This window comes from Klebsiella sp. ME-303 (assembly GCF_007910085.1).
Lineage (GTDB): Bacteria > Pseudomonadota > Gammaproteobacteria > Enterobacterales > Enterobacteriaceae > Klebsiella > Klebsiella michiganensis.
Map to the genome: position 1 here is coordinate 30,915 of NZ_VOJB01000061.1, position 55,647 is coordinate 86,561.

Annotated in this window: 59 protein-coding genes and 2 pseudogenes; 31 read left to right on the top strand and 30 right to left on the bottom strand. The window is 56.5% G+C overall.

Annotation, left to right across the window (positions count from 1 at the left end):
- Positions 1-71: 71 nt before the first annotated feature.
- From FQK12_RS05540 to FQK12_RS27240, 3 genes and pseudogenes are all read right to left on the bottom strand, one after another.
- On the bottom strand, positions 72-1,250 hold the full coding sequence (locus FQK12_RS05540) for a hypothetical protein (RefSeq protein WP_014229389.1): 1,179 nt from the start codon (positions 1,248-1,250) through the stop codon (positions 72-74).
- A 2-nt stretch (positions 1,251-1,252) separates the two neighbouring features.
- Positions 1,253-1,774, bottom strand: coding sequence for a PAAR domain-containing protein (locus FQK12_RS05545; protein ID WP_014229390.1), 522 nt, complete (start codon positions 1,772-1,774; stop codon positions 1,253-1,255).
- A 58-nt stretch (positions 1,775-1,832) separates the two neighbouring features.
- A pseudogene (locus FQK12_RS27240) lies at positions 1,833-2,242 on the bottom strand (resolvase); the annotation flags it as partial.
- Here FQK12_RS27240 and FQK12_RS05555 point away from each other — a divergent pair.
- Positions 2,241-2,915 (top strand): annotated as a pseudogene (locus FQK12_RS05555) (Tn3 family transposase); the annotation flags it as partial. The pseudogenes FQK12_RS27240 and FQK12_RS05555 sit on opposite strands and share 2 nt — an antisense overlap.
- Before the next feature lie 23 nt (positions 2,916-2,938).
- Here the strand turns inward: FQK12_RS05555 and FQK12_RS05560 are convergent.
- Together FQK12_RS05560 and FQK12_RS05565 are read right to left on the bottom strand one after the other, a co-directional pair.
- A complete protein-coding gene (locus FQK12_RS05560; RefSeq protein WP_014229393.1) occupies positions 2,939-3,583 on the bottom strand; it encodes a TenA family protein in 645 nt (214 codons plus the stop codon).
- Positions 3,583-4,428: a BtpA/SgcQ family protein gene (locus FQK12_RS05565; protein WP_014229394.1), complete on the bottom strand. Its 846-nt coding sequence runs from the start codon at positions 4,426-4,428 to the stop codon at positions 3,583-3,585. Before FQK12_RS05565 ends, FQK12_RS05560 begins: the two co-directional genes overlap by 1 nt.
- 26 nt (positions 4,429-4,454) lie before the next feature.
- Between FQK12_RS05565 and FQK12_RS05570 the strand changes: the two genes are divergently transcribed.
- Complete coding sequence (locus FQK12_RS05570) at positions 4,455-5,327, top strand: PfkB family carbohydrate kinase (RefSeq protein WP_014229395.1); 873 nt, start codon at positions 4,455-4,457, stop codon at positions 5,325-5,327.
- 1 nt (position 5,328) lies between these two features.
- Here FQK12_RS05570 and FQK12_RS05575 read toward each other — a convergent pair whose 3' ends face one another.
- Positions 5,329-6,282 carry a substrate-binding domain-containing protein gene (locus FQK12_RS05575; protein WP_014229396.1) on the bottom strand — a complete coding sequence of 318 codons (954 nt, stop codon included), beginning with the start codon at positions 6,280-6,282 and terminating at the stop codon, positions 5,329-5,331.
- A gap of 344 nt (positions 6,283-6,626) precedes the next feature.
- On the opposite strand from FQK12_RS05575, the gene FQK12_RS05580 reads away from it, so the two are divergent.
- From FQK12_RS05580 to tolA, 7 genes are all read left to right on the top strand, one after another.
- The gene (locus FQK12_RS05580; protein ID WP_014229397.1) at positions 6,627-7,649 is read left to right on the top strand and encodes a LacI family DNA-binding transcriptional regulator; all 1,023 of its coding nucleotides are present in this window, start codon (positions 6,627-6,629) and stop codon (positions 7,647-7,649) included.
- 380 nt (positions 7,650-8,029) lie between these two features.
- Positions 8,030-8,776 (top strand): ATP-binding cassette domain-containing protein, encoded by a 747-nt coding sequence (locus tag FQK12_RS05585; RefSeq protein ID WP_162097199.1) that lies wholly within the window; start codon positions 8,030-8,032, stop codon positions 8,774-8,776.
- Between the two features lie 18 nt (positions 8,777-8,794).
- Complete coding sequence (locus FQK12_RS05590) at positions 8,795-9,796, top strand: ABC transporter permease (RefSeq protein ID WP_014229399.1); 1,002 nt, start codon at positions 8,795-8,797, stop codon at positions 9,794-9,796.
- 3 nt (positions 9,797-9,799) lie between these two features.
- Positions 9,800-10,879, top strand: coding sequence for a phosphotriesterase (locus FQK12_RS05595; RefSeq protein ID WP_014229400.1), 1,080 nt, complete (start codon positions 9,800-9,802; stop codon positions 10,877-10,879).
- Between the two features lie 13 nt (positions 10,880-10,892).
- On the top strand, positions 10,893-11,648 hold the full coding sequence (locus tag FQK12_RS05600; protein WP_014229401.1) for a glutamine amidotransferase: 756 nt from the start codon (positions 10,893-10,895) through the stop codon (positions 11,646-11,648).
- Positions 11,648-12,760: a M20 family metallopeptidase gene (locus FQK12_RS05605; protein WP_014229402.1), complete on the top strand. Its 1,113-nt coding sequence runs from the start codon at positions 11,648-11,650 to the stop codon at positions 12,758-12,760. The genes FQK12_RS05600 and FQK12_RS05605 overlap by 1 nt, the downstream gene beginning before the upstream one ends.
- Before the next feature lie 144 nt (positions 12,761-12,904).
- Positions 12,905-13,333 carry a cell envelope integrity protein TolA gene (gene tolA, locus FQK12_RS05610; RefSeq protein WP_014229403.1) on the top strand — a complete coding sequence of 143 codons (429 nt, stop codon included), beginning with the start codon at positions 12,905-12,907 and terminating at the stop codon, positions 13,331-13,333.
- Between the two features lie 50 nt (positions 13,334-13,383).
- On the opposite strand, the gene FQK12_RS05615 is transcribed toward tolA, so the two are convergent.
- The 4 genes from FQK12_RS05615 to ttrS all read right to left on the bottom strand — a co-directional run bounded on the left by FQK12_RS05615 (position 13,384) and on the right by ttrS (position 18,954).
- The gene (locus FQK12_RS05615; protein ID WP_032694973.1) at positions 13,384-15,375 is read right to left on the bottom strand and encodes a TonB-dependent receptor domain-containing protein; all 1,992 of its coding nucleotides are present in this window, start codon (positions 15,373-15,375) and stop codon (positions 13,384-13,386) included.
- A gap of 15 nt (positions 15,376-15,390) precedes the next feature.
- Positions 15,391-16,449 (bottom strand): YncE family protein, encoded by a 1,059-nt coding sequence (locus tag FQK12_RS05620; RefSeq protein ID WP_014229405.1) that lies wholly within the window; start codon positions 16,447-16,449, stop codon positions 15,391-15,393.
- A gap of 170 nt (positions 16,450-16,619) precedes the next feature.
- Complete coding sequence (ttrR, locus tag FQK12_RS05625) at positions 16,620-17,207, bottom strand: tetrathionate respiration response regulator TtrR (protein ID WP_014229406.1); 588 nt, start codon at positions 17,205-17,207, stop codon at positions 16,620-16,622.
- Positions 17,182-18,954 (bottom strand): tetrathionate respiration histidine kinase TtrS, encoded by a 1,773-nt coding sequence (gene ttrS / locus FQK12_RS05630; protein WP_014229407.1) that lies wholly within the window; start codon positions 18,952-18,954, stop codon positions 17,182-17,184. The genes ttrR and ttrS overlap by 26 nt, the downstream gene beginning before the upstream one ends.
- Before the next feature lie 177 nt (positions 18,955-19,131).
- Between ttrS and ttrB the strand changes: the two genes are divergently transcribed.
- The 4 genes from ttrB to FQK12_RS05650 all read left to right on the top strand — a co-directional run bounded on the left by ttrB (position 19,132) and on the right by FQK12_RS05650 (position 25,700).
- Positions 19,132-19,860 (top strand): tetrathionate reductase subunit TtrB, encoded by a 729-nt coding sequence (gene ttrB / locus FQK12_RS05635; protein WP_014229408.1) that lies wholly within the window; start codon positions 19,132-19,134, stop codon positions 19,858-19,860.
- Positions 19,861-20,883, top strand: coding sequence for a tetrathionate reductase subunit TtrC (gene ttrC / locus FQK12_RS05640; RefSeq protein WP_014229409.1), 1,023 nt, complete (start codon positions 19,861-19,863; stop codon positions 20,881-20,883).
- Entirely contained in the window at positions 20,876-23,941 is a 3,066-nt protein-coding gene (ttrA, locus tag FQK12_RS05645; RefSeq protein WP_014229410.1) for a tetrathionate reductase subunit TtrA, read from the top strand. The genes ttrC and ttrA overlap by 8 nt, the downstream gene beginning before the upstream one ends.
- Positions 23,942-24,377: 436 nt before the next feature.
- Entirely contained in the window at positions 24,378-25,700 is a 1,323-nt protein-coding gene (locus FQK12_RS05650; protein ID WP_014229411.1) for an NAD(P)/FAD-dependent oxidoreductase, read from the top strand.
- Positions 25,701-25,749: 49 nt separating this feature from the next.
- On the opposite strand, the gene map is transcribed toward FQK12_RS05650, so the two are convergent.
- From map to FQK12_RS05665, 3 genes are all read right to left on the bottom strand, one after another.
- The gene (gene map / locus FQK12_RS05655; protein ID WP_004850994.1) at positions 25,750-26,529 is read right to left on the bottom strand and encodes a type I methionyl aminopeptidase; all 780 of its coding nucleotides are present in this window, start codon (positions 26,527-26,529) and stop codon (positions 25,750-25,752) included.
- Positions 26,510-26,728: a ParD-like family protein gene (locus tag FQK12_RS05660; RefSeq protein WP_004102160.1), complete on the bottom strand. Its 219-nt coding sequence runs from the start codon at positions 26,726-26,728 to the stop codon at positions 26,510-26,512. Before FQK12_RS05660 ends, map begins: the two co-directional genes overlap by 20 nt.
- Before the next feature lie 113 nt (positions 26,729-26,841).
- A complete protein-coding gene (locus tag FQK12_RS05665; RefSeq protein ID WP_014229412.1) occupies positions 26,842-27,309 on the bottom strand; it encodes a winged helix-turn-helix transcriptional regulator in 468 nt (155 codons plus the stop codon).
- Positions 27,310-27,370: 61 nt separating this feature from the next.
- On the opposite strand from FQK12_RS05665, the gene FQK12_RS05670 reads away from it, so the two are divergent.
- Positions 27,371-27,601, top strand: coding sequence for a tautomerase family protein (locus tag FQK12_RS05670; RefSeq protein ID WP_014229413.1), 231 nt, complete (start codon positions 27,371-27,373; stop codon positions 27,599-27,601).
- Between the two features lie 105 nt (positions 27,602-27,706).
- On the opposite strand, the gene FQK12_RS05675 is transcribed toward FQK12_RS05670, so the two are convergent.
- Together FQK12_RS05675 and FQK12_RS05680 are read right to left on the bottom strand one after the other, a co-directional pair.
- A complete protein-coding gene (locus FQK12_RS05675) occupies positions 27,707-28,375 on the bottom strand; it encodes a class I SAM-dependent methyltransferase (RefSeq protein WP_014229414.1) in 669 nt (222 codons plus the stop codon).
- Positions 28,376-28,446: 71 nt separating this feature from the next.
- The gene (locus FQK12_RS05680; protein ID WP_014229415.1) at positions 28,447-29,334 is read right to left on the bottom strand and encodes a LysR family transcriptional regulator; all 888 of its coding nucleotides are present in this window, start codon (positions 29,332-29,334) and stop codon (positions 28,447-28,449) included.
- A 97-nt stretch (positions 29,335-29,431) separates the two neighbouring features.
- Here FQK12_RS05680 and FQK12_RS05685 point away from each other — a divergent pair, with 97 nt between their 5' ends.
- Together FQK12_RS05685 and FQK12_RS05690 are read left to right on the top strand one after the other, a co-directional pair.
- Entirely contained in the window at positions 29,432-30,487 is a 1,056-nt protein-coding gene (locus FQK12_RS05685; RefSeq protein ID WP_014229416.1) for an SDR family oxidoreductase, read from the top strand.
- Positions 30,488-30,727: 240 nt separating this feature from the next.
- Positions 30,728-30,808, top strand: a complete 81-nt coding sequence (locus FQK12_RS05690) for a helix-turn-helix domain-containing protein (protein ID WP_071881757.1) — start codon at positions 30,728-30,730, stop codon at positions 30,806-30,808.
- Here the strand turns inward: FQK12_RS05690 and FQK12_RS05695 are convergent.
- From FQK12_RS05695 to FQK12_RS05725, 7 genes are read right to left on the bottom strand one after another with little or no spacing between them, the layout of a single operon-like run.
- Complete coding sequence (locus FQK12_RS05695) at positions 30,805-31,560, bottom strand: GntR family transcriptional regulator (protein ID WP_004851009.1); 756 nt, start codon at positions 31,558-31,560, stop codon at positions 30,805-30,807. The two genes, FQK12_RS05690 and FQK12_RS05695, sit on opposite strands and share 4 nt — an antisense overlap.
- A gap of 14 nt (positions 31,561-31,574) precedes the next feature.
- On the bottom strand, positions 31,575-32,315 hold the full coding sequence (locus FQK12_RS05700; RefSeq protein ID WP_014229417.1) for a sugar isomerase domain-containing protein: 741 nt from the start codon (positions 32,313-32,315) through the stop codon (positions 31,575-31,577).
- A gap of 16 nt (positions 32,316-32,331) precedes the next feature.
- Positions 32,332-33,642, bottom strand: a complete 1,311-nt coding sequence (locus tag FQK12_RS05705) for a PTS ascorbate transporter subunit IIC (protein ID WP_004851013.1) — start codon at positions 33,640-33,642, stop codon at positions 32,332-32,334.
- On the bottom strand, positions 33,639-33,926 hold the full coding sequence (locus FQK12_RS05710; RefSeq protein ID WP_004851015.1) for a PTS sugar transporter subunit IIB: 288 nt from the start codon (positions 33,924-33,926) through the stop codon (positions 33,639-33,641). The genes FQK12_RS05705 and FQK12_RS05710 overlap by 4 nt, the downstream gene beginning before the upstream one ends.
- A 25-nt stretch (positions 33,927-33,951) precedes the next feature.
- A complete protein-coding gene (locus FQK12_RS05715) occupies positions 33,952-34,395 on the bottom strand; it encodes a PTS sugar transporter subunit IIA (protein ID WP_014229418.1) in 444 nt (147 codons plus the stop codon).
- Complete coding sequence (locus FQK12_RS05720) at positions 34,388-35,128, bottom strand: creatininase family protein (protein ID WP_014229419.1); 741 nt, start codon at positions 35,126-35,128, stop codon at positions 34,388-34,390. Before FQK12_RS05720 ends, FQK12_RS05715 begins: the two co-directional genes overlap by 8 nt.
- A 9-nt stretch (positions 35,129-35,137) precedes the next feature.
- Complete coding sequence (locus FQK12_RS05725; protein ID WP_014229420.1) at positions 35,138-36,109, bottom strand: phosphotriesterase; 972 nt, start codon at positions 36,107-36,109, stop codon at positions 35,138-35,140.
- 441 nt (positions 36,110-36,550) lie between these two features.
- Between FQK12_RS05725 and FQK12_RS05730 the strand changes: the two genes are divergently transcribed.
- From FQK12_RS05730 to FQK12_RS05740, 4 genes are all read left to right on the top strand, one after another.
- On the top strand, positions 36,551-37,243 hold the full coding sequence (locus FQK12_RS05730) for a hypothetical protein (RefSeq protein WP_014229422.1): 693 nt from the start codon (positions 36,551-36,553) through the stop codon (positions 37,241-37,243).
- 2 nt (positions 37,244-37,245) lie between these two features.
- Complete coding sequence (locus FQK12_RS27860) at positions 37,246-37,416, top strand: hypothetical protein (protein WP_310742464.1); 171 nt, start codon at positions 37,246-37,248, stop codon at positions 37,414-37,416.
- Between the two features lie 60 nt (positions 37,417-37,476).
- Positions 37,477-37,956, top strand: a complete 480-nt coding sequence (locus tag FQK12_RS05735; RefSeq protein ID WP_014229423.1) for an Hcp family type VI secretion system effector — start codon at positions 37,477-37,479, stop codon at positions 37,954-37,956.
- A 377-nt stretch (positions 37,957-38,333) separates the two neighbouring features.
- Entirely contained in the window at positions 38,334-38,582 is a 249-nt protein-coding gene (locus FQK12_RS05740) for a hypothetical protein (protein WP_014229424.1), read from the top strand.
- A 36-nt stretch (positions 38,583-38,618) separates the two neighbouring features.
- On the opposite strand, the gene FQK12_RS05745 is transcribed toward FQK12_RS05740, so the two are convergent.
- The gene (locus tag FQK12_RS05745; RefSeq protein ID WP_014229425.1) at positions 38,619-39,512 is read right to left on the bottom strand and encodes an oxidoreductase; all 894 of its coding nucleotides are present in this window, start codon (positions 39,510-39,512) and stop codon (positions 38,619-38,621) included.
- Between the two features lie 146 nt (positions 39,513-39,658).
- Between FQK12_RS05745 and FQK12_RS05750 the strand changes: the two genes are divergently transcribed.
- Positions 39,659-39,877, top strand: a complete 219-nt coding sequence (locus tag FQK12_RS05750) for a YdcH family protein (protein ID WP_004102179.1) — start codon at positions 39,659-39,661, stop codon at positions 39,875-39,877.
- Positions 39,878-39,918: 41 nt separating this feature from the next.
- On the opposite strand, the gene FQK12_RS05755 is transcribed toward FQK12_RS05750, so the two are convergent.
- The 5 genes from FQK12_RS05755 to FQK12_RS05775 form a co-directional block, all read right to left on the bottom strand.
- Positions 39,919-40,755, bottom strand: a complete 837-nt coding sequence (locus FQK12_RS05755; RefSeq protein WP_146295671.1) for an alpha/beta fold hydrolase — start codon at positions 40,753-40,755, stop codon at positions 39,919-39,921.
- A gap of 234 nt (positions 40,756-40,989) precedes the next feature.
- Complete coding sequence (locus tag FQK12_RS05760; RefSeq protein WP_014229427.1) at positions 40,990-41,418, bottom strand: cyclophilin-like fold protein; 429 nt, start codon at positions 41,416-41,418, stop codon at positions 40,990-40,992.
- Between the two features lie 4 nt (positions 41,419-41,422).
- Positions 41,423-42,223, bottom strand: coding sequence for a carboxymuconolactone decarboxylase family protein (locus FQK12_RS05765; RefSeq protein ID WP_014229428.1), 801 nt, complete (start codon positions 42,221-42,223; stop codon positions 41,423-41,425).
- A gap of 21 nt (positions 42,224-42,244) precedes the next feature.
- On the bottom strand, positions 42,245-42,841 hold the full coding sequence (locus FQK12_RS05770; RefSeq protein ID WP_014229429.1) for an NAD(P)H-dependent oxidoreductase: 597 nt from the start codon (positions 42,839-42,841) through the stop codon (positions 42,245-42,247).
- 98 nt (positions 42,842-42,939) lie between these two features.
- The gene (locus tag FQK12_RS05775) at positions 42,940-43,848 is read right to left on the bottom strand and encodes a LysR family transcriptional regulator (protein WP_038423160.1); all 909 of its coding nucleotides are present in this window, start codon (positions 43,846-43,848) and stop codon (positions 42,940-42,942) included.
- A 207-nt stretch (positions 43,849-44,055) separates the two neighbouring features.
- Between FQK12_RS05775 and FQK12_RS05780 the strand changes: the two genes are divergently transcribed.
- The 3 genes from FQK12_RS05780 to FQK12_RS05790 all read left to right on the top strand — a co-directional run bounded on the left by FQK12_RS05780 (position 44,056) and on the right by FQK12_RS05790 (position 45,757).
- A complete protein-coding gene (locus FQK12_RS05780; RefSeq protein ID WP_014229431.1) occupies positions 44,056-44,640 on the top strand; it encodes a dienelactone hydrolase family protein in 585 nt (194 codons plus the stop codon).
- Between the two features lie 14 nt (positions 44,641-44,654).
- Entirely contained in the window at positions 44,655-45,227 is a 573-nt protein-coding gene (locus FQK12_RS05785; RefSeq protein WP_014229432.1) for a DUF1349 domain-containing protein, read from the top strand.
- A 137-nt stretch (positions 45,228-45,364) separates the two neighbouring features.
- The gene (locus tag FQK12_RS05790; protein ID WP_014229433.1) at positions 45,365-45,757 is read left to right on the top strand and encodes a VOC family protein; all 393 of its coding nucleotides are present in this window, start codon (positions 45,365-45,367) and stop codon (positions 45,755-45,757) included.
- A 145-nt stretch (positions 45,758-45,902) separates the two neighbouring features.
- On the opposite strand, the gene FQK12_RS05795 is transcribed toward FQK12_RS05790, so the two are convergent.
- Positions 45,903-46,511, bottom strand: coding sequence for a DJ-1/PfpI family protein (locus FQK12_RS05795; RefSeq protein WP_014229434.1), 609 nt, complete (start codon positions 46,509-46,511; stop codon positions 45,903-45,905).
- Between the two features lie 189 nt (positions 46,512-46,700).
- Positions 46,701-47,327, bottom strand: a complete 627-nt coding sequence (locus FQK12_RS05800; RefSeq protein WP_014229435.1) for a DUF1062 domain-containing protein — start codon at positions 47,325-47,327, stop codon at positions 46,701-46,703.
- Positions 47,328-47,693: 366 nt separating this feature from the next.
- Here FQK12_RS05800 and FQK12_RS05805 point away from each other — a divergent pair, with 366 nt between their 5' ends.
- From FQK12_RS05805 to FQK12_RS27245, 7 genes are all read left to right on the top strand, one after another.
- On the top strand, positions 47,694-48,713 hold the full coding sequence (locus FQK12_RS05805) for a LacI family DNA-binding transcriptional regulator (protein ID WP_038423159.1): 1,020 nt from the start codon (positions 47,694-47,696) through the stop codon (positions 48,711-48,713).
- Between the two features lie 297 nt (positions 48,714-49,010).
- Positions 49,011-49,964, top strand: coding sequence for an ABC transporter substrate-binding protein (locus FQK12_RS05810; RefSeq protein ID WP_014229437.1), 954 nt, complete (start codon positions 49,011-49,013; stop codon positions 49,962-49,964).
- Between the two features lie 65 nt (positions 49,965-50,029).
- The gene (locus FQK12_RS05815; protein WP_014229438.1) at positions 50,030-51,562 is read left to right on the top strand and encodes a sugar ABC transporter ATP-binding protein; all 1,533 of its coding nucleotides are present in this window, start codon (positions 50,030-50,032) and stop codon (positions 51,560-51,562) included.
- On the top strand, positions 51,549-52,568 hold the full coding sequence (locus FQK12_RS05820) for an ABC transporter permease subunit (protein ID WP_004851056.1): 1,020 nt from the start codon (positions 51,549-51,551) through the stop codon (positions 52,566-52,568). Before FQK12_RS05815 ends, FQK12_RS05820 begins: the two co-directional genes overlap by 14 nt.
- 77 nt (positions 52,569-52,645) lie before the next feature.
- Positions 52,646-54,016 (top strand): hypothetical protein, encoded by a 1,371-nt coding sequence (locus FQK12_RS05825; RefSeq protein ID WP_014229439.1) that lies wholly within the window; start codon positions 52,646-52,648, stop codon positions 54,014-54,016.
- Positions 54,013-54,933 (top strand): carbohydrate kinase family protein, encoded by a 921-nt coding sequence (locus FQK12_RS05830; RefSeq protein WP_014229440.1) that lies wholly within the window; start codon positions 54,013-54,015, stop codon positions 54,931-54,933. Before FQK12_RS05825 ends, FQK12_RS05830 begins: the two co-directional genes overlap by 4 nt.
- A gap of 239 nt (positions 54,934-55,172) precedes the next feature.
- Positions 55,173-55,313, top strand: coding sequence for a hypothetical protein (locus tag FQK12_RS27245; protein ID WP_014229441.1), 141 nt, complete (start codon positions 55,173-55,175; stop codon positions 55,311-55,313).
- Positions 55,314-55,647: the final 334 nt, after the last annotated feature.

The window sequence follows — 55,647 nt, forward strand, 5'->3', positions numbered from 1 at the left end:
AGTAAACTCTGCCTGTAACGAACAGGCGGAAAGTAAAAGTAAAGATAAAACAAAAAATATCTTCCCCATGTTTATTTTAATGGTTTAAAAACCATCCCTCCAAAAAATCTCTTGATAAAAAATTGCAAATCTTTTTTAGGTTTTATCCAATTTCTTTGTTTTCCCCAAGAAAACAATTCCAAACTAATATATCCGTTGGGATCTTGTGTGACTGAACCATTCCAGACGACCCAGTGTGTAGGTAAAATTGTTTTATTTGTACTATTTACAAGAAGTCCATCGTTTATTAATGTAACGACTTTATAGCCTCGCTCAATATATTGATTTAAATCTCTGATTCCCTGGACACCCGCCTGAGTGATTCCTACATTACTAAAGACTATTTCATAACCGGCCTTTTCAAACCATTCCGTCAGTGTTTGCCACATTGTGATGCCAGCCACTGGCGAATCAAGAGCATCAAAGCTCAGCATGGTATTCTCTGAATCCCTGAGCCCAGCTAGTGTCATCCAGTCAGTACCGGCTATCTTTGGCCTGCCATCATCATAGTAAAATGCACCTGTAGGGTGACGACAGCCTTCACCAGGTGAGATGATTAAGTCACCTATTTTAGTTTTCCCGTACCGCCAAAGTTCACGGGCAGCTTGCGCATACACATCGGGGCGATCCTTTTGCAAACAGTAAAAAAATGCAGCAGGCCCACATACACTTGCTGCTATTTGATTAGGGAAATCAAATCCGTTAAATCTTTCATCTATTTGACGTTCTATTAAATTTTTATCAAAAGGGTCTCTGGGATTGCCAATGGGGTATTCCTTTGCAATAAATGGACGTTCCGGGATGGTGATTTTAATCTGCTTTGTTTCGCCCCCCTGACTCTCAGGTTTCATTGTCCCTTTTGACTCAAAATAACAGGGGTTCTCCCGCTTCACCGGAGACCAGGCTTTGCCCGACGCAAATTCTTCCAGCGTGTACATCTTAGTGAACGGAACAGGCGTTACGCAGTGCGTATGCAACATGGTTTTTCGGTAAAGATTCATTTCCATAATATAAATTGTCGAGAGTGACTCATTTATATTTCCGGTCATGTGACTCTGTGTTTCATAATTTCCCAGAAACGGCTGTTGCTTCACATCCACAAGGGGCGATTTATTCCTGCTGGAGTCCATGCGATAAATGCACAGGTCATATAACAAAGCATCAGCCGGGACATTAGAGTTAATACGGGTACTGAGATAGTAAACAGCCATAATTAATCCATTAATATATGCAGGTTAATATTTTCAGCAGATTCAGCATAATGCCATCCGGTAACCCCGTGTTCATCGGTAACACCAGCTTCAGAACGTCCGTCCGGGAACATCAGAGTGTAGCGGCAACCAGCCATTAGCTGGCCATCGTCACCGGCGCACTGAAAGCGAATACAGTTCCGGGCACCGGAATCCTGTGCCTGTTGCGCCGGGACAGAGGACTGACTGGTATTGCGGGAGGTCAGAGAGCCGGTGTCTGTGCTGGTATACTGCGTGGCTGAACCGTACACGTAGTGATCTGGGCAACGGCACAGCACTCTGTCACCTGTGGCCGCATACGCTTTGCCTTCTTCTGCCCAGTCCTGCGCGGAGGCCAGAATTTCAAAATACCCGTTACATTTACTGCATGATGCCTTGTCGCCGGTCCGGGCTATTGCTTTACTTCCTTCAAACCAGGACGCAGTCGCTGAAATGATTTCTCCGTAACTCGTTTTATCACCCAAACAGGCCAGTGCTCTTGCCATTATTAATCCCTCAATATATAAGCGGTTATACTCACCGGCATCATACAACAATCACAACTTAACCAAAATCTTCGGCTTCTGGTTGCCGGTACAGTGCCTGAATGCGGCATATCTGGGAGGGGCAGTACCCTGTCGCATCTGCCGTTTCACGGATGCTCAGTTTCTTGACCTGCCGGTAGTACAGGACTTTCTGATGCCGTCCTGATCGGCCTGTTTTCACCGGTATTTACCCAGTGTATGCGCCCGTTCAATACCCTGCTTTTGTCGCTGGCGGCGGCCCAGCCAGTCCTTATGCGACATCGCGGCCATCAGGTCGATAAGTATGTCATTGATGTCGGTTATCACGGCGCGGGTTATTGGGTCAGCCTGCGAAGGCTCCTTATCTGACAGAGCCTGCTATGAGGTGGGCACATCCAGGCTGACAATCCGCAGCACGTGTTGCTCGATCTGCTTTTTCAGCCTCATCCAGTACATTACCAGCCGTATGCCCCTGCTTCAGTCCAGACTTGAAGAGGTCAATGCCATGGCTGCCCTTGGTGAGCTGCCCGATATGGAAATATCTGACAAGGGAGGGGTAAAAGTCTCCCCGCTGGATAACTGCGTCCCGGTGCAGGTTTCACAGCTGCCAGAGCTGGTTTACAGCATGCTACCGCACCCTAAAATCACGGAAATTCTCGATGAGGTAAACAGCTGGACGACGTTTACCCGACATTTTTCGCATATAAAAAATGACATTACCCATCCCGATACCCGCCTGCTCCTCACCACCATCCTTGCGAATGGCGTCAATATTGGTCTGACCAAAAGCCCCGGAAGCACCAAATCATCACTGGAAGATATCCAGCCATGGTACATCCGCGACGAAACCTATTCAGCCGCCCTTGCAGAGCTGGTAAACGCGCATGGGTAAAGACCACTGGCGGCATTCCGGGGAGACGGGACAACGTCATCATCAGATGGACAGAATTTCAGAACAAGCAGCTCAGGCAGCTACGCAGGGCAGGTTAACCCGAAATATGGGCAGGAGCCTGGACGTCAGTTTTATACCCATATATCGGATCAATACAGCCCGTTTTACACCTGTATAATCAGTCGGGTCAGGGATTCAACCCATGTGCTAGATGGCTTGCTGTACCACGAAATGACTCCTTATTCACCTCGCGGCTACGCTTCGTACGCAGCGTGATGGAAATCAATTTCCCACTGCAGCACATCGCCGTAAAGCGCCGATAGCGCCTGCTTTTCGCTTTCACTCAGCGCCATGGCGCAGCGGTCGAGTTCGTTCTTCAGCCAGAGCGCCTGCTGATAAAATTCGTCCTCCGCGTGCATTTCCACCCAGCGGCGCACGTCCGCATCGCTCTGGTGATGTTCGCTCGCCCGTCGGCACCAGAAATAATACATCCACTCCGCACCGAACATCAGGGTAACAATCTGCTCATAGCTTCCCTGCCGGGCCGTTCGCAGCATGCCGTCGCGAAAGCGCCGCACGCCGGGCAGATCGTCCGGATAATCAGCGGGAGTTATCCGCCGTTCTGATAACACCTGTTCAAACCATGCAATCTGCGTGTCAACCAGGGCATTCAGGACGCCAATAAGCCAGCGCTGCTGATGAATACCCGGCGCCTTGCTAACCCCGAGAGCAAAAATCGCGATTGCCGTCGCGACAAAGTTGCCCTCAAACACCAGATAGCGGTTAAAGACGGCTGTCGGCAGACGATCCTGTTCGATATCAGTCACAAAACGGTGCTGCTGCATCGCCTGCCACGCCGGTTGATGTTCGCGCAGCAGGCGTTCGCTAAACGCTTCCATTATGCTTCCTCCAGCGCGGCCTGAGCGACCGACATAAAATGCTTCACCCGGGCCAGCTCAACATCGTTCCACCAGACGCCATCGACCTTCATCGTACTGGCCACAATGACCCCCTGGGTCCGCCCGAGGATCTGACTCACGTTGGCGGGCGTCACCCCGGAGCCCACCAGCAGCGGTAGCTCCGTCGCCGCGCGGATCTCGTCAATTTCCTCCATCGTTGCGCTATCGCCCGTGCGCTGGCCGGTCGCAATTACCGCGTCGGCCTCGAAGAAATCCACGTCGCGCGTGAGCTCCTGAATCGAACGATCGGCAACGATGGCGTGGCTACCGTGCTTGACGTGGCTATCGGCAAAGACGCGAATATGTTCAGCGCGCAGCATGCTGCGATAGCGCAGCGCCTTAGCGGCCGCCCCTTCAATAAATCCTTCGTTGGCGATATAGGCGTTGGCCCACTGGTTTACGCGGACGAAATCGGCCCCGCCCGCCAGGGCGATCGCCATCGCCGGGATCGCCGCGTTCGCCAGGACATTAATGCCCAGCGGCACACCAAAACGCTCGCGAACTTTCTCGGTAATCACCGCCATCAGCGCAGAGGTTTCATGACCGATATCCTCAGGTTTGGAAAAAGGAATATCACCATGATTTTCAATAATCAGGCCGTGAACGCCGCCAGAAATATAATTTTCGGCATCGCGAAGTGCACGCTCAACAATACCGGGGACTGATTTGCCTCGATATTTCGGCGTACCGGGAAAAGGATCGCAATGAATAACACCAATAACAACTTTATTACGTGAAAAAATAGCTTGTATTGCATTCGTTTTTTCTGCTGAGATAGCAACCATCTTATCCATCCTGTTAAGGGAACACTATGCGTGTTTACGTTACTGGTAATATTACCGTAGATGAAACCTGGTCCATTCCGGATATACCGAAAAAAGGCGTGTCCATTCACGGCATTAAAGTTTCGCAGGATATCGGCGGTAAAGGCGCGAATCAGGCGATTATATTATCCCGCTGCGGAATCGACACGCGATTAATTGCCGCCACGGGAAATGACAGCAACGGCGAGTGGATCCGTCAGCAGATAAAAAATGAACCACTGACGCTACTACCCGACGCCCATTTCAATCAACATAGCGACACCTCGATTATTTTAAATAGCGCTGATGGCGACAATGCCATCATTACCACGACGGCCGCAGCCGATACGTTCAGCCTTGATGATATTATTCCGCATATGGCGGAGGCCGCTGCGGGCGATATTCTGCTACAGCAGGGCAATTTCTCCCTGGATAAAACCCGGGCGCTGTTCCAGTACGCCAAAGCCCGCGGTATGACAACGGTATTCAACCCCTCGCCTGTCAATCCTGACTTTTGCCATCTGTGGCCGCTCATCGACATCGCGGTGGTCAATGAATCCGAGGCCGAGCAGCTTAAGCCTTACGGCGTGAAAACCTTAGTGGTAACCCAGGGCGCGGCAGGCGCCTGGCTGGTTCAGGCGGGTCAGCGCCAGTTTTGCCCCGCTGTCCCCGCCGAGGCGCTAGACACCACCGGCGCTGGCGACACGTTCCTCGCGGTGATGCTGGCGTCCGCGATTCTGCGCGGCGTCGCGCCGGATGCGCTGGCGCTGGCGCACGCCAGCCGCGCTGCCGCCATTACCGTTAGCCGTCGGGGGACGCTCAGCGCGTTTCCCGACGGCCACGAACTCACCGCTCTGTTAGCCGTGAACGGCGCGCGCTGACCTACTTGAACAGCGAACGATAGGTATCGACGTTCGCTTTGGTTACCACCGTGGCCGGAACCAGAATGGTTTTCGGCACGGTTTTACCTGCAGTGATAGCGTTCAGCGCATTCAGGGCTTCGGCCCCCATCTTTTCCGGGTCCTGCTGCAGAACGGCGGTGACGTAGCCGCCGTCAATACCGGAAATCGCCTTCGCCGTCAGATCCCAGCCAAAGACTTTAATATCTTTCTGGCGCCCCTGGTTTTCCACGGCGGCGATAGCACCCAGCAGAGCGGGTTCGCCAGTGGCATAGATCGCCGTCAGATCGGGGTTGCCGGTAATCAGGTTCTCCGCCGCGGTCATTGCTTTATCCTGTACGTTCTGGCCGTCGACGACGTTAGCGATGGTAATTTTCGGATTGCTTTTCAGCGTCTCTTCAAACCCTTTCTGCCGCTGGTTCTGAATGGCCGAGTTCAGCGCGCCGACAATACCCAGCCGCGCCTGGCCACCCATCTCTTTCTGCACGTAGTCCACGAAGTATTGACCAATAATTCTGCCACCTTCGATATTATCAACGCCGACCTGAGCCGCCTGCGGCCCGGCCGGTAATACGGCATCAATCGCAATCACTGGAATGTTAGCGGCGGCCGCTTCTTTTACCGCGGGCATAATTCCGTTAACGTCGATAGCGGCAACCAGAATGCCTTTAACGCCTTGCTGAATATAGTTTTCTATCGCGTCGTTTTGCGCCACGGGATTATCGTTAGAGTTAAAAATAACTAAATCCTTGCCGCTGGCTTTGGCTGCATCCTGCGCGCCTTTATTCATCAGATTAAAGAACAGGGCCTGCTGATTGATTTGTACCAGCGCATAAGTCGGACCGGCGGCGCCGGCGGCAGAAATAAAACTCATGGATGCCAGCATCGTGGTGGCAACAGCAAGTAAACGCAGTTTTCCGGTGTGAAATAACATCATCAGTATCCTCGTCGGGAATAGTTGATAGCCAGCAGAGTTCCGCGCCGCATGCGAACGCAGAAGGATTATTTTTTGGCGGGCAAATATCGTCTATATGGCCAGAACAATCATCGACCGTTCGGCGGATACCTGCTTAATTTCATTCCGGCAACCGGTCCGTGTCGGTGCGCGACTGGAATGAGTTAAACGGGTTTGGGAATGACTTCCCGGATGATGCGGTAAACTGCCTATACAATTCTCCGCAGATTAAATTTTGTCAAGCATTTATTTCCAGTTATTGTTAGCAGAGAAATTGCTGTATCCACCGCGCTTAACTATGTTACAGATAGCCGATTCTGGCAGAAATGGCGCAGGAAATGAGTATAAAACGCGTATTGTTATCCGATGTGGCAAAGCTGGCGGGGCTGTCGAAGGCAACCCTGTCGCGCTATATGAACAACAGTATTGTGCTACCGCAGGACACCATCGATCGCATCGAAACCGCCATTCGCGAACTGGACTATCGCGGCAATAGCCTGGCACGCCGTCTTAGCAAAGGCGGCAGCGAAACGCTCGGCCTGGTGCTCCCCGATATTACCAACCCCTTCTTTGCCGAACTGGCCGATGCCGCCGAAGAGGCCGCTTCTGTCAGCGGTTACAGCCTGGTGCTGTGTATCACCCGCAACAACCCGGAAAAAGAGTGCCAGTTTATCCGCTGGCTGGATACCTGCCAGGTCGACGGCCTGCTGTTCACCACCAACCGCCCCGATAACGGCCTGCTGCGCAAAGAAGTCCAGCGTCACGAACGCATTGTCCTGCTGGATGAAGATATTCCCGGCAGTAAGGTGCCGAAAGTGTTTGCCGATAACGTCCAGGGCGGGCGGATCGCCACCGAAAAACTGATCGCCGCCGGGCATCGCCATATCGCTTTCGTCGGCGGCCCGGACAAGCTGATGAGCGTACGCGAGCGCTATCAGGGCTTCTGCACCGCGATGGAGCAGGCCGGCCTGAGCTGGCCGCCCGAATGGGTGATGTACGGTGACTACCAGCGCGAGTTTGGCCAGCAAGCGCTGCGGACCCTGTTCAGCCAGCCGGTTCGCCCGACCGCCGTCTTCGCCGCCAGCGACTATCTGGTGCTCGGCCTGCTCGACGGTCTGCGCGCCAGCGGGCTCCAGGCGCCGGAGGCGCTATCGTTAGTCGGCTTCGATGACGCCAACTATGCCGATTTTACCCAGCCGCGGATTTCCACTATCCGCCAGCCCGCCCGGGAACTGGGCCGCACCGCGGTGAACATCATGATGCGTCTGCTGAACGACGATCGGGATATCCCGGCGGAAACCCGCCTGCCGGTAGAGTGGATTGGCCGCGACTCGATCAAGATCTGTTAAGCACGTCCCAAAATGGCGCAAAAGCGCCCACTTTTGGCGCAAAAAACGATCAATTAACATTTTATTCACTATAATCAGTAAACCGGTTTACCGGAGCGTAATGAATAAACTCTATTTATTACATAAGGTTAAATCACAGGGCTGCTGTGTTGTTCCTGCCCTGGCACGGATGCTGCAATGTTTTTACTGGCGAACAAATATCTTACATAGCGTTTGTCCTGACTGTGCTGGCGAGTGCTCTATTCCGCAGGTAAACCGGTTTACTAGCATGTAAACCGTGTCGGATAGCATCTCTCCCGCAGGATGGCGAACATTTTCCCGGCAACAGCGATGGGAGTTATCAGATGCAGCAGCCACAAACTACCCCGCCAAGGGTGGAGATGATCAATATCACCAAGACCTACGGGTCGATACGTTCATTGCGCGGAGTCAACCTTGAGCTGGCTCCGGGCGAGGTGCTGGGCTTAGTGGGCGATAACGGCGCGGGGAAATCGACCCTGACCAAAGTGCTCTCTGGCGCGGTGATCCCCTCCAGCGGCACGATTCGTATCGACGGTGAACAGCAGCAGTTTACTAATCCGGCCGATTCGCGCCGCTGCCATATCGAGATGGTGTATCAGGATCTGTCGCTCTGCGACACGGTCGACGTCGCGGGCAATCTGTTTATGGGCCGCGAGCCGATGAAATCACGCCTCGGTATCCCCTTCCTCGATGAGGCAAGAATGCACGCCGATGCCAGGGAGATGCTAAAAGGGCTTGGGATCTCCATTCCCGATACCCGGCTGCTGGTGCGAAATCTCTCCGGCGGCCAGCGCCAGGCCATTGCCATCGCCCGCGCGGCGGCCTTTGACCCGAAGGTGCTGATTATGGATGAACCCACCGCCGCGCTGGCCGTCGCGGAAGTCGAAGCGGTGCTGGAGCTTATTCGCCGCGTTTCCGCTCGCGGGGTGAGCGTGATTCTGATTACCCACCGCCTGCAGGACCTGTTCCTGGTCTGTGACCGGATCATGGTGATGTATGAAGGTACCAACGTCGCCGACAGACGGGTGGCCGACACCAGCCTGAGCGATATCGTTAACCTGATTGTGGGCGAAAAATTCACCGCCCGCTCTGCGGCTGCACATTGAGGTAACAGGATGAGTATCATGAACTTAAGCAGCTCCCGCATGATCCAGCATTCGCTGCCGCGCCGCCTGCTGCATAACCACTCCGGCGTGGTCAGCATCGCGCTCTTTTTCGTCTTCTGCTGCGTGGTGTTTTCGCTGATCACCAGCAACTTTCTCACCGGTACCAACTGGCTCAACATCATCCGTCAGAGCGCCCCGCTGCTGATTGTCGCGACGGCGATGACCCTGGTCATTACCACCGGCGGTATCGATCTGTCGGTGGGCTCCACCCTCGCGCTGGTCGGCGCGCTTTCCGCTATCGCCCTGAATAACTGGGGGCTGCCGTGGCCGGTGGTACTGCTCGGCGGCCTGCTGCTCGGCGGATTGGTGGGCGCCATTAACGGCTTCTTTATCGCCTATGAAGGCATTCCGGCGTTTATCGTCACGCTCGCCACCCTGGCCGTGGTTCGCGGCATCGCGCTGCTGGTCACCCAGGGCTACTCGATTCCGGTTCCGGCTGACAGCCTGTTTACTTTTATAGGACGCGCGTGGGTAGTCGGTATCCCCATGCCCGCGCTGATCGGCATTATGATTCTGGTTATCGGGCATATTGTTCTCAATCATATGCGTTTTGGCCGCTACGTGACCGCTATCGGCGCTAACGCCGAAGGCGCGCGACGCAGCGGCATTAATACCAAAGCGGTCACCATGAAGGTCTATATCATCAGCGGGATGGCCGCCGCGCTGGCGGGGATGATCATTACCGCGCGCCTCGGCAGCGGCTCCTCCAACCAGGGCGAAGGCTTTGAACTGCAGGTTATTGCTGCCGTTGTGCTTGGCAGTACCAGCCTGTTTGGCGGCTTCGGTACCATTATCGGTACGCTGCTGGGCGCGCTGTCGATTGCGGTCATTCAGAACGGGCTGATCCTGTCGCATATTTCGCCGTTTTACACCCAGATAGCCACCGGCACCATTATCCTGCTGGCGATCTGGCTGAACACCCGCATTCTCAACCCCACGCGCTCCGCGGCAAAAGGATAGCTGATGAAAGGATCAATTTTTCGCCACCCCACCCCGCTGCCGCTTGGCGTCAGCAGCGGTTACGTGATGACGGTGCTTGGCCCGCTGCCGATTAGCGAAATGGGGGTTACTCTGATGCATGAGCATATTCTGCTGGATGCCTCCGGCAAATGGGTACCGCCCTGCTGCTGTAGCGATCGCCATCTTGCCGAAATGCCGGTGAAAATGGAAAACCTCGGCGAACTGTCGCTGAATCCGCTGATGAGCCGCGATAACTGCCAGCTGTTTGACGTCGACGTCGCGATTGAAGAGCTGACGAAATATCGCGCCCTTGGCGGAGAAACGGTGGTCGACCCGACCAATATCGGTATCGGCCGCGATCCCAAAGCGCTGGCGCGTATCGCCCGTCTGACCGGTCTGAACATTATTATGGGCACCGGCCTCTATCTGGAACCTTCGCACCCCGAGTGGGTACGAACCAGCAGCGTCGAACAGCTGACCGAACGGCTGATTTACGATCTGGGCGGCGCGGAGGAGAAACCGGAGGTGCTCGCCGGGCTCATCGGCGAAATCGGTATCTCGAGCCGCTTTACGCCGGATGAGGAGAAATCGCTGCGCGCTGCGGGCCGGGCCAGCGCCGCGACCGGCGTGCCGATCGAGGTCCATCTGCCCGGCTGGGAGCGGCTGGGTCATCGGGTGCTGGATATTCTCGAACAGGAAGGCGCCGATTTACGCCATACCGTCCTGTGCCATATGAATCCCAGCTTTGCCGATAAGCGCTACCAGCGGGAGCTGGCGCAGCGCGGGGCGTTTCTCGAATACGACATGATCGGCATGAGCTATTACTACGCCGACGAGTCGGCGCAGTCGCCCTCCGACGAGGAGAACGCCCGCGCGATTCGCGAACTGATTGACGACGGCTATATCCAGCAAATACTGCTGTCGCAGGACGTCTTCCTGAAAACCATGCTCACCCGCTACGGCGGCCACGGTTACGGCTACATACTCAAGCATTTTGTTCCCCGCCTGCGGCGCCACGGCGTCAGCGGCGAACAGCTTGAAACCTTGATGATTGGAAATCCCCAACGGGTTTTTGGCGGATAAAAGGAAAGTCATAATGCAGAAAAAAATCTTACTGGTCGGTGAATCCTGGACCAGCACCTCAACGCACGTTAAAGGCTTCGACCAGTTTGCCACCGCCACCTGGCACACCGGCGCAACGGATTTTCTGGCCGCGTTCGCGGACAGTGCCTACGCCATTACCTATATGCCTGCCCACGCGGCGGCGACAGACTTTCCGCTGACGCTGGAAGCGCTGCAGCAGTGGGATGCGATTATTCTTTCGGATATTGGCGCCAATACGCTGCTGCTGCATCCGGACACCTGGCTGAAAAGCCGCCGAACCGCCAACCGTCTGACGCTGCTGCATGACTACGTGGCCGGCGGCGGCTCGCTGATGATGATTGGCGGCTATTACAGCTTCCAGGGGATTAACGGCGGCGCGCGCTATCGCCATACCGCGGTGGAGAAAGTTCTGCCGGTCCGCTGTCTGGCGTGGGACGATCGCATTGAAACCCCGGAGGGTTGCTATGCCGAAGTGACGGAATCCCACGCCCTGTTCAACGATATTCCGGGCGAATGGCCGTGGCTGCTGGGCTATAACGAAGTAGAAATGCATCCGGAAGGCAAACTGCTGGCGACCGTGGCCGGTACCGGTCATCCGCTGCTGGCTATTCGCGAATATCAGCAGGGTCGCTCGCTGGTGTGGACCAGCGATATGTCGGCACACTGGCTGCCGGAAGAGTTTGCTCAATGGCCCGGCTATCGCCAGCTGTGGATTAACTGCCTTGACTGGCTGACGGAACGTCGCTGATGGCCGCCCCCCTTGAGCTCGCCCGGCAGCTGCTGGGCTTTAACACCATCAACCCGCCGGGCAGCGAAGCAGACTGCATGCGGTTCTTCGCCGACTGGCTCAACGATCGCGGTTTTGCGGTTTCGCTGTCGTCGTTCGGCGAGGGACGCTGCAATCTTATCGCCAGGCTGCCCGGGGCGAAGACCGGTAAACCGCTGGCCTTTACCGGTCATCTGGATACCGTGCCGCTGGGAAATGCCCTGTGGCAGTACGATCCTTTCGGCTCGCAGATAGAAGACGGGCGTCTTTATGGCCGCGGGTCCAGCGATATGAAAGCGGCGATAGCGGCGTTTGCCGTCGCCTGCGTTCATCAGCGGGAAACGATCCTCGCCGGACGCGGCGCGGTATTGCTGATTACCGGCGGAGAAGAGACCGGCTGCGACGGCGCACGGGCGCTGATCGCCTCCGCGACGTTGCCGGACGTGGGCGCGCTGATCGTCGGTGAGCCCACCGCCAACTATCCGGCGATCGGCCATAAAGGCGCGCTCTGGCTACGCTGCGAAACGCGGGGAAAAACCGCCCACGGCGCGATGCCGGAGCTGGGGATAAATGCTATCTATCTTGCGGCGGATGCGCTGGGTAAGATTCAGCATTTTTCCCCTGGCGCGGCGCACCCGCTGATGAAGCAGCCCACCCTCAACGTCGGACGCATCGAAGGCGGACTCAATATTAATTCCGTGCCGGACCGCACGCTTTTTGATGTCGATATCCGCAGCGCGCCCAATTTACAGCACGCCACTATCCGGCAGCGCTTGACCACGCTGCTTGGCGAAAGCGTCACGGTATCCACGCTGGTCGACCTGCCCGCCGTACTGAGCCGGGAGGATCATGCGTGGATTAAGCAGGTTTATCAGCGCTGCCAGCCGCTGCACGCTAAGCCGATTGAACCGCGCGTGGTGCCCTACTTTACCGACGCCTCGCTGCTGCTGCCTGCGTTGGGCGATCCACCCTGTATTATTCTCGGTCCCGGCGAGCCGTCTATGGCCCATCAGACCGACGAGTACTGCCTGCTCAGCCGGCTGGAGGAGGCTGAGCAGCTATACGGAGACATTATCCGCGACTGGATGGCGTAGCCGCCCGCGGCGAAGGCAAAGAATGAGTGACAGTGTCACTTTAAAGCGCATACCAGGCGATCGGCGTTTGAATAATATCGCGGAATAACAGAGGATAACCGTCTCGCGTCAGAAACGCATCATCACCAGCAAGGAGGCATTACCATGTCCGAGAAAATCCGCCCGGTGCTCATTTGCACTCTCTCTTTACTTCTTTCCGCCTGCTCGGGTAGTGCTTCTGCGCCTGATAGCGCCGAAGACGCGAAAGTATCGGCAGAAGTGGATAAGATGTTTCGCGATTATCAAACGGGTTCAGATCAATCACCGCAGGCCAACGTCTCACGCTATCTGACGCAGGTCCAGAGGGCTATCTTCGCGAAAATAGACCAGCCGGCGTCCTGGCAGGGGCAAAAATGCTCGGTGCGCTTAACGCTACAGCGTGACGGGACGGTGCATAATCCAGCGGTCGAGAGCGGCGATCCGGCGTTATGCGCGGCGGTAATGTCCGCGCTGAAAGAAGCCAAAATTCCGCCCGCGCCAGATGAAAAAACCTATCAGACATTCAGTCATGTGGTTCTGGACTTCAGGCCCTGAGAGCTTTTTTTGCATGTTATCGCAGGGGCTATTCGGCCCCTGCACGATTTTCAGAACTCCACGCGGCCGCCGAAATTATAGCGTCGCCCTTCCAGCATCGCCTTCTGCCGGTAAGCGGTAGTGTAAACCGGGTTCACATCAAACAGATTGTAGATACCGCTCATCAGCGTGACGTGCTTACTCAGGCGATAACGCACGCCTAGATCTACCAGCGCATAGGCATCCGTTGAGCTGGACTTGCCGATATCCGGCGATCTGCTGCGCCAGCTCGCCTTGGTCCACAGTTCAAGATCGGAAGCGGTGTTCCACGTCAGCGAAACGTTGGCCATACTGCTGGGGAAATCGCTTAGCGCATAACCCTTATACTCACCGCTTTTTTGTTCACTGTGGGTATAGGTATAGTTGGCGTTCGCTTTCAGCGCTGCGGTCACCTGCCAGTCGCCGTTCAGCTCCAGTCCGTAGATCTCCGCATCCCCGACGTTAATGTATTGCGACACGCTATCCGCGGTATAGCCGTTGTATTGGCATTGCCGGGTAGCCGAGGCGGTACAGATGGTATGGTCGCTGATTTTGTCTTTAAATTTGGTATGAAAAAGCGTGGCGTCGAGCGCCAGCGCATCCTGCTGCCAGTACACGCCCAGCTCGGTGTTGATGCTCTGCTCCGGTTTGAGATCGTCGTTGCCGATACCAATCTCAGAATAGGGATAAGCGCCGTAGACGCTGGTAAAGCCGGCGTTGTTCTGGCGCAGGTCCGGTTTTTTATAGCCGGCGGATACGCCACCTTTCAGCGCCCAGCTTTCGTCAATGGTCCAGTTGCCGTAGAGCTTAGGCGTAACGTGATAGCCAAAATAGCTGTCATGATCCAGGCGCGCAGAAGTGGTCAACGTGAAGTCCGGTACAATCATCCACGCGTCTTCAGCAAAAACCGCCCAGCCGTGACGGGTGATTTTACTCACCGGGGTGACCCCGGGCGCCTGCTTGTCCGCAATACCAAAGGTGTCATTCAGCTCATTGCGCGTGAAGTTTACGCCTAGCGTCAGCTTGTGATCGGCCAGCGTAAAGGTGTTTGCGCTATTGGCCTCAAAATTATTCTGCTTGATAAACTGCGAGTCCATGCCGGGCACGCGGTACTCCGTACGGGCCTTTTCGTAGCTGATAAAGTTCTTCACCTCCACCAGGTCATCACCGTACCAGGCATGCTGTGACAGCGAGACCGCATCGCGGTCAAAGCCCCAGTACCACGCTTTATCGTTATGGGTTTTCTCCTGATTGCCTTTGGAGGCGTTCAGATCCCAGAGCTGGGTATCGGTTGGCGAAAGAGAAATTGTGGCGTCCAGATTCCCCGCCTGATGCTTAACAAAACGTTCCTGGGTCGGGCTGTCATCATCGCGACGGTCAAGATAGTCAGCCCCCACGCTGACGCCGAGTTTGCCCGGTACGACGGGCCCCATAAAGAAGGCGTTTGTCTGGTTAGTATTGCCGTATTCGCTTTTCTCCTGCAGGAAGTAATTATCCTCCAGCACCCCCGTCCATTTTTCGAGGTTATACGCCTTTTTGGTGATGACGTTGACCACACCGCCGATAGAGTCAGAGCCGTACAGCGATGACATAGGCCCGCGAATCACCTCCACCCGCTCAATGGCGGCCAGCGGCGGCATAAAAGCGGCTTCAGACCCAATGTGATGCCCATAAGGTCGCGATTCGCGGGTAGACTGCTTGATACCGTTCACCATAAACGAGGTATAGGTCGAATCCATACCGCGCATCTGTACATCGCCGGTCGCCAGGCTGCCGTGGCCGTTGCCCACCAGCACGCCCGGCATCTCGCGCAACGCTTCCGTGACGTTCTGATTGGAACGGGTATTCAGCGCCTTCTCATCGAGCACCGAGATCGTCGCCGGCGCCTCGCGCCTCTCCTGGCTGAATCCCGTGGCGGTCACTACCATCTGTTCTTCATTTATCCCTGCGCCATCAGCGGCGTAGGCTGCCGCGGGCAGATTGACGAAGGCGAGCGCCATCGCCACGTCTATGCGTGTCTTCATCGCCACAAAAAGTCCTTAGAATTGAGTGAGATCGATCTTGAGAACGTAGTCAGGCCGATCGCTTTTTTCGTCCTGTTTGACGCTGGCGTACAGCGTTCCGCCATCCGCAGAAAGGACCAGGCTGTTGGGCATCGCCGCCGTTTTGAGGGTGTGCTTGAGACGATGGGTTCGCGCATCGATGACGCTAATCGAGCGATCGTTGCGATGGGTCACGTAGATTTCTTCACGCTTGGCGTTATAGAGCACAGCGACCGAGTTTGGCGAAGCGATACGATCGACCAGCTTGCCGGAGTCCAGCCGCACCACCAGCACATCGCGGGTGTTGGTATCGGCGATATATCCGACTCCGGCGGCGCTGTTCAGGGCGATATTGAGGAAATAGTGCTCAGCGTCAGCCGGATCGACCTTCACGCGGGAAATTAACGTCGACGTTTTGCCGTCCAGGGTAGCCAACTCCCCGTTGCCGGTGACCGCATAGACTTTTTCGCCCGATGCATCAACGGCAAACCCTACGGGGTCGATGTTCTTCAGCGTGTCAATCAGCTGCTGCTTGCGGGTATCGACCACCCAGAGCAGGCCCTGGCCTTTGCGCCCGATCCCTGACACATACAAACGCTGGTTTAGTTTATCCAGCACCACTTCGCGGACGTGGGCCTGTTTCGCAGGATCTGAATCATCGCTGAGCTGAATAGTGTTAATCACCTTATTGGTCAGCGTATCCAGAAGCGTTAGCGAGCCATCCAGCGCGTTACCCAAATACAGGATGTGATTTTCTTCATCCAGGGAGAGCGCGAAGGCGCGGCGTTCGGTAACGATTTTCTCATCAATCCGCAGAGAATCCGCCGCCAGTCGAAAGACCAGTCCCGCGGTTTTATCTTTATCAAACGAGGGCGCGGAGGCGGCGTAGAGCGTCTTCTGGCCGTTATCATAGGCCAGCTCGTAAACGCCGTGGCCGAGAGCCTGAGCGTGGAATTCCCGCTCGGTGAAATCCTTAGCCGAGGCGGAGGGAGCATGCAGGGAAAACGAAATGACCAGCGCGAGGCGCGCGGCCTGCTTCAGGGATGCGGTAGACATGTAATTTTTCTTTACAGTAGCTTACGGAATGCAAACACTAATGAAAATAAATATCATTTGCAATTGCATTCATCTCCATCTTCCCTACCAATTTTTGTGTTCTGATATTAACCGCCGTTTTTTGTTCCCGCCGGGAGCTCTCCACGCTTCATTCATCGGAATCATTAAAATCACGCGATAATCGGCTGTAAGATGCTGACTAACTCCGCCAGACTCCCCGCCTGCATCTTTTCCATCACCCTCGCCCGATGGACCTCCACCGTGCGTACGGCAATGTTCATTATCTCCGCAATCTCCCGATTCATCAGCCCTTTCACCACCAGCAGCGCAAGCTCCCGCTCTTTGGGCGTTAGCTGCTGATAGCAGTCCACGTTCTTTTGCCGCGCAAACCGCTCGCCTGAGGCCGCCAGGCCGTGTTCCAGCGCCGTTTGTAGCGGCTTCACCGACACCGGCTTTTGCAGAAAATCCACCGCGCCGCGTTTCATCTGTTCTACCGCCATCGGTACGTCGCCATGTCCGGTCAGAAAAACCACCGCCAGGGTGCTGCCGCGCTGACGCAGCGCCTCATGTACTGCCTGACCGTCCAGCGCCGGCATCCGCATATCCAGCAGGACAACGCCGGTCCGGAAGAGATCGGCCTGCGCGAGGAAGACGCCCCCCTCTGCCCAGCACATCACCTCGTAGCCCAGGCTTTCCAGTAAAAAAGCACATGCCTGGGTCACCGCCAGGTCGTCATCCAGTAGATGAATTATCGCCATTGCCGCTCCGCGCTCCTTGTTGCATGAATGTCAGTACCACGGTGACACCGGGTCGTCCATCGGGCGCCGTTTGATTTGCCAGGCTTATTTCCCCCTGGACATAGCGGACCAGCCGCTGACAGATAACCAGCCCAAGCCCCATCCCCTCTTGTCGACTGGTCACAAACGGCTGGAATGCCTGAGCAAGCTGCGCCCCGGCGATACCACCGCCGTTATCCTGCAGGACGATCTTCACGCCTCCGGCATCGCGAACGGCGTCAATCCACAGCATCTTCGCCCCGGCCTGCGCCGCATTGAGGATCAGATTCGCCAGCACCTGTTCAAGCAGAACCGGCGGTAAGACGAGCGTTAACGGGCGATCGACATCGCTGTTGAGCAATAGCCCGGGAAACTGCTGCGGCATTCGCAGCCACTGCCAGACATGGTCAATAGCCTGACGAACGCTGATATGTTCCCAGGTCTCCGCTCGTCCTGGCTCCCCGTGCGCCTGGCTGACCCAATGGCGCAGATTGCGCAGCGTTTCCGCCCCGCGCTGAGCCTGTTGATCGATGTGGCCCAGCGCGGGCAGTAAGGGATGCTGCGGATCCTGTTTCTGCAAACGGATCGTACAACCCTGCGCATAGTGGCGGATGGCCGACAGCGGCTGATTTAACTCGTGGGCAAAGCCTGAGGTCATCTCACCCAATACGCTCATCTGTCTTGCCGTTTGCAGCGCCAGCTCCTGCTCGCGCAGCCGGATAGCGTTGCGTTCAAGCTGCCTGCCGCGCCGCCGCACCAGCAGCATCACCCAGATATAATTCAGCGTCAGCAACAGCAGCGCCAGCCCGATGCCGCCCATGATTAACCGGTGCTGGATAAGCCAGCTTTTCATCTCCAGCCACAGCCGTCGCTGCTGAGGGTGCTGTTGAACTTCGCTCAGCAACGCTTCCACCTGACGGGTCGAAGCGGGCGCGCCCCAGTGAAAGACGGCGTTATCCGGGGCATTGAGCAAGACGCGGGTCACGCGATCCGCCAGCGCGTCGCTCACCGCCGGCAGCGCGGCAAACGACCAGTCGGGATACAGCGGGGTACTGGTTAGACAAGGTATCGCCGCCGGCCGCTCGATGACCGCGGTAAAATCGGCTTTATTTACCAGTCCCTCATCAGCCATTTTTTCCAGCAGGCACACCGGAACAATCGCCGCCTGCACTGCCCGTTCACGCAGCAGATAGATCAACGCATCCGCGGGGAATCCGCTAAAACGCAGATGCAGATCGCGTTCCGGCCGCAGCCCGGCATCGCTCAGCGCCTTGTATCCCAATAAATAGCCGCCGAAGGCCTGAGGATCGATGGCCCCTACCGTTTTGCCGATCAGGTCGGCCGGCGACGAAATACCGCTGTCGCGACGAGTCAAAATGACGCTGCCGATAACGTTGCTTGTCCCGAGTGAAGAGCGCAAAGAGGCCAGCCAGCGCAGCGAAGAATGACTATTCAGCTGGACAAACTGCGCCGGATTGGTCACCACAAACTGCACCGAGCCGTTATTGACCGCCTCCTGCATCTGCTGCAGATCGAGGGGCTGAATGTGAAACTGCTGATCCGTTAGCTGCTGATTGAGCATCACCTCCAGCGGCTGCCAGTGGCTGCGGGTTAAGACCTCGCCGCGCATGGCCAGAACGCCGATATTCCACGACGCCGCCCACCCGCTGCTGTTCAGCAGGAGCGCCGTCACCAGCAGCGCCAGACGCTGCACCTTTTTCGCTCTCACCCGATTATCCCTGTTCATTATGTTGTTTTAGATCAACAACCCGCCGGGTATGTGGTTAACCACAATAGAGCTGACCCCGCCGCGATTTTTACACTGTAAATCATCAACATTGTTTATTCATCACATGCAAAACAATGGCGTGACAAATGTTTCGTTATTGCTGCGCGAGGGAAAAATATGGACAGCAGTAAACGACAGTTTCTGGCGCAGCTGGGCGTTCTCACCGCCGGCGCGTCTCTGGTGCCGCTGGCGGAGGCGAAATTTCCCTTTTCGCCGGCCCGCCGCGAAGGCGCCTCCCGCCACCGCTATGCCATGCTGGTTGACCTGCGACGCTGCATCGGCTGCCAGGCCTGCACCGTCAGTTGCGCAATCGAAAATCAGACGCCGCAGGGGGCGTTTCGTACTCACGTCAATCAGTATCAGGTGCAGTTGGGCGATCGGGTCACCAACGTCCTGCTACCGCGGCTGTGCAACCATTGTGATAACCCGCCCTGCGTGCCGGTCTGCCCGGTGCAGGCCACCTTTCAGCGCCAGGATGGCATTGTGGTGGTGGATAACACCCGCTGCGTCGGCTGCGCCTACTGCGTCCAGGCCTGCCCCTATGACGCGCGTTTTATCAACCATGAGACACAGACCGCCGATAAGTGCACCTTCTGCGTTCATCGCCTGGAAGCCGGGCTGCTCCCCGCCTGCGTCGAGTCCTGCGTCGGCGGCGCGCGGATCGTCGGCGATATCCAGGACCGTCAAAGCCGTATCTCGCAGACGCTCGCCCTGCACCATGACGCCATCAAGGTGCTGAAGCCGGAAAACGGTACCGTCCCCCACGTTTTCTATCTCGGACTGGACGAGGCGTTTGTTACCCCGCTGACGGGACATGCCCAACCCGCGCTCTGGCAGGAGGTTTGAATGAGCCAAACCATGATCATTGAGGAGGTGCTGGCCCGTCCGCAGGAGGTGAGCTGGCTACCGTGGGCGGTGCAGTATTTCTTTTTCATCGGCATTGCCGCCTGCGCGGCGCTGTTTGGCTGCCTGCTTCACTGGCGCAAAAGACACGATGCGAAGCTGGAACGGCTGACGCTGCTGATTGCTCTGACCTGCGCAATTACCGCGCCGCTGGCGCTGACGGCGGACCTGCATCAAGCCGCCCGCTTCTGGCACTTTTACGCCTATCCCACGCCCTGGTCGTGGATGCCCTGGGGGGCGCTGTTTCTGCCGCTATTTACCCTCTTTCTGGGCCTGTGGTTTGCGGTACGGCAGTCAGGTCTGCTGCGTAACAAAAGTGACAGCGTCACAAAATGGCTGGCGCTGGCCAGCGCGCTTACCGCGACGGGGCTGCTGCTTTACACCGGACGCGAAGTCTCCGTGGTTCAGGCCCGCCCGGTCTGGTTCAGCTACGCCTTTGTGCTGGCGATGTTCTTTAGCGCGCTGCAAACCTTTTTCGCCCTGCTGATTGTCGCGGTACGCAATGATTTTCAATGCCAAAGGCAGTTGGCGATATGGCAGCTCTCAGCGCTTATGCTGCTGGCCGTCGTCGTGGCGATCTGGGTCAGCGGTGATACCCTTTCCGGCTCGGCTATTCGTCAGTGGCTGGTCATTTCGCCTTCAGCCCGTCATTACGCGATCGGCTGGCTGGCATGCTGGCTTATTTCATTGATCTTTTGCGCGCTTGCCCTGCGTTATCCGCTGACGCTGCCCGTTCGCGCCCTGCTGGCCGTCAGCGCCATGGCGCTGAGCTGGCTGATGCGCTGGACGCTGCTGATTCAGGGGCAAACCATCCCCAAATTTAATGCCCAGTTTAATCCCTATACCCTGCCGGTCGGTACCGACGGCTGGCTCGCTATCCTTGGCACCTTCGGCCTGTGGATTGCGCTGCTCATTATTGTCCGTGAAACCGTAAACGGACTCGCAAGGAGAAGGCAACATGGCTAATTTAACCCGTCGTCAGTGGCTCAAAGTCGGCCTCGCCGCAGGCGGTCTGGCGTCTTTCGCCCTGAGCTATCGCGAGGTGGCAAAGCGCGCCATTGATGGCCTGCTCAGCGGTACATCCGGTAAAGTGACCCGCGATCGTATTTTCGCTAATGCGCTGATCCCGGAAGCCAATGCAAATACCGGCTGGCAACAAAATCCTCGGCAGGTTATCTCGATGACCCAATGTTTTGGCTGCTGGACGCAGTGCGGCGTTCGGGTGCGGGTGGATAGCGAGAAAGACCGGGTACTGCGCATTGCCGGCAACCCTTATCACCCGCTTTCTCATGAGCACCACCTCGACTCTTCCATTCCTTTTTCAACCGCCATGGCGCAGCTGGCGGGTGAAAGCGGACTTGATGCCCGCTCTACCGCCTGCGCGCGCGGCGCCACGCTGCTCGAGGGACTCTATAGCCCGCTGCGGCTCCTTGAGCCGATGAAGCGCGCGGGTAAACGCGGCGAAGGGAAATGGCAGCGCATCAGCTTTGAACAACTGGTGAAAGAGGTGGTTGAAGGCGGCGATCTGTTTGGCGAGGGGCACGTTGATGGCCTGCGCGCCATTTATGCGCCGACAACGCCCATCGATCCAAAGCATCCGGGATTCGGCCCAAAAACCAACCAGCTACTGGTCACCAACACCAGCGACGACGGGCGTGATACCTTTTTACGCCGTTTTGCGCTGAACAGCTTCGGCAGTAAAAACTTCGGCGCACATGGTTCCTACTGCGGGCTGGCCTATCGCGCGGGCTCCGGCGCCTTAATGGGCGATCTGGATAAAAATCCGCACGTGAAGCCCGACTGGGATAACGTCGAGTTCGCCCTGTTTATGGGAACGTCGCCCGCCCAGTCAGGCAACCCCTTTAAACGCCAGGCCAGGCAGCTCGCCAGCGCCCGCCTGCGCAATGACTTTCAGTATGTGGTGGTCGCGCCGGCGCTGCCGCTCACCACGGTGATGGCAGACGATCGCGGGCACTGGCTGCCGGTGATCCCCGGGAGCGATTCGGCGCTGGCAATGGCGATGATTCGCTGGATTATCGAAAACCGGCGCTACAACGCCGATTACCTGGCGCTACCGGGCGCGCAGGCAATGCGGCAGGCCGCCGAAAAGAGCTGGACCAATGCGACCCACCTGGTCATCACCGATGACCAGCCGGAGCTGGCCGGACAGCATTTAACCCTTGCTCACCTGAATGCGGAGGGCGCCAGCGAACCGGTGGTGGTTAACGAAAGCGGTGACGTTGTCGCCGCCAGCGGCTGCCCGCGCGGCGCGCTCTTTGTAACACGCCAGCTAACCCTGCCGGACGGGCTCAGCGTAACGGTCAAAAGCGGCTTCCAGCTGCTGAAAGAGTCCGCTGAAAAGCTCACCCTGGCACAGTACAGCCAGCAGTGCGGCGTCGCGGAAGATAAGATCGCGGCGCTGGCGGATGCCTTTACCCGTCATGGCCGTAAAGCCGCGGTCATTACTCACGGCGGCATGATGGCCGGCAACGGATTTTACAGCGCCTGGGCGGTCATGCTGCTTAATGCGCTAATCGGTAATCTCAGCCTGGAAGGCGGCGTGTTTGTCGGCGGCGGCAAATTCAACGGCGCGACAGACGGCCCGCGTTACAACCTGGAGAGCTTTGCCGGTAAAGTGAAGCCGAAAGGGCTCAGCATCGCGCGCAGCAAAACCGCGTATGAATCCTCCGAAGAGTATCGCAGCAAGGCGGCGGCGGGCGTCTCCCCCTACCCGGCCAGAGCCCCGTGGTATCCGTTCGTCGCCGGACAGCTGACCGAGCTGCTGACCTCGGCGCTCGAAGGCTATCCCTATCCGCTGAAAGCGTGGATTTCCAATATGACCAACCCGCTGTACGGCGTGCCCGGGCTACGCGCGGTTGCGGAAGAGAAACTAAAGGATCCGCAGCGGCTGCCGCTGTTTATCGCCATTGACGCCTTTATGAATGAAACCACCGCCCTGGCCGACTATATCGTTCCGGATACGCATAATTTCGAAAGCTGGGGATTCAGCGCGCCGTGGGCCGGCGTCGCCAGTAAGGCCACCACCGCCCGCTGGCCGATCGTCCCTGCCGCCACCGCAAAAACCGCTGACGGTGAGCCAGCGTCAATGGAAGCATTTTGCATTGCGGTGGCGAAGCGTCTTAATCTGCCAGGATTTGGCGAAAACGCTATTACCGATGCTCAGGGTAACCACTATCCACTCCACCGGGCTGAGGACTATTACCTGCGCATGGCCGCGAACATTGCGTTTATGGGTAACGCGCCGGTTGCCGAAGCCATTAGCGAGGATCTGACGCTGACCGGGGTGCAGCGTATTCTGCCGGTTATCAACCAGACCCTGAAAGCGGACGAAGTGAGCCGGGTAGCCTTTGTCTACTCCCGCGGCGGGCGCTTCGCGCCGGACACAAGCGGTCGAGCGGAGAATCGCGTCGGTCAATTGTGGGAAAAACCGCTGCAGATCTGGAACGCGGAGGTTGCCGCCCACCGCCACGCCATCACCGGCGAGCGCTACAGCGGCTGCCCGGCATGGTATCCGGCCAGATTGTCCGACGGACGCGCTATCGAAGCGCTTTTCCCGCGACAGCAGTGGCCGCTGAAGCTGATCTCGTTTAAATCCAATACCATGGCCAGCGCCTCGACGGTGATCCCGCGCCTGCATCATCTTAAGCCGACCAATCTGGTGGCGCTGAATCCGCTGGACGGCCAGCGCTACGGCCTGGCGCACGGCGACCGCGTACGAATTTCCACGCCCGGCGGCGAGGTTGAAGCCGTCATTAGCCTGTTAAGTGGCGTAATGCCCGGCGTCATCGCGATTGAACACGGCTACGGGCATCGCGAAATGGGCGCGGCGCGGCACACCCTCGACGGTGAGCCCATGCCGTTCGCGGCGCAGATTAAAGCCGGCATTAACCTTAACGATTTGGGATTTGCCGACCCAACCCGCGAGGTCAGCAATACCTGGCTGGACTGGGTCTCCGGCGCGGCGGTGCGTCAGGGGCTGCCGGCAAGGATTGAGCGGGTGTAGACCGCTTCGATACGTGCAGGGTTGTGCTCCTTAGCGTACCGGTATTGAGGCGGCCATGATTAGTTATAAACCACCATCATCATGCCGGTTCCGTTGAAGGCGCCGGTTGAGGTTGGCGTCCCAGATTGCCACGCATGCCGTTGCTGAGCGGGATACAGGTATTGCCTGTCAATAGGTACCCTACTCGCTGCCGTAGTGAACCGTCAGGGTGATATCGCAGGCCAGAGAAAATCGCATACCCCTACAGCAAGAAGTGTTATTTTGCCTGTTCCTTGTTATTCTGCTGAATTGTTGTCCAGGTGATTATCATTCAGCGTGGTGATTTTTCAGACGCTGCCCTGGCGCTTGCCGACTCACACTCCAGACCAAAAACGCGGAGAGCGGCAACCCCATTCACACCTGCCCTGCAGGTGTTTTTTCCACAGGGAGATTAAGCGTGAGATTTGCATCAGTACCTTTCAATCAGAACCAGGTGGGCTGGCCGCTCAATGAGATTGATCGACAAATACAGCCGCAGCTATGCGGCGACATTAAAGCCGACTGGGTGATTATCGGCTCCGGCTATGCCGGCGTAAGCTTTGCCCGCAGGCTGGCCAGCCTCAATCCGCAGCTGAACATCGTGCTCATCGATGCCGAATGCGCCGCGACCAGCTCCTCGGCGCGAAATTCCGGCTTTATCATCGGCCTGCCGCACAATATCGGCAGCTCTACCGCCGAGCTGAAAAAAGCGCAGGATTACCGCGCCCTGCTCCAGGAGGGGATCCGCCTGCTCGATGAAACGGTGACCGAGCACCAGATTGCCTGCGAATGGGAAAACGTCGGGAAATACCACTGCCAGATAGATCCGTCCAGCGAAGCCATTATGCAGGAGTATGTGGATAACCTGCAGCTGATGCAGGAGCCTTACAGCCTGCTGGACGGCGAAGCGCTGTACCAGAAACTGGGAACCCGCCTCTACAGCAAAGGAATTTACACCCCCGGCTGTATTCTGGTGAACCCGGCGAAACTGATTGCGGGCCTCGCGCGTCATCTGCCGGAAAACGTCACGGTTTACCATCAAACCCCGGCGCTGGCTATGCGTCAGGAAAACGGCGGCGTCAGGGTGACGACGCTGCAGGGCACGATCCGCGCCGACCAGGCGATGCTGGCGACCAACGCGCTCTCCCGCGAACTCTCGCCCACCGTGAGCCGCCAGGCGTCAATGGCGACCTACGCCAGCATTACCGCCCCGCTCACGCCTGAACAGCGCCAGCGTCTGCCGGCAATGGAAAGCTGGGGATTAACGCCGGTCAACGCGATCGCCGGCGCCACGCTACGCTATACCCACGATCATCGTTTTCTGGTCCGCCAGCATGTCGATCCGGCATTGCGGGGAGTGATTACCGCCGGACAGACCGCCAGCGCCGCGCGCCAGCATCTGGCGCTGTTCCATACGGCCTATCCGCAGCTGCAGGATGTGCCGCTGGAGCGAACCTGGTCCGGGACCATCAGCGTCACCCGCAACGGCGCGCCGGTCTGGGGGCGTCTTGCGCCGCAGATCTGGACCGCCGGGGGCTGTAACGGCGCCGGCGTATCCAAACAGACTATCGCCGGGACGCTGCTTGCCGATCTGGCGATGGGCCAGGACAACCCGCTGATCGCCGCGATGCAGTCGCTCGGCCAGGCGAACGTTATGCCGCCTTCGCCATTCCTCGATATCGGGGTGGCGGGCGCATTATGGAAAGAGCGTTATGTGGGGCGCAAAGAGATGCCCGCGTAATCGCTGTCTGACAGGTTTCACTGCCCGGGCGTGAAACCTGTTGTTTGGGCTACTCCGGGATCGCTTCATCTTTACGCAGGGTCAGGACCTCGAATCCATCCGCGGTGACGGCGACGGTATGCTCCCACTGCGCGGACAGTTTTTTATCGCGGGTGACCACCGTCCAGCCATCTTTTTTGGTTTTAATCCGGCTATCGCCCTGGTTCACCATCGGTTCAATGGTAAACACCATCCCCTCCTTGAGCACGGCGCCGGTGCCGGGTATGCCGTAATGCAGCACCTGGGGATCTTCGTGCATCTCTCTGCCGACGCCGTGGCCGCAGTACTCCCTGACCACGCTGTAGCCGTTACCTTCGACATAAGTCTGGATCGCATGGCCGATATCGCCCAGCGTCGCGCCCGGCCTGACGACCTTGATCCCTTTCCACATCGCTTCGTAGGTTTTCTGCACCAGCCGACGGGCCAGCGGTGAAACCTCGCCAATCAGATACATTTTGCTGGAATCGGCAATCAGCCCCTCTTTTTCCAGCGTAATATCCACATTCACAATCATGCCGGATTTCAGATGCTCGCTCTCCTTTGGCATACCGTGACAAACCACTTCGTTGATCGACGTATTCAGCACGTAGGGGAAATCATACTGCCCTTTGCTGGCCGGGCGCGAATGCAGATCGTTGACGATAAAATCCTCCACCCGGTTGTTGATGGCCATGGTGGAGATACCGGGCTGAATAAAGGTATCCAGCATGTCGAAAACCGAGGCCAACAGCTCACCTGCGCGGCGCTGTCTGGCCAGCTCGTCCGCGGTCTTAATGGGAATTGATAGCATTGATCACCTCCAGCAACCGGTCAGAGCCGGACTTGAGCATCATCAGCTTAATTTGCTGATGGTTAAGTTCGGGATAGAGCTCGCTCATCATACCCAGACGGATCCAGTACTCCGCCTGCGCGTTGACCGAACGCGACATCGCCTTGCTGGCGTCACGAATATCGTCGTGCAGCAGGTCGGAAATTTTTACAATGCCCATTTATACGTACCGTAACAATTTATATATGTTTCGTATATTACGCCTCCCCGCTCAAGCAGACAACGTTTGTCGTCAGAAAGCAGAAAATGGGGTTGCGGTTTTTGTCGCCCGCGCTACGGCTGGTTAAGGTTCAGAGCCACTATCTGGATGTTACGAGGTTCAACGACGGTGCCTTTCGTCGTCACAAATGCATTGTGGACGACGTCCCCGCTCTCTTTATCCACCAGCGCAATATGCGGTTCATCATGCAGGATATTTTTATGCCCCCACGCCATCAGGGAAAACAGGATCGGCGCCAGGCTGCGGCTTTTTGGCGTAAGGATATACTCATAACGTTCGCGCACGCCTTCTTCCTGATAAGGCGTTTTGCTCAGTAAACCCAGTTCCGTCATTTTCTTTAACCGGTTTGCCAGCGTCTGCTTAGGCATTTTTGTATGCGAGCGGATCGTTTCAAAGCGCGTCACGCCGTAGAAAGCCTCTCTTAAAATCAACAAAACCCACCGATCTCCCAGGATTTCCGCTGCCGCAGAAAGCCCGCAAAGCTCCGGTAATAGGTAGGCAACTGAATTATTTTTTGACATGTCCGCTTTCGCTCTTTAATCTGAGTATGAATTTTAGACCTAGCTTACCAAGGAGAATACAATGCCCTTCGTCAATGTACAAACCATTAAAGGAATAATGAACCCGGAGCAAAAAAAAGAGCTTTTACGCCGCATGACCGATCTGATTGTCGAAATTGAAGGGAAAGGCGATCCCGAGTTCCGCCGTTCAGTCTGGGTTCGCATTGATGAGCATGAGCCGGAACAGTGGAGTCTGGGCGGCATACAGCCCACGGCTGAAGCGATCGCGGCAAAATTTTCGTCTGCTCAATAATCCTGCAAGGTCAGGAGCCTGGCACCGTCGCTGGCGGCCGAACGTTCACGTTTACCCATAAGCTTCCCGTCCGCTCCAGGCCAGAGCGGACGGGAGGCGTGAAGGTTAATCGACTCTGCATACCACGGTGGCATGATCCCACCATGCGTTCTCATTAATATTCACCTCAAGAACCGTAAATTGCTCCGCCCGAATCTCGTCCAGCAGGGCCTGGAGCGGTCGCAACGTACGCCATGGTTTGCCCTCTTTAAGTAAATGATGGCGGATAGGATCGTACGCGAGAATATCCTCGGGATGACGCGGGGTTCCGCACATGGAGCCGATCACCAGCCGTCCTCCGGGTTTCAGTAATCTTCTGACTTCGGCAAAGCAGAGGTGGCGGGCATCATCAATCAGGCAATGCACACAGCTGCCATCAACAATGAGCTCAAACGTCGCATCCTGACACTGATGAATATGGCAGACATCTCCGACGAAAAAATTTGCCGGGAGACCCGCTTGCTGAAAACGATTTTGTGCCCATCGGATCGCGGTTTCGGACCAATCTATCCCCCACACCGAATAGCCTCGTTCCGCAAAATACTGCGCGGCCATCGCGCCATTCCCGCACCCCAGCTCAAGGACAGGCGCGCCGGGTTGGGGGAAATAGTGCTGTAAATGAAGCCAGCTAAAAACGCGCTCCTGTTGTTCTTTGGCCCGGAAATAACCTTCGCCAGCCCAGGCGATAGCGCCATTTGCCAGCAACTGCCGATACTCTTTTTCATAGCGGTTCATAATCAAGACGCCTTTGTCAGCAGCAACGCTCGTCACTTTACGCGCGGTAGAGGCAGGAGAAAAACCAACCGTCAGACACGCTCCGTCATCTCAGGCAGCAATTGTTCAATCACGTCGATAATACTTCTTACCCGCGGTGGGATAAAGCGGGCGTCAGGGTAGACCGCATAGAGAAAGCGATCGGGTAATCGCCAGGCGGGTAATACCGGTACCAGCCTGCCGGACTGCAAAGCGTGGGCCGCAAGGGGTAACTGCATGCCGCCGATACCGATGCCGGACTCTAGCGCCTGCAGCAGCGCTTCGCTGGTGTTGGCACGGAAGACGGTATTCACTTTCATATCAACCGTTTTATCACCCGAGACCAGCCGCAGCGGCGCGTCCTGCGCGATGCCGCTGAACCGCACGTGCGGGTGGGCGGCCAGCTCGCTGACGGCATGCACCGTTTTAAAACCGGGGGCGGCAAAGAGCGCGGTTTCAATACGCGCCAGCACGCGCGCCGCACTCCCCGGCTGCGGTTCACTGCTCAACCGCAGCGCGACATCCACTCTTTCAGCAACCAGATCGGCAATGCGGTCATCAAGGGAAAGGGTCAGACGCAGCTCGGGGTGCATTTTCTGCAGCGCCAGCAGATGCGGCAAAAAGAGCTGCCCGAGGCCGCTCGGCAGCTGCACGTGCACCCGGCCTTGCCACTGGCGATCGGTTGGCTGTAAGCGCCTTTCCGCTTCATGCATCGCTTCCAGCAAAAGCTGCATATCGCGCCGGTAACTTTCCCCCTGCTCGGTCAGCGCCATCGCACGCGTGGTTCGGTGCAGCAACACCACCCCAAGCTCCTCCTCAAGCGCCGCGATCTGCTGACTGACGGCGGATTGTTTCATCCCGCACTGGCGGGCTGCCGCGGAAAAGGATCCCGCTTCTACCACGCGCAGGAAGGTGGCAATGGCGTTGAGCTTATTATTCATTTAATGATTCTGCTTATAAGTGCCATCAGTTTTACGGGATATGCGTGAAAAAAATAATATACCACACTGCCTCTGTCACCCACCCTGGAGAAGCAACGTGAATAAGATACCGCAACCCAAAGTCGCCCTGGTCGCCGGCGCCAGCGGCATTATTGGCAGAGAGCTGGTGAAAACGCTGTTACGCAATCGCTGGGAGGTTATCGGCCTCAGCCGCCATGCATCGTCCCACCCGGAAAACATTCCCTTCATTCACGTCGATTTACTGGATGCGCAGCACAGCGCGCAAAAACTGCATTCGCTCAACGGCGTCACCCACATTTTTTACAGCGCATGGGCCAACGCCGGGAACTGGGCGGAAATGGTTGAACCGAACGTCACCATGCTGCGCAACCTGGTCAGCAACATCGAGCAAACCGCACCGCTACGGACGGTAAGCCTGATGCAGGGATACAAAGTGTACGGCGCGCATCTTGGTCCGTTCAAAACCCCGGCGCGTGAAAGCGATCCCGGCGTACCCGGGGCCGAATTTAACGCCGCTCAGCTCACCTGGCTCAGCCATTTCCAGCGCGGAAAAACGTGGCGCTGGAACGCGATCAGGCCGGGCGTGGTCGGCAGCACGGTGCCCGGCAACGCCATGAATCTCGCACTCAGCATCGCGATCTATGCTTCGCTATGTAAAGCGCAGGATCTACCGCTGCGTTTCCCCGGTTCGGAAAAAACCTGGCACAGCATCGTCGATCACACTGACGCCGGGTTGCTGGCTGATGCCACGCTGTGGGCCGCAACCTCGCCAACGGCGCAAAACCAGGCGTTCAACGTCAATAACGGCGACATCTGGCGCTGGTGCGAGCTGTGGCCGCGCATCGCGAGCTGGTTTGAACTGGCATCCGCCCCGCCGGTCGGACTGTCATTTCACCAGCTGTTTGTGGATTACCGCGCGTACTGGCGCGAACTGGCCGGGCAGAGTCTGGTGGAAGCGGACATCTTAAGGCTCAGCGACGGTAAATTTGCTGATTTCGTCTTTGGCTGGAACTACGACATGTTTGGCGATGGCAGCAAACTGCGCCGGGCGGGCTACACTGAAATGCAGGCCACCGACGACATGTTTTTCCGCCTGTTCGCACAGCTGAGAGCCGCTCGCATTATCCCCTGAAACAGCATGCTTTAACCGTCAGCCGGCGTCGCGCGAGCAATCCACGATTCAGTTTTTCGCCTCTTCCTCGCGCGCTCTGGTATCCGGGGTAATGATTATTCCAGGACGTAAAAAAGCCGGGTTCTCCCGGCATCATGATTTACCAACCATTTTCTGCGTATAAATACCAAACGTAGTGGATGATACTACTCCAAATTTCAGCATCCTTATGCTTCTGATGATTTCAGAGTACAGAAAGGTATCCGCTTCGATACGCTGGCAAAAATCTGCCAGGCGCTGGAGTGCCAGCCAGGCGATATTCTCGCCTGGGAGGCGGATTAACGCCCTTTCTCGATCGTGCAGGCCCACTGCTGGCTCATGCTGCTCTGGCTGGTGGCGATTTGCAGCGACAGGCTGGCGTCAAGGGTATGCGTGACGCTGTATTCAAGCACCACATCATCCAGATCGCGGGCGACGCGCTCAATGCGAAACAGAGCCTGGCCGGGTTCAATATTGAGCAATCCCGCCGTGCGGCTATCGCAGCACACCGGCGTATAGCGTTCCGTGGCGTTGGCCGGCGAGTAGCCGAACGTTTCCCGCAGCTGCTTATACAGCGATCGGCTGCCGTCCACGTGGCTCAGATCGTTATAGATACGGCCATTAAGCCAGGTCAGCACATGGCCAACCGGCCGGTCGCCCTGCACTAACAGCCGCTCCAGACGCATCAGCTGGCAGCCTAAATCCAGCCCCATTTGCTCCGCCACCTGGCGGTCGGCCATGGTCGAAATCAGCGACAGAACTTCCACGGCTATCTCCCCCGGCGGAGCAAAGGTGGTCAGTACGTCCGGGAGGTCGGTGTAGTATTTCTGCAGCGCATCGCGGTTAATAAACGTCCCTTTACCCTGTTCGCGGTACACCATGCCAATACTGGCCAGCGAATCTATCGCCTGTTTGATGGTACCGCGCGCGACCTTAAACTCCCCGGCGAGCAGCAGTTCGCCCGGGAGTTTATCGTCATAGGTAAAAGAGAGGATCCGCTGCAGGATAACGTCTTTTATCCTTAAATAGAGAGGGAGTCCATCCGACTCAAACATACTTGTGCTCCAACTCAGAGGTAGTGTATCTGGCTCCTGTAAGCGCTAAGTATATCCTGATTTATCTCCTGATTACCGTCTATGTTTGCGCTGGCGAGAATGGGCGGCGTGCGCGCATTTTCCAGCATGATTTCGCAAATACGTAATACCAGGCTGTTGGCGATGGTCGCGCCCATGATGGTGGAGAGCGGCGCGGCTTTCTGCGCCATCCCCGGCAGGCTCACCGCCGCATCGCCATACTCGCAGTGGTTATCAATGGTGATATCGGCCACATCCACCAGCAACTTGCCGCTGGAGTGGCGCGACGTCACGCGCGCCGCCGTCGCCAGGCTGGTAATCGCGATAACCGTTGCGCCGCACGCTTTCGCCGCCAGCGCGACATCAATGGTAATCGCGTTGCGTCCCGACACCGAATGGATCAGCAGCGTATCTTCAGCCCTTAGCGGCGACTGCTCCACCAGTACCCGACCGAAGTGCTCCACATTTTCCACCGCGCTGGTGAGGGTTAACGGCCTGACGTTAAGCATCAGCGCAGGCGTAAAAAGCGGATTGACGATGGCCAGGCCGCCCGCGCGATAGCTCATCTCCTCCGCCAGAATCCCGGCGTGGCTGGCGCCAAAGACGAAGATGTTGCGCTGCCCCATAATGCTGTGGGACATGATTTCCGCCGCCCGGGTGAGTTCATCGGGGCGCTGCTCAAGAAAAGCCAGCTTCTGGCGGATCTGACTGTAGTACTGTTTCAGGGCCTGACTCATAGACTTCCTCCCGATATCAGAACGCCAGCAGGCGGGTCAAAAGATGAATGACTGGCGCGAGGACAAACATATCGCTGTCGCCTGCCCATAGCGCGGTATCTGGGATCGTATTGTCGATAAAACCGGTGACGCAGAAATACTGCCCCCAGGCGACCACGGTCGAGGTGATAAACCCCGCCAGCAGAGCGCCTTTATAGCCTCCGGTAATATTGCCGAAGACCCCCGCCGTACCGGCGTGAAAGAAAATCACAATCATGCTGGGAATAAAAACGTAGCCGGTATAGCGGCCGATCAGGGTCAGCCACAGCAGCGAGCCGACAAAAGCGCCGACAAACCCCAGCACCACCGCGTTTGGCGCAAAGTTAAACAGTATCGGGCAGTCCAGCGCCGGTTTTGCGCCGGGCACCAGCCGCGAGCCGATGCCGTTAAACGCCGGCACCATTTCGCCAATAAACATCCGTACGCCGAGCAGCACGACGGCAATGCCGCCGGTAAACATCAGCGATTGTTTGAGGGCATAGATGTAGAAGCTCAGGTCGCCGGATTGCGCCAGGATCTCCGCCGCTTTCGGCGTACCTTTAATCTGCAGAATAAAGGTGCCAATAAAGAACAGCAGCGCCATGGTCAACGCCGTCACCACGTTGGAGTCGCGCAGGAAACCCAGCTTTTTAGGGACTTTGATATCTTCGGAGCTGATTTTGTTGCGGGCGAAAATCTGGCCAAAAATCGCCCCCAGCAGCGCGACGGAGGCGGAAGTATGCCCCAGCGCCACGTTGTCGTTGCCGGTGATTTTCCGCACCCAGGGCTGAACCAGCGCGGGCTGTAGGGTCCAGTAGAGCCCCATAATCACCGTTAGCATCAGCGTCAGCTGCACCGCTGAAATAGCGGGCTCGGTGTTCACCATCACCCCGGCAAAGATCATCGTCGTCCAGAACATCATATGTCCTGTCAGGTAGATGTATTTAAAGCGCGTCAGCCGGGCCAGCAGCAAATTGATGGCGAATCCGCCGGCAATGGCGATGGTCACGCTGCTTCCGTAGCGTTCGCTGAAGCGCGCCTGGCCGATAATATTGGTCAGGTTCATGGAGCTGAGACCGAAAACTTCGGTCCAGATCGGCTGAAATATCAGCAGCGCGGAGACGATAATCCCGGCCCCCGCGCCGATGATCAGAAAGCCCAGAATGCCTTTCAGGGTGCCGGACACAATGTCCGCCAGCGATTTCTTTTGCAGCACTAGCCCCAGCAGCACAATCAGGCCAATTAAGATCGACGCTTCACCAAATATATTGATGGTGATCCAGCGCAGCACGCCAAGAAACTCGCTCATGACGGCTCTCCTGCGGGCAGAATTTTCGCCTGGGTCAGCGCCGCGGTGATTTCGGCGTTATCGATATAGTTGTTCACCACCACCACCGGACAGGACAGATGCTTAAGGTTGTCCACCAGCTCCGCGTTGGTTATCACCACATCGGCGTTGGCCGAAGCGGCGGAAGAGACATCCATATGTTCCACCGAGGCCTGAATCCCGTGCTGTTTTAACACCGCCTCAACGTTCATTTTTAAAATCAGGCTGGAGCCCATACCTAAACCACAGACTGTCAGAATTTTCATCGCTATTCACTCCGTGTTCATCACGCTACAAACGCTGCGAGCCGCTGGCTAACAGCCGATAAAGTTGTTCTGGATCGTTCGAATGCATCAGGGTATGCAGGTTATTTTCATCGCTGAGTACGGTCACGATATGCTGGATAAGGTGGATATGGGCATCGCTGCTGGTTGCCGAAAGCCCCAGCACCACCTGCACCGGGTCGTTTTCCGCATGACCAAACGCCAGCGGTTCACGCAGCCTGACCGCGCTGATCTGCGCTTTCATCGCCCCCTGCTCCGGGCGGGCATGCGGCAGCGCCAGCCCGGGGGCAATGACAAAATAGGGGCCCAGCTCGCGGTAGCTATCGACCATTGCCTGGACGTATTGCGGGCTACAGGCTCCCGCGCGGCACAGCGCGTTCCCCGCCTCGCGAATGGCCTCCTCAGGTGTAGCGGCCGGGCAGTCAACGCGTATCGCCTGACGCTCAATCATCGGAGGCTCCTTGGGTTAAGTGATGACGGATAGAGGCAAGCGTGGTCGCCAGCGCCCGCTGGACGAACGCGCGCCCTTTCTCTTCGCTGGCGGCAGTTGGATCGCCCAGCACCGCATAGTCAGAAAACTCGGTCCAGGGTATCGGCTGATAGCGAAAATTGTTCGGGAAAGTCGGATAGTGCGCGCGGGCGTTGGTCATGGTGACGAACTCCGGCGCCAGCGCCAGCATCAGCGAGGTTTCGACCTCATCAGCATGCATATAGCCGGGGTAAGCCACCGCGGTGGTTTGCCGTCGTTTTACCTCCTCCTCCATCCCCGCCCAGCTATAGCTAAGCAAGGTAATACCCTGCTCTTTTAGCTGCCGGGAGGCCGCTTTCATCGCATCAAAATTGCCGTAATGCGCGTTAATCACCGCCGTGGTGGTGATACCGTAGCTGGCCATGTTTTCCGCCAGCGACACCAGCAGCGACGTCAGCCGTTCATGACCGATATCAATCGCGCCCGCGTGGCCGCGCAGGGACCAGACCTGGCTGTAGGAAACGACCGGCAGGCTCAGGGCGCACTCGCCCAGCTGCTCGTCAAGCAGCGCGCAAAACCGCTCGGCCAGCAGGTTATCGGTATCCAGCGGCAGGTGGTCGCCGTGCGGCTCGACGGCGCCGAGCGGCAATAAGGCGATCCGCGCCTTTTGTAAAGCCCGCCGGGCCTCGCTTTCGTTTAAACGATGCAGCTTCATAACATCTCCTCAGGCAAAAGCGAGGTAACGCGCCGGGTTGTCGACGAAGAAATCATGCAGCAGCGCTTCGCCGTCAAACCCGGCTTCCCGGGCCTCGTCAATGAATCTTGGCCGCCAGTCGCTAAGGATAAATTTCAGCCCCAGCCCCCCTTTGCCGTAATGCGCGCTCATGGATTTACGGGCAAAATCGCCGCCGATTAAGATCTGCTTTTGATAACCGCGCTGGCAGAGCGCCAGGATGGCCTGGGTACGGATGTGCTCTGGGTGATATTTTATGCGGCTGATACCGTCGAAAGAGAGAAACGCCCCGGTGTTGGCGATCTGACGGTGCAGCCAGGGATCGGGGTTACGATCCATATGAGCAAAACATAAGCGGGAGAGATCCAGCCCCCATTTTTTAAAGAGCTGCGCCTGCTCGAGTCCCATCGTCCCCATTTCCGTATGGCTGTGCATCGGCGCCCCGGTGCGCTGCTGGGCGCGAACGATAACCTCCATGGTTTTTTGTTCCAGAGGGGAAATGGCGTTATAGCCGGTACCGCACTTCACCACGCCGGCCCGATGTTCGGTGCCCTCTATCCCCTCAGTGACCTCGCGACAGACATGTTCAACCAGTTCATCAACCTCTGAATGTGCAATCCATTCGGCGAAAGTTTGCGCGGAGCCCGGCCGCTTGCTGCTCCACAGAAAGCCTTTGTTAAAACCCGCAGTGGCGATAATGTGCAGCTGCTGGCGCTGCGCCATGGCGGCGACGGCTGCGGCCTGACGGCCATAATCCGGCGCGGTGGCGTCGTAGATGGCGTTACCACCCGCCCGGCGGAAGTCGCTTAATTCACGCTCTGAAGCCTGCGGATCGTCGAGTAACAGATCGTCATCCTGACGCTCGGCCCAATAGGGCGGAATACAGTAGATATGGTCGTGGCTGTAGGTGACGCCCAGCTGATTAGCGGAAATATCCCCGTTTAACGTTCGAATGATGCCCATGTTTCTTGCTCCCCGGAACGGATAAGAAGGTGCTTTCAACATAGGCGCGCCCCACTTGACCAGTCAAGTGATCAAGTTCGCATCCGTCATATAAAATTTCTATCTGTGAGCTCGGTAGATATTTAAAACGCGATAAGAGCGCACTACGCGACTGACTTCCAGGAAACAGAAATTATATCTGTAAGAGGATCGTGACGGGGACGGTATAAAGCTTTTCATACTTCAGTGAAAATTACGGCTGACGCTGGCTGCTATAAAGGGAATGGTAAAAATACCTTTCATGCTCCCGAACGTTCCCGTAATAAAACACTACCTAAAGGTTATGCCAGTGACTTCACGGACAAACAGGATGGGACTGAATTATTTTCCCTTTAACCATCGGAAGCTTTCGCTGGATAAAATTCAAAAACGGGATTTAATGAACACGATCAAGGAGCAGTGATGTTCTACAGGAATGAAGTGATCAGTTATTTACAGACGAATAAAATTCTTGCGTTAAAACTCGACCGTGCCTTAACGGGCGTCGAAAAAGCGGTATCAAATCAGATTGAAAGCATAGGCGCAGGCGCGATGCGTATGCTGTATTATACCTCCTGCTTTACTGATGAGTATCAGGATGTATGCCAGCAACAAAAAAACGAAGACCTTCGATTTAAACAAGGTGTTATTTATTTGTTGCGACATGGTAATCTCGTGTACGACTTGCTAAAAATATATTTTGAACAAATATTCAAATTTAAAACCAACGATCAATTGGAATACATTAAAAAAAAGCTTATGGCGGTTAATATCCATATTGCCGCCAGTTCACTGACAAGCGCGGGATTTGCTTTAGCAACAGCATCATTTGTCGCAGTAGGCACAAGACTCAGTCTTGAGTTCAGCGCACTGGCAGGGCAAAAAGCAGGTGGGATTGTAGGCGCTATTGCCATATACGGCGTTGTCCAGAAAGCGGTTAATAGTGCACATCGTCTTCACATGACTTATCCTGCTTACTACTCAGCGCTATACGCGAAAGAGCTGGAAATGATGTATTTTCTGATAGAACCTTTGTTTGAACGCGCCGAGGCGTTTAAAGCACAATGGGTATCGGATGATGAAATTGCAGATATCATCAGGAGGATGATCCAATAATTATGATGGATTTGATTAAAAGATTGCTCAGGCGAATATTTAGATCCCTGGTGTCGTATTATGGCCCCGCCGCGCTAACAATAGTATTTGCTTTAATTCAAGGTCTATGGTTTCCGGAGAGTCCTGCCTGGCTTACCCCCGTTTTTTTCTTATTTGTAATTTTTATTTTTTAACGATACGTAACATGGTAATTCCAGAAAATTATTACCCTCCTGAATATATAAGGAAATAGTATGTCTACACCCGCACATTTATGGCTTGAGGACGAAAATGGTTCTCCAATTATGGGTAGCTGTTTAATGCCGCTACGAATGGGATCTATCGAGTTAAAATCCTTCTCCCACGGTATCACTATTCCGGTAGATCCCAGTTGGGGAAAACTTACGGGTACCCGCGTTCACCGCCCTATCACGATAGTAAAAGAATTTGATCAGACAACACCGCTTCTGTATCGCGCAGTCTGCGAAGGCCGAACCATGAAGACGGCGACAATCAAAATGTATCGTATTCTCGAATCAGGTATTGAAGCCGAATATTTCAATATCATTCTGGAAAACGTCAAGTTTACAACGGTTGCACCGTACCTCTCTCCAAACGGTATAAGTAGTACTCATCTTGAAACGCTCGAATTGCGTTATGAGGCGATCACCTGGAAGTATACGGAAGGAAATATTATCTATCGTGATAGCTGGAACGATCGTTGCTGTGCGTGATGACAAAGGGTTTCACAGGAGGTCAAGGCTTCCTGTGAGCCTCACGAGGACATCAACCGCCGGCGGGAAATCTGGTGGATAATTTAGCACCAACACCGTGGCAATGCTCTACCTTAGCGCTCCAACCGGGGGAGAATGTTCAGCATAAAAGTGACGTTGTCACATAGTAATTTTTCAAAGAGAATACCGCTGCTCATGGAAAAATCGCTTTCACCACCAAGGAGGTGAATAATTTTATTTTTTATAAACAACACGTTACATAAGATCTCAGTACGTTTAATCTCAGACTAATAATCAACATCATTGATTAAAATGTTTAATTGAATGAATCGATAAAGAGAGTATTGTTAAAAACAATGATGAGCGGAGATAAATAAATGTTACGTGATTTTTTGAAGGTAGAAAAAGAGGATCGTCTGGTCGAACAACAGGACGCCAGCAGCGGTAAAGAGAATTCAACGGACGTCACCGAATGGATTATTGTGAATAAAAATGGTGATAAAAAAGGCCGGGTGGCGTTATTCAATCAATTTACCACCCGCCGTTCCTATTGCGTGAATTACCGCATCACCCAGTTTGATAATAGCGGCAAAGTGGTTGTCGACCGGCTGGCGGAATCAATCTGATCCCAGGGAACGTTGTCACGCCGGCGTCCCGCGCCTTTAGCCCGGCCCGTCGCTGGCGGCGGCCAGCAGCGGCACAATCACATCGCTTAACGGCGTGGGGATATGGTGAATACGGCCATATCGCTGAACGACCCCGTTGCGAATATCCCACTCCAGCGGCAGCCCGGCCTCGCGATCCGTAAGTATTGAAGTGCTTAAATCCGGAGGCGCTCGGTGGAAACCGGCGAGAATTTCCTGCGGCACGGCGTCGTCCAGGCTGGCGCCTACGGCGCGAGCCACCGTCAGCCCCTCCTGCAAATAGGTTAAAGCAAGCGCCGTGATATCGTCGCGGGCAAACATCCCTGCCCGCCTCCCCGCCAGCACCATCAGACCGGCGACCGCATTCTGCAGCAGTTTACGCCACGCAACGGAGAGAAAATCCGCGCTGATATCCACTTCACAGCGCGTGTCCCGTAGCGCGTGCCGCACCCGCTCGGCCCCCTCAACATCCGGCAGCGTCAGGCGCGGTTTCGCCCGCAGCCAGACCGACGCTTCAGGTTCACGCTGGGCGGGGAACCAGACGACCGATGGCAGCACGGTAGCTTCCGCCACGTACGGCGCGAACAGCGTTTTTTGTTCAACGCCGTTTTGGAGCACGCAGACTACCGTTCGATCGTGACACAGCGCTTGCAGCCACGGTGCAATAGCCGCAATTTGTGTCGCTTTTACCGCCACAAATACCAGGTCGTACGGCGCGGCGACCGATGCCGGTTCCGTCAAGACCGGCCCCGGCACCACAATATTTCCGCCATCAAAACGCAGCGACAGCTGCGGGTGCGCGCGGCGGCCGCATACCAGAGGCGTACGGCCAACCTCGTGCAGCGCCGCGGCGATGGTGGTACCAATTGCGCCCGGACCGATCAGCGCAACGGTAGGTTCTTCAACTGTCATCTATGCCTCCAGGCCGCTTCCGGCCCCTGAGATTTCATTGGTACGTAACATAAACGCGACTTCGTTCGCATTACCATTTTATTCATATGGGTAATCTGAATGTGTGTGTCAGCGTACACACTTTTCACCATCAACAAGGAAGGTACATGTTTCCAGAATACAGAGAGCTGATTTCTCGATTGAAAACCACGCACCCGCGCTTTCAGTCGCTATTCGAAAAACATAATGCACTCGATCACGACATTTCGCGCATAGAAGGAGTCGATGGCAAAGGATACAGTCTCGAGCTTGTACAGATGAAGAAAGAAAAACTTATGTTGAAGGACGAAATGCTCAAAATCCTCCAGCATGAAAGCCTGATGTAAACGATAAGGCCACCGGATGGCGGCCTTCTTATAGCACCAGGCTACGAGCGAATAAACGCCAGCAGATCGGCGTTAATCACATCGGCGTGCGAGGTATGCATACCGTGCGGAAAGCCGGGATAAATTTTTAGCTGGCTGTTCGGCAGCAGCTTATCCTGCAGTATCGCGGCGTTTTGATAAGGCACAACCTGGTCGTCATCGCCCTGCATCACCAGCACCGGCAGCGTAATGGCTTTTAAATCTTCGGTCTGGTCAGTTTCAGAAAACGCCTTAATCCCCTCATAGTGCGCTTTTGCGCTACCGGTCATGCCCTGCCGCCACCAGTTCTGAATCGTGCCCTGGGACACCTGCGCGCCTTCACGGTTAAAGCCGTAGAACGGCCCGGACGCTACGTCGAGATAAAACTGCGAGCGGTTGGCGGCCAGCGCTTTGCGAAAACCATCAAACACCTCGATTGGCGTACCGCCCGGATTACTCTCCGTTTTTACCATCAATGGCGGAACCGCGCTGATCAGCACCGCTTTGGCCACGCGCCCCTGCGGCTGACCATACTGCGCAACGTAGCGCGCAACCTGCCCACCGCCGGTGGAATGCCCGATATGCACGGCGTTATGCAGATCCAGATGCTCCGCCACCGCAGAGGCATCGGCGGCATAATGATCCATATCGTGACCGTCACTCACCTGATCTGAACGACCATGACCGCGTCGGTCAATCGCAATCACCCGGAACCCTTCTGCCAGGAAAAACAGCATCTGGTTATCCCAATCATCGGCGCTTAAAGGCCAGCCATGATGAAATACGATCGGCTGCGCCTCCTTCGGGCCCCAGTTTTTAAAGAAGATATTGACGCCGTCTTTGGTTGTCACAAATGCCATGTTACAAACTCCTCTCGTGAGAAAACAAGGCTGCGGGCCTGACGCCTGCAGTGGGTCGGGTCTTAGGGCGGGATGCTATGTCCGGACGATAGCGTCTCGTTAGGTGTGAAAATGACCTGGCTGGAAAAGTGTAGATGATTTTTGTCGATACTGAGCGTTCGCTTTGTATCCGATAAATGGGCTGTAAACAGCCCATTTAAGCATGCAGAAAGGAAAATTTAACGCAGCACGAACTTAATAACGCCGGATGGTTACCGTTTCGGCTCCCGCCTGGTCGAGCGCGGCGAGTCCCTCCTCTATCCGCCCGAGGCTTATCAGCCCGGGGGAGTGGCGAAAATCCTCGCGAAAAATGGCCAGATTGCCCCACGGCGCGTAATAGGCGATGTCGCCGCGCCGTGGGGTCATTGAGGCGCCAGAGTCCGCGTGGCGCAGTTTCGTCGGCAGCCAGGCGATTTTTTCCGTGGAACCATAATCCTCGAGCTTCACCGTCATCGGCAGCTGCGCCAGGAACTCATTAGCCGCTGCGCTCTCATCCAGCGAGCCGACAACCGTGGCGCCATTGAACTCAAACTGAATCTTCACCGCGTTCTCCCGCCCGGCGGCAAATGCCGCCCCCGTCGTAGCAATAAAAATCAATAGCGTGGCGCTAAGAGAGTTGAACATCCGCTCACTCTGCCAGGCCACGAGCGCGCAGGACTTCACTCACCACCGCTACCGCTGAAAAGGCATTTGGCCAGCCGGCATAGAAAGCGGCATGCGCAACGATCTCCCCCGCCTCTTGCGCGGTGAGGCCGTTATCCATCGCCCGGTTAAGGTGGTAGCCAATTTGCGCGCTTTGCCCGGCGGCAATCAACGCGCTGACCGTGACCAGGCTGCGGTCGCGCGGCTTCAGCCCCGGTCGCTGCCACAGGTCAAGAAACAGCGGTTGAGTCGTAAACTTCACCAGTCCAGGGGAAATCGCGCCGAAGTTCTGTTCTACGGTTGTTGAACGCTGATTTTCCACCGCCTGATTAAGAGGGAGCAGCTCCGGGGAGGCAGCAGCCAGCTGCTCGCGGCCAATGCCGCGCGCGACAAAAATATCTTTCGTCACCGCAACGGCGGCCATCGCGTTGGGCCAGCCGGAATAAAAAGCCAGATGCGTGATGATTTCTGAGATTTCAGCCGCCGTGACGTCGTTATCCAGAGCAACCTCAACGTTATGTTTTAGCTCCGCCGGCTGATTACGGGCGATAAGAATCGCCACGGTCACGATGCTGCGGTCGCGACGCGAGAGTTCTGTTCTCTGCCAGAGATCCCCTATCAGCACCTCGCTGCCGAAACGGGCAAGCGCCGGCGCGACGGATTGAATATCCTCAGCGGACAATACGGATGGACTACGTGGAACCATTTTTTCACCTCTTTTTTCTTCTGCCAGGGCTGGCGCGCCCAGCATTAACGACATTGCAGCTACGGCAATAAAAGCTTTCATCCTGAACACCTTTCCGACACGTTAATTCTTCAGCCTTTCCACCAGTTGACGCTGGTACTCAGGCAGTTGATCGCGGCTGGCACGCTGAAAAACCAGCGGAGGCAGCCAGGTCATTCCCGCATGCAGCGCGCTGGCCTTCATTGGCGTAAAGACGTCGGCCAGGCTGACGCCCGTTCGCCCGGTCTCGCCGTATGTCGCGTCACCGCCTGCGGCCGTCGTGACAATCAGCATCTCTTTGCCCTGCCATACTCCCGGCCCTACGCTGCCCCAGGTATCGTTCAGCCAGGCCTTCATCATCGGGGTGATGTTGAACCAGTGGGTCGGGAAGATAAAAACGATGCGCGAGTGTTCCCGCATGAGCCGTCGCTCTTCATCGGCATTGATATTTCGGGTATCAAAACCGTAAAGCGCCTCGAGATTGCGTACGGTCACGCCGGGTACGCTTTGCGCTGCGGCCTCAAGACCTTTGGTCATGACCGATTGCTCAGGATACGGATGAGAGACGATAACCAGCGTATTAGCCTCTGCGGCACGGCTGGTAGAGGTAAAGCTAAACAGAAACGCGGTGACGGCCAAAAGCCAGAACAGACCGGGAATACAGCGGTGCGAATAGTTCATCAAGCTCTCCTTCTCTTTTGCCACAGGGTAAGGCGCGGAATAAGAAGGAGCCAGCCCTCGCTATCGAATGGGGCTGTGAGTTATTTTCATCAATCGGGCTACAGACCGAGCGGCTTCATTTCCCGCACAAGGGAGATTAACAGGCGCAGCCCGGTGGGAACCTGATGACGGCTGGAGTAATAGATATAGAATCCCGGTCCGTATGAGGCCCAGTCGGTCAGCACCAGACGCAGGCGCCCTGCGCTGACGTGCTCTGCTATCAGCGGTTCCGGCAGGTACATCAGGCCAAACCCCTGCAGAATGGCCACCACGCCCGTCTCCGCCAGATCGACCGTTAACAGCGGCGGTACTTTGACGGTGAGCTGCTCTTCGCCACGTTCAAACTCCCATTTATAAATGCGGTTGTTTCCCAGACGATTGCTGACGCAGCGGTGCTGTTGAAGATCGTGAGGATGCCGGGGCTCGCCAAAACGGGCAAGATATTCCGGGGATGCGGCGACCACCCAGCGCACATCGGCAGACAGCCGCTGCGCCACCATATCTTCAGGCACGGTTCCGCCATAGCGGATCCCTGCGTCAAACCGCGCTTCCGTTACATCAACAATGCGGTTGCTGGCCACGATATCCAGCTCAATATCGGGGTAACGTTCAGCAAAAACAGGCAGGACCGGGGCCAGCAGCAGCGTGGCCGCCTCAACGGCGACGTTGAGCCGAATATGTCCCGCAGGCGAGTCGCGGTACGGATTGAGCTGTTCAATCGCGACATCGATTGAAGCGAGCGGCTCGCTTACCGCGTTGATCAGACTTTCACCGGCCGCCGTCAGGGAAACGCTTTTGGTCGTGCGGTTCAGCAGACGCACGCCCAGCCGCGCCTCAAATCCCTTGATCGCGTGGCTCAGCGTCGATGCGCTCACCCCAAGTTCAACGGCAGCTTTACTAAAACTCTGATGGCGGGAGATGGCGAAAAAATAGACAAGATCGGCCATGTCGGCACGGGTTACATTCATACGGTCTCGCTAACTGGATGGAAATTAAGCTGAAAAACAACGTTACCTTGATGTGATGGCGTATCGTGACGTTGATCCGACCAGGAAAATCAAAGACCTGGATGCACGAACAATCTTCCGGGCGGTATGTTTATACTACAGGCGTCAGCCTTGATAAACTGACCTTCCGACCGGAGAAAACCCATTTTATCCGCCAGAGGCGCATGTATGTTACCTGATTGCGATAAAGCCATCGTCCTGCTGCATGAAATCTACGGCATCAACGCGCATATTCAGCGAACCGCCGCGACCTGGCGCAGCCGCGGCTTCGATGCGTACACGCCAGCGCTTTTCCCTCACTCTGCGCCGTTCGCCTATGAGCAGCAGGAGCAGGCCTGGCGCCACTTTTCCGATAACGTCGGATTTGATACCGCCGCCATCGTGTCGCTGCTGGCCGAGCTAAGAGCGAAATACGGCACGCTAATCCTTATCGGCTACAGCGTGGGCGCCACCTTAGCCTGGCTGGCCGCCAGAAGCGGACTCTGCGACGGTGCGGTTTGCCACTACGGTTCACGGATCCGCCAGTACTGCGATGCGGCGCCTCCGTGCCCAACGCAGGTGATTCTCGCCCGCCATGAACCGGCGTTCGATCCCCGCGCCCTGCAAAACGAGCTGGAGAAATACCCCTCCGTGACCTGCCGGATGTTCAATGCGCAGCACGGCTTTTGCGATGCCGACAGTCCGGCGTGGGATGCGCGCCTTGCACAGCAGGCGGACGAAGACACGCTGCGGTTTTTAACGCTTATTCAGTAAAGACAGGAGGCCTGATGCATCAGATATTTCGATGGATTAACGAACCCGCGACATGGTCAGAAGAGGACGGCGAACTGCGCGTCGTCACCGATGCACAAACCGACTTCTGGCGCGAAACCTGGTACGGGTTTGAGCGTTTTTCCGGGCATATCTACGCCACGGAAGCCGCGGGGGACTTCACCTTTCAGGTAAGGGTGCGAGCAGATTTCAGTACGCTGTATGACCAGGCAGGGATCATGTTAATGCAGGACGCCAGGCGCTGGATTAAGGCCGGTATCGAGTACAACGACGGCGCGCCCGCTATCGGTAGCGTACTGACGCAGGAAACATCAGACTGGGCAACCGGTATTTTCCCGGGCGACCCCGGTGAGTTCTGGCTGCGTCTGACCCGCCGCGGAGAGGCGCTGCGCCTGCAGTATTCAACGGACGGTCAACTGTGGCCGCTGCTGCGGCTGTGCCCTTTTCCGGGCGGCGCGGCGAAGGTCGGCATCATGTGCTGCACGCCGCAGCGCAGCGGCCTGCGGGTTACTTTCGACCAGATATCACTGCTGCCGCCGAATGATAAAGATTTGCACGATCTGAGCTGAGCAGCCGGCTCGCGCGCGGGCAAAATCGCTGAAGAATCGCGACGGAGGTATGATTTCTGACTCCCCGGGCTGCCCGTGCTCGCGCCTTGCTGCTAGATTGGCAGCAGCAACCTTCAGGCGAAAAATGAGGAGGAGTCATGTTTTCCTACATCATGCTCGGCACTAACGATCTGCCGCGCGCGATTCGTTTTTACGACCCGTTGATGGAGATGCTGGGGCAGCCCCGGAGCGGCCGCAGCGAGCAAGGCGCATCGTGGGGGACATTCAGCGGAAACCGCACCATCGGGCTGTGCGTTGGCAAACCGTTCAACCAGCAGCAGGCAACAGCGGGCAACGGCGCTATGGTGGCCCTGAACGCACGTTCGGTTGAGCATATTCAGCAGCTGCATCAGCTGGCGCTACGCCTGGGAGGAAGTGATGAAGGCGCCCCAGGACATCGCCCGCAGTACGGTGAAGGTTTCCACAGCGCCTACGTCAGAGATCCGGACGGCAATAAGCTGGCGTTTGTTTATTACGCAAACGCAGACTAAACCCCACGCCGGAAAGTTAATGCAGGGTTAGCGCATGGCGAAACCCTGCGCAACAACCCTGGCAACTCTCAATATAGCGACGGATGCTCTCAGCCAGATGATTCGATTTCGGCAAATGGCCATGCAAATCGCGGCCTTGTCTGCATCAGCCTTCCGTAAACATTCCCGACCTGAACGTCTCCCTCATGGCTTCGATCTCTTGCTGGCGGGCCGCCTTTAAGGCAGACAGCATATTGCAGGTAAAATCCACAAAGCCAACGCCGTTGGCGGTCACCAGGTTACCGTCGCGTACCGAAGGCTCGTTTCTGTACCGCGCGGCGCCGCTGTAGGCTGACCCCGCCCGGCTCTGCAGGTAGGCCAGCCCGTTCGAGGTGTGGTCGACATCATTGAGAAAGCCATGCGCGCCAAGGAAGGCCGAAGCGTCGCATATCGCGCCTACCACGATCTGCCGGGCCTGCGCTTGTTCTACCAAAGGCACAACCCGCCGGGCCTCCTCTCCCCACCAGTTCATTCCGCCCACCAGCACCAGCGCGGCGTAATCATCGGGTATCGTCTCGAAGGTATAATCCGGCAGGCAGCGCACCCCGCCAATTGACCTCACCGGCCCCTTATCGGCAGCCACGGTCCTGACTTCGTATCGCGGTTCCCATACGCCAAACCCGCGGCGCAGCCCCGGTGCCAGCAGCGCGAACTCCCAGTCGGCGTACTCCTGGATGAGGACAAACAGCACTTCTTTACGCGTATCCATAGACATCGCACTCTCCTTTTATTAACAGAATTTGCCGTCGCAGCATCCGGGATACCGATGGACACTATCGCCGTACCGCCGCCAAAAACTGTATAAATTCACAGTATAAAAGGCAAGGCTATTTTGCTCCTTGCGGCAACCCGAATCGATTTTTGCGAGTCAGCTCCCTGGATAGAAAACTATCCGGGGCAATGGCTATCGTCTCCCGCGCGCTGAGCCCGCGTTTAATGAAATAGGCCTGCGCGCCAGGAGAACCTCCCTCGTGATGTACAGCGTATATCCCTCCGGCCGCAGCCTGGGCGCCCGCAGTTCTTTCAGCGTAATACCGACGATATCTCCCGATTGAAGACGTTGACGGATCGCGCTACCGCTCAGCCGCAGCGCTCGTCTCAGGACCGACAGCAGGCTGGTCTGAAAGGCGCGCGTGACCCTGACATCCACCCTCACCTGAGAAGCGCGAACAAGGTTGATGCGCCAGCGTTCCTGAACCACAAAGTCAGGCGTACCCGATAGCGCCGCGCGATTACGCCGCAGAACGACCGGATCGTGAGAGTAAGCCTCGACGGCAGATTTATCGTTAGCGATAAGTCGCGCGTAGAGCTGCGGATTGATTTTGCTGACGGGCAAACGCGAGAACAGGCTGATGTTCCAGGTATACGCGCAGCGCACGCACTTATAGATACTCCAGACATCGAGCACTTTTTTTTGCGAGTTGACCCGGAAGGCACCGGATGGGGTGAAATCCTGCTGCCCATGACAGGCGGGGCAGCGCTTGCTAATCAGCTGATAGCCGACTGGCCTGACGTTCCATGTAATTTTCATGGTGAACCTTTTTTTAACCCATACAAAAGCGGATCCGTGGAAAACGGACCGTGATTTTTGCGATGTGAAAAATATTTAGAGAATACTTTTCAGTGGGTTAAAAAAAGATTTCCAACGCGACGACCCTGTCTGACCGTGAATGAATGCGTTCAAGAGTAGCAAAGCGGCAAGCGGGCTAAATATGCATTAAATCAATAAATACATAGAAATCATTCACAAACGACGTTGTTTACCTTCTGTTCACAAAACGAGAAGCGGCTCACTGATCAAACAAACCTAAACGTTTATGTTTAGCTTCATAAACGTTTAGGTCAAGGAAATAGCCGTCTGTATCGCGGGTAATTTCATAAATACAGAGAGCGAAATATGCGTAAAGCAACGATGCGGGATGTGAGTGAAGCGACGGGATTTTCTATGTTTACCGTTTCACGCGCGCTAAACGGTGGCGATGGCGTTGCTGACGACAGCCGGGAGCTGATTTTAAAAGTAGCGCGAGAACTCGGCTACGTACCTAACCGCGCGGCCCAGGCGCTACGCCGCTCAAGCAGGGACTCGGTGGCGGTGATTACCGCCCATGCCTCGAACTCTTACTACCTTAACCTGATGTCCGGTATTCAGCAGATGCTGCAGCCGTCGCAGTGGACCGTAGTGCTTGGCGATATCGCGGTCAACGGTACCTACGACCGCGCGCAGGAAGATCGCATGATTAACCGCCTGATCGAGTCGCGAATGGCCGGGATCATTTCGACGGTGACGCTTCAGCCGGAAAGCCTGAGCCTGCTGGCGAAATGGGATATTCCGGTCGTCTTCGTTGACTCACCTCCCCGCGGCGAGCACAACTTTCCCAGCGTCACGACCGACAATTATCAGGCCAGCCTGCTGGTGGGGAACCATCTGGCGCAGCACGGCTATAAAAGCTGGCTGCTCCTTATCTACCCGGACCGCTGGACCACGCGTTTTGAACGCGAGCGCGGTATTCGCGAGTCCGCAGAGCGCTGCGGCGCAACGCTTGAAGTTGTCGAAACGGAGAACGACGCGCAGTCGGCTGCGGACACCCTGAGCCGATACCTGGACCGCCAGACATCGCTGCCGGACGCGCTCATTGCCGGTAACAACCCTATTCTGCTGGGTTCACTTAAACAGCTTCAGCAGCGCCAGATAGCCATCCCCGACGATATGGCGCTTATCGCCTACGATGAATTCGACTGGGCGCCGCTATTAAATCCGCCGCTAACGGTGCTTAATGAAAACAGCGAAGAGATTGGCAGGCAGTCGGCTGAAATGCTTATCCAGTTAATTAATCCGGAAGGAAAAGGAGAAATTAATACCCAGCGTAAAGTTCCCGCCGAGCTGGTTATTCGCCAGTCCTGCGGCTGTAGAAAATAAATAACCATTAAAAAGAGGCAATTGAGATTGCTGACAACGTATCGCCCGGACGGCATTGCCCGGCGGCGCTTCCCCTGCACGGGCCGACAGAAATGGCGCTTGCGGTTTTCGTCGGCCGGGTAAGGCGCCACCCGACAAAAAAGCGGGCTACGGCGTGCTATACGCGCTCATCATTTTAGCGATGTAAATAACGGCTGAATTTCAGTCGCTACCGAAAAACAACATCAGGGGATTATTTCTGAGGCTTCCCCACACCTGGCCGTACCTTATACCACACGATAATGAAAGGAGCAGAATATGACCAAACTTCGCAAAGCATGGCTGGCTGTCGCGGTTAGCGCGGTAATCACCACCATGACAGGGTTTATTCCCGCAGCCAGCGCCGCGCCGCAGGATGGCAAAAAAATCTCCCGCATCGGCTTAATGGTGCAGGACATGTCCAACCCCTTCTTCTCGGCAATGGAAAGGAACGCTAAGCAGGCCGCGGCGCAAATCGGCGCAACCCTTAACGTACAGGATGCGCAGGTCGATCTGGCAAACCAGAACACGCAGATTGACGCGTTTATTCAGCAGAAAGTGGATCTCATCATTATTTCCGCCGTCGATGAATCCGGGATCGAGCCGGCCATTCAGCGGGCAAAAGCCGCCGGAATTATCGTTATCGCGGTCGATACGCCCGCGAAAGGCGCAGACGCGGCGATCATGACCAACGCCATCCAGGCCGGGGAAACCTCCTGCGAATACCTGTTCAGCCAGATGGGCGGCAAAGGCAAAGTGCTGCTGGTGGATGGCACGCCGATTCAGACCATTATCGACCGCATCAAAGGCTGTAAAAACGTCGCGCAAAAATACCCGGATATCAAAATCGTCGGCCAGCAGGCATCGCGCAACGACCGCGCTTCCGGCCTGATGGTGACCACCGACATGCTCACGGCCAATCCGGACGTCGCCGGTATTTTCGGCATGAACGATCCTTCCGCGCTCGGTGCGGTACTGGCCGTTGAACAGGCGGGCAAAGCGGGCGCGATCAAAGTTACCGGCGTCGACGGTAGCCCGGAAGCGGTTGAAGAACTTAAGCGCAGCGGTTCGCCGTTTATCGGTACCGCAACGCAAAATCCGGGCGAAATGGTGCGCCAGGCCATCACGCTTGCTCAGGATATGGTCGACGGCAAACCGATCGCCTCTCATACCGTCCTGATCCCCAGCGTACTGGTCACCCGCGATAACGTCGACAGCTATCCGGGCTGGTAATCACTTCGTCACTTTAAGAGGCAAAAACGGGATGACGCTCAGGTTCATCCCGGAGGGCAAAGACAATGGCCGATACAACATCACCTCCCTTGCTCAGGCTGGAAGGGATTTCAAAACGCTACGGCGCGACCCTGGCGCTGAACAACGTACGCTTTGATTTATTCGCCGGAGAGGTCCATGCCCTGATGGGGGAAAACGGCGCGGGCAAATCCACGCTGATGAAGATCCTCTCCGGTAACGAGCAGCGCGATAGCGGCGTTATTTTTATCGACGGGCAGGAGATTGATATTCGCACGCCCAGGGATGCCCGCAAATATGGCATCGCCATTATCCACCAGGAGCTGAATACGGTTCCCGATATGACGGTGGCGGAAAACCTGTTTCTCGGCCAGGAACCGACCGCTTTCGCCGGTATTCTCGATCGCAAACGGATGCACCGGGAGGCCAGAGAGAAGCTGGATCGGATTAACGCGGACATCGACCCGCAGGCGCCGCTCGGCTCGTTGAGCATCGGACGTCAGCAAATGGTCGAGATCGCCCGCGCCGTCAGTGAAAACGCCAAAGTGCTGGTGCTTGATGAGCCGACCGCCGCCCTGTCGCGGGCGGAGACTCTCCAGCTATACCGGCTGATCGAGCAGATGCGTCAGGATGGCGTCGGGATGGTCTATATCTCGCACCGCATGGAAGAGGTATGGCAGCTGGCAAACCGGGTCACGGTCTTCAGGGACGGCACGTGGATCGGCACGGAAATCCTCGGCAACGTCTCAACCACCGATATCGTCCGCATGATGGTCGGCCGGCAAATCGTCGATCTCTATCAGCACGAGCCGCGTACGCCCGGCAAGGTACTGCTGGAAGTCAGGGATCTGGCAGGCAGTGCGACCGGCCCGGTCTCCTTTGAGGTCAACGCGGGCGAAGTGGTGAGCATGTCCGGTCTGGTGGGCTCCGGGCGAACCGAAGTCGCTCGCCTGCTCTTCGGCGCCGACCCGCGCACCCAGGGAAGCGTGCGCATTGACGGCCGGGCGAGCAATCCGGCAGACCCCACCGCCGCTATCGCCGACGGTATCGGGATGGTGACCGAAGACCGCAAAACTCAGGGACTCTTTCTCGGGCATTCGGTTGAGCACAACATTGATATCAGCTCGCTGGATAGCTTTGTCGCCGGCGGCGTGGTGAAACGCAAGTCGATTCGCGCCGCCGTCCTTGAGCAGATGCGCAGGCTGCGGCTGCGGGAAAATGCGGTTGAACTGCCCGTCAGCGCCCTGTCCGGCGGAAACCAGCAGAAAGCGGCGCTGGCGCGCTGGCTGCTGCGCGATTCGAGGCTGCTTATTCTCGATGAACCGACCCGCGGCGTGGATATCGGCGCCAAAAGGGAAATCTACGAACTGATCGACAAGCTCGCCCGCGCAGGGAAAGCCATTCTGGTGATCTCCTCCGATTTACCGGAGGCCATCGGCATTAGCGACCGCGTGCTGGTCATGCGCGGCGGGCGAATCGTTCATCAGTTACCCTCGTTTTCAGCCACGGAAGAAGAAGTGATGCTGCACGCAACAGGAACCTTTACCAGTCAATCCGGAGAATGCCATGGACAACAATAAACCTGTGACGGAATTGCCGGTCAAAGCGCCGTTTGATTTTGCGAAATGGTGGGATCGGGTGGGGATCTTAATCGTTCTGCTGGTGCTGCTGATCCTGATGTCCACCTTCGCGCCAAACTTTAACCGCGTCGATAATCTGCTGAATATCGCCCGCTCGATTTCCGTCAACGCTATTCTGGCGGCGGGCATGACCTTCGTCATTTTAACCAGCGGCATTGATTTATCCGTCGGGTCAATCGTCGCCGTTTCCGGCGTAGTCTCAGTGGTCGCGGCGATGGCCGGGCTCCCTGCGCCGCTGGCGATTCTGGCCGGCGTTGGCGTGGGCGCGCTGTGCGGTCTGCTTAACGGCGTGCTCACCGCCTATCTCGCCCTCGCGCCCTTTATCGTCACTCTCGGCACGATGACCTTCCTGCGCGGTATGGCCTACACCATTACCGAAGGGCAGCCTATTGTGTCGAGCAGCCTGAGCTTCCGCGAGCTGGGAAATGGCTATCTTGCCGGTATCCCCGTGCCGGTCATTATTATGCTGATTGTTTATCTGCTGGCGTGGTTCATTCTTGAGCGCACGCGGTTCGGCCGTCATATCTATGCCGTCGGCGGCAACGCCCAGGCCGCGCGCCTGGCTGGCGTACGGGTCAAACGCGTGCTGGCGGCGGTCTACATGATTGCCGGCGTCTGCGCGGGTCTGGCGGGAATTATCTTCGCCGCCAGGGTGATTTCCGCCCAGCCCACGGCGGGTACGGGATATGAGCTGGACGCCATTGCGGCGGTGGTGCTGGGAGGCACCAGCCTCGCCGGTGGACGCGGGCGGATTATCGGCACCCTGATTGGGTCGATTATTCTTGGCGTACTCAGCACCGGCCTGATTCTGCTGAGCGTGCCCTTTTTCACCCAGCTATTGATTAAAGGCATCGTCATCATTCTTGCCGTGGCGATTGACGGGCTGAAGCAGCATCCGGAGCTGTTTACCTTCTGGCGGAAAAAAGAGATCGCCCGTACCCGCTAGCTTTCCCTGACGCTTTGTTTATCCGCCGCGCTGGCGGCGGGTCTTCGCACGCTTAAATTTTAATGGAGTATACCCTCATGACATATCACATTACGCTGACGGACCCGATGAACGGTACCCGGGATCGCGAACCGATTACGTTTATTCTCCCTGAAAAGCTGCAGGAGCCGCTGTGGTGGGCGATTACCGACGAGGATGCGCGGATCCTTTGCCAGCGCCTTGAGCAGGAGTCGTCGGCAAGCCGTACCGCTTTTATCGCGACGGTCAGCTTCAGCGGTACCCTCAAGATGCGGCTTGACCGCCCGCTCACGGCGGCTGAAGCCGGTGAAATCGCCGGTATCCACCGGCTGCCTGGCCGGGAAAAAGACTGTTTTGTCCGTCTCAATACCGGCTGCTTCGATCTGGAAATGTGTCGGGGAACCGCCCAGGGCGTCGGTGCATCCAAGTGGGGGCTGCGCCATTTTCGCGCGCTGCAGGACAACGTCGAGCTGCTTCCTTCCGGAAATAACGCCATTGGCGGGTTTTACGGCCCGTTTTTTACCCCGGAAAATGGGCTGATAAACCCGCCGGAGCATACCCTCGTTGATATTGAGATCCTCGAGGAAGGCCCGGTCTATCATCACTACCGCATGCGCGGCGCGATCCCCGACGGATTATTACCGGAGCTGCGCGGTAAACGTTTCTCCATCGACTGGAAATTTAGCTGGAACACGCCCTGGTTTCAGCGGCGCTACTGCATAGATGATTTTTCAACGGTGATTAACGGCCGTTCGGTGACCAACAAGATCACCGTCGGCGACGAATTTGAGAGCGGTCCAGGAAAACTGCTGTTCGATCGCTTCGCGGCGTACGGCGGCACCCGCTATCGCGCGGGCGACCCCTATGCCGAAGAGCTGGTCGCCATGGTGGCCAATACCGTCACCACCTCGGAAAACCAGAGCCCGAAATTTACCGAATTCCGCGAACAGCTCGCCGATATGGCCTCCGCCCACTGGGATCTCTACTGGCGGATGTTCTGCCGCTGGGAGAACGTGCTCGATGAGGCGGAGATTCGCGAACGGCTGAGCCAGGTTCGCGCCCGGGCGCATCGCAGAGCCGATCTCACCGAGCGGGAATGGCTGCTGACCGATTCGCCCGTTGACGTTTCCGCCGTCGCGGATGAAACCATCTTTCCCGGGCCGGCCAGTAAAACCGTCGAGTATGATTCAGCGAGCGGCCGGGCGATGATCTGGTGGACCTCCCGCCCCTCCGGCGCGTTTCAGATAGTCCAGCGCCGCCAGTCAGGATGGGTTAACTGGGGCAGCAACGGCGAAAACGAGTGTCCGGAGCTCCCCGTCGGCGTCGATATCAAGACCGCCTGCGGACGTTTTGCCGAAAACTGGATGCAGGTAGCCGATCGGCTGGAAACCCCGCCGGTGGTCGCGGTGAGCCGGGGAGAAAAGCCATGATCCTCTGCTGCGGAGAAGCCCTCATCGATATGCTGCCCTGTCGGAGCCGCGAGAATGCCCCCGCCTTTACTCCCTGCGTTGGCGGGGCGGCGTTCAATACCGCCGTCGCCCTGGGTCGCCAGGGGATGGCGGTCGCGCTGTTTTCCGGTTTATCGGACGATTTTATGGGTGACATGCTGCGCCACACGCTTGACGCCTCCGGCGTGGATTATTCGCCCTCAACCCGCGCGCCGCTGCCCACCACCCTCGCCTTCGTCAGGCTGGTAGGCGGTCAGGCCCGCTATACCTTTTACGATGAGAATAGCGCCGGTCGAATGCTGACTGAAAACGACCTGCCGACGCTCGGGGATGACGTCTCCGCCGTTCTGTTCGGCTGCATCAGCCTGATCGCCGAACCGTGCGGCAGCGTTTATGAAGCGCTGATGGTAAGGGAAGCGCCGCGTCGGGTGATGTTCCTCGACCCTAATATTCGTGAAATTTTCATCCCGGACCGGCAGAAACACCTGGCGCGCATGAGGCGCATGATTGCATTAGCGGATATCGTCAAGCTTTCCGATGAGGACCTCGCGTGGTTTGCCGAACCCGGCGAAGAGCATGAGGTGATAGGCCGCTGGCTGTCGCTGGGGCCGAAGCTTATCGTGGTCACCCGCGGCGCTGACGGCGCTGATGCCTGGACCGCTGATTTTCATCTGCATGTGCCCGCTATTCGCGTAGCGGTGGCCGATACCGTCGGCGCGGGCGATACGGTGAATGCCGGTATTCTCGCCAGCCTCTCGCAGGCCGGGCTCCTGGAGAAGGAGAAACTAGTGACACTGTCACGCAAGCAGGTTCGCCAGGCGGTGGATCTGGGGATGCGCGCCGCCGCGGTGACGGTTTCCAGGCCGGGCGCTAACCCGCCCTGGGATCATGAACTCTGAAGACAGCGGACGCCCTGTCAGCAACCGACAGCCAGATGAGGGTCTGAAACAGCGTTTATTGACGGACCCTTATCCTGATTTATGTTGTATATGATTTGAGTCCCAATTATTGAATGAAAGCTAAACCAGCTTCATTTATTCATGGGTTATTGCCGACTAATCCATTAATATCAGCTAATTAGATCGTCATTCAGTTTCTGTCGATCGCGTTAACAGGCATCAGGGACAGGACGTCAATAATGAAAAACAATCCATGGTTCGTGCGTTTGCGTAATACCTCTATTCCGCAGCATAAGCTGCGTCCGGCGAAATGGCTGGTGCTGATTGCCCTGCTGCTGCTGCTGGCGCAGTTGACGATAGAGTTTTTACTCTTAGCATAAGCACAATAAAATCGGCTGTTGGTGTTCAAATTCGCAAGCGCTGATAAGATTAAACTCAAGTTTAATTCGTGATAAGCATCTCAGTTTATCAACAACGGCTAGACAGAAAGAACGCAGGCATGCTAGTAATTAATTCAAGCAAGGGAACGGATTTAAATTAAACACGATTTAAACCCTACCCGTCAGGCTGAAAAATTAATTGATAATGGTTTGGATTGCTGAACGATTATCAAAAGGGTAAGTGAATCGAAGGCCCTCAGAGACGAAAGTCTCTGAGGGCCTTTTTTGTTTTTTTTCTATCTCAGGAGTCAAAAAATGTCTAAAGAACGTCGTC

Bases quoted from the DNA above. Each gene is read 5' to 3' on its own strand.
- FQK12_RS05540 (WP_014229389.1), bottom strand. From the start codon at position 1,250: ATGGCTGTTTACTATCTCAGTACCCGTATTAACTCTAATGTCCCGGCT.
- FQK12_RS05545 (WP_014229390.1), bottom strand. From the start codon at position 1,774: ATGGCAAGAGCACTGGCCTGTTTGGGTGATAAAACGAGTTACGGAGAA.
- FQK12_RS05560 (WP_014229393.1), bottom strand. From the start codon at position 3,583: ATGGAAGCGTTTAGCGAACGCCTGCTGCGCGAACATCAACCGGCGTGG.
- FQK12_RS05565 (WP_014229394.1), bottom strand. From the start codon at position 4,428: ATGGTTGCTATCTCAGCAGAAAAAACGAATGCAATACAAGCTATTTTT.
- FQK12_RS05570 (WP_014229395.1), top strand. From the start codon at position 4,455: ATGCGTGTTTACGTTACTGGTAATATTACCGTAGATGAAACCTGGTCC.
- FQK12_RS05575 (WP_014229396.1), bottom strand. From the start codon at position 6,282: ATGATGTTATTTCACACCGGAAAACTGCGTTTACTTGCTGTTGCCACC.
- FQK12_RS05580 (WP_014229397.1), top strand. From the start codon at position 6,627: ATGGCGCAGGAAATGAGTATAAAACGCGTATTGTTATCCGATGTGGCA.
- FQK12_RS05585 (WP_162097199.1), top strand. From the start codon at position 8,030: ATGATCAATATCACCAAGACCTACGGGTCGATACGTTCATTGCGCGGA.
- FQK12_RS05590 (WP_014229399.1), top strand. From the start codon at position 8,795: ATGAACTTAAGCAGCTCCCGCATGATCCAGCATTCGCTGCCGCGCCGC.
- FQK12_RS05595 (WP_014229400.1), top strand. From the start codon at position 9,800: ATGAAAGGATCAATTTTTCGCCACCCCACCCCGCTGCCGCTTGGCGTC.
- FQK12_RS05600 (WP_014229401.1), top strand. From the start codon at position 10,893: ATGCAGAAAAAAATCTTACTGGTCGGTGAATCCTGGACCAGCACCTCA.
- FQK12_RS05605 (WP_014229402.1), top strand. From the start codon at position 11,648: ATGGCCGCCCCCCTTGAGCTCGCCCGGCAGCTGCTGGGCTTTAACACC.
- tolA (WP_014229403.1), top strand. From the start codon at position 12,905: ATGTCCGAGAAAATCCGCCCGGTGCTCATTTGCACTCTCTCTTTACTT.
- FQK12_RS05615 (WP_032694973.1), bottom strand. From the start codon at position 15,375: ATGAAGACACGCATAGACGTGGCGATGGCGCTCGCCTTCGTCAATCTG.
- FQK12_RS05620 (WP_014229405.1), bottom strand. From the start codon at position 16,449: ATGTCTACCGCATCCCTGAAGCAGGCCGCGCGCCTCGCGCTGGTCATT.
- ttrR (WP_014229406.1), bottom strand. From the start codon at position 17,207: ATGGCGATAATTCATCTACTGGATGACGACCTGGCGGTGACCCAGGCA.
- ttrB (WP_014229408.1), top strand. From the start codon at position 19,132: ATGGACAGCAGTAAACGACAGTTTCTGGCGCAGCTGGGCGTTCTCACC.
- ttrC (WP_014229409.1), top strand. From the start codon at position 19,861: ATGAGCCAAACCATGATCATTGAGGAGGTGCTGGCCCGTCCGCAGGAG.
- ttrA (WP_014229410.1), top strand. From the start codon at position 20,876: ATGGCTAATTTAACCCGTCGTCAGTGGCTCAAAGTCGGCCTCGCCGCA.
- map (WP_004850994.1), bottom strand. From the start codon at position 26,529: ATGCTATCAATTCCCATTAAGACCGCGGACGAGCTGGCCAGACAGCGC.
- FQK12_RS05660 (WP_004102160.1), bottom strand. From the start codon at position 26,728: ATGGGCATTGTAAAAATTTCCGACCTGCTGCACGACGATATTCGTGAC.
- FQK12_RS05665 (WP_014229412.1), bottom strand. From the start codon at position 27,309: ATGTCAAAAAATAATTCAGTTGCCTACCTATTACCGGAGCTTTGCGGG.
- FQK12_RS05670 (WP_014229413.1), top strand. From the start codon at position 27,371: ATGCCCTTCGTCAATGTACAAACCATTAAAGGAATAATGAACCCGGAG.
- FQK12_RS05675 (WP_014229414.1), bottom strand. From the start codon at position 28,375: ATGAACCGCTATGAAAAAGAGTATCGGCAGTTGCTGGCAAATGGCGCT.
- FQK12_RS05680 (WP_014229415.1), bottom strand. From the start codon at position 29,334: ATGAATAATAAGCTCAACGCCATTGCCACCTTCCTGCGCGTGGTAGAA.
- FQK12_RS05695 (WP_004851009.1), bottom strand. From the start codon at position 31,560: ATGTTTGAGTCGGATGGACTCCCTCTCTATTTAAGGATAAAAGACGTT.
- FQK12_RS05700 (WP_014229417.1), bottom strand. From the start codon at position 32,315: ATGAGTCAGGCCCTGAAACAGTACTACAGTCAGATCCGCCAGAAGCTG.
- FQK12_RS05705 (WP_004851013.1), bottom strand. From the start codon at position 33,642: ATGAGCGAGTTTCTTGGCGTGCTGCGCTGGATCACCATCAATATATTT.
- FQK12_RS05710 (WP_004851015.1), bottom strand. From the start codon at position 33,926: ATGAAAATTCTGACAGTCTGTGGTTTAGGTATGGGCTCCAGCCTGATT.
- FQK12_RS05715 (WP_014229418.1), bottom strand. From the start codon at position 34,395: ATGATTGAGCGTCAGGCGATACGCGTTGACTGCCCGGCCGCTACACCT.
- FQK12_RS05720 (WP_014229419.1), bottom strand. From the start codon at position 35,128: ATGAAGCTGCATCGTTTAAACGAAAGCGAGGCCCGGCGGGCTTTACAA.
- FQK12_RS05725 (WP_014229420.1), bottom strand. From the start codon at position 36,109: ATGGGCATCATTCGAACGTTAAACGGGGATATTTCCGCTAATCAGCTG.
- FQK12_RS05730 (WP_014229422.1), top strand. From the start codon at position 36,551: ATGTTCTACAGGAATGAAGTGATCAGTTATTTACAGACGAATAAAATT.
- FQK12_RS27860 (WP_310742464.1), top strand. From the start codon at position 37,246: ATGATGGATTTGATTAAAAGATTGCTCAGGCGAATATTTAGATCCCTG.
- FQK12_RS05735 (WP_014229423.1), top strand. From the start codon at position 37,477: ATGTCTACACCCGCACATTTATGGCTTGAGGACGAAAATGGTTCTCCA.
- FQK12_RS05740 (WP_014229424.1), top strand. From the start codon at position 38,334: ATGTTACGTGATTTTTTGAAGGTAGAAAAAGAGGATCGTCTGGTCGAA.
- FQK12_RS05745 (WP_014229425.1), bottom strand. From the start codon at position 39,512: ATGACAGTTGAAGAACCTACCGTTGCGCTGATCGGTCCGGGCGCAATT.
- FQK12_RS05750 (WP_004102179.1), top strand. From the start codon at position 39,659: ATGTTTCCAGAATACAGAGAGCTGATTTCTCGATTGAAAACCACGCAC.
- FQK12_RS05755 (WP_146295671.1), bottom strand. From the start codon at position 40,755: ATGGCATTTGTGACAACCAAAGACGGCGTCAATATCTTCTTTAAAAAC.
- FQK12_RS05760 (WP_014229427.1), bottom strand. From the start codon at position 41,418: ATGTTCAACTCTCTTAGCGCCACGCTATTGATTTTTATTGCTACGACG.
- FQK12_RS05765 (WP_014229428.1), bottom strand. From the start codon at position 42,223: ATGAAAGCTTTTATTGCCGTAGCTGCAATGTCGTTAATGCTGGGCGCG.
- FQK12_RS05770 (WP_014229429.1), bottom strand. From the start codon at position 42,841: ATGAACTATTCGCACCGCTGTATTCCCGGTCTGTTCTGGCTTTTGGCC.
- FQK12_RS05775 (WP_038423160.1), bottom strand. From the start codon at position 43,848: ATGAATGTAACCCGTGCCGACATGGCCGATCTTGTCTATTTTTTCGCC.
- FQK12_RS05780 (WP_014229431.1), top strand. From the start codon at position 44,056: ATGTTACCTGATTGCGATAAAGCCATCGTCCTGCTGCATGAAATCTAC.
- FQK12_RS05785 (WP_014229432.1), top strand. From the start codon at position 44,655: ATGCATCAGATATTTCGATGGATTAACGAACCCGCGACATGGTCAGAA.
- FQK12_RS05790 (WP_014229433.1), top strand. From the start codon at position 45,365: ATGTTTTCCTACATCATGCTCGGCACTAACGATCTGCCGCGCGCGATT.
- FQK12_RS05795 (WP_014229434.1), bottom strand. From the start codon at position 46,511: ATGTCTATGGATACGCGTAAAGAAGTGCTGTTTGTCCTCATCCAGGAG.
- FQK12_RS05800 (WP_014229435.1), bottom strand. From the start codon at position 47,327: ATGAAAATTACATGGAACGTCAGGCCAGTCGGCTATCAGCTGATTAGC.
- FQK12_RS05805 (WP_038423159.1), top strand. From the start codon at position 47,694: ATGCGTAAAGCAACGATGCGGGATGTGAGTGAAGCGACGGGATTTTCT.
- FQK12_RS05810 (WP_014229437.1), top strand. From the start codon at position 49,011: ATGACCAAACTTCGCAAAGCATGGCTGGCTGTCGCGGTTAGCGCGGTA.
- FQK12_RS05815 (WP_014229438.1), top strand. From the start codon at position 50,030: ATGGCCGATACAACATCACCTCCCTTGCTCAGGCTGGAAGGGATTTCA.
- FQK12_RS05820 (WP_004851056.1), top strand. From the start codon at position 51,549: ATGGACAACAATAAACCTGTGACGGAATTGCCGGTCAAAGCGCCGTTT.
- FQK12_RS05825 (WP_014229439.1), top strand. From the start codon at position 52,646: ATGACATATCACATTACGCTGACGGACCCGATGAACGGTACCCGGGAT.
- FQK12_RS05830 (WP_014229440.1), top strand. From the start codon at position 54,013: ATGATCCTCTGCTGCGGAGAAGCCCTCATCGATATGCTGCCCTGTCGG.
- FQK12_RS27245 (WP_014229441.1), top strand. From the start codon at position 55,173: ATGAAAAACAATCCATGGTTCGTGCGTTTGCGTAATACCTCTATTCCG.